At 38.3% G+C, this 57,671-nt stretch carries 58 protein-coding genes, 1 tRNA gene and 1 pseudogene (1 of these 60 running past the window's edge); 26 read left to right on the top strand and 34 right to left on the bottom strand.

Translation table 11 applies throughout. From position 1 onward, the window contains the following. On the top strand, nucleotides 1-271 hold the 3' end of the coding sequence (locus ACIPUA_RS16880) for a LysR family transcriptional regulator (RefSeq protein WP_430264822.1). It extends 668 nt beyond the left edge of the window; only the last 271 of its 939 coding nucleotides appear in the window; its start codon lies off the left edge, out of view; its stop codon occupies nucleotides 269-271. Here the strand turns inward: ACIPUA_RS16880 and ACIPUA_RS16875 are convergent. After that, the gene (locus tag ACIPUA_RS16875; protein ID WP_042848715.1) at nucleotides 242-1,162 is read right to left on the bottom strand and encodes a LysR family transcriptional regulator; all 921 of its coding nucleotides are present in this window, start codon (nucleotides 1,160-1,162) and stop codon (nucleotides 242-244) included. The genes ACIPUA_RS16880 and ACIPUA_RS16875 overlap by 30 nt on opposite strands. A gap of 136 nt (nucleotides 1,163-1,298) precedes the next feature. Here ACIPUA_RS16875 and ACIPUA_RS16870 point away from each other — a divergent pair, with 136 nt between their 5' ends. Together ACIPUA_RS16870 and ACIPUA_RS16865 are read left to right on the top strand one after the other, a co-directional pair. Then, nucleotides 1,299-2,171, top strand: a complete 873-nt coding sequence (locus ACIPUA_RS16870) for an MBL fold metallo-hydrolase (RefSeq protein ID WP_042848716.1) — start codon at nucleotides 1,299-1,301, stop codon at nucleotides 2,169-2,171. Between the two features lie 163 nt (nucleotides 2,172-2,334). Continuing rightward, nucleotides 2,335-2,979 (top strand): DsbA family protein, encoded by a 645-nt coding sequence (locus ACIPUA_RS16865; RefSeq protein ID WP_272656430.1) that lies wholly within the window; start codon nucleotides 2,335-2,337, stop codon nucleotides 2,977-2,979. Nucleotides 2,980-2,998: 19 nt separating this feature from the next. On the opposite strand, the gene ACIPUA_RS16860 is transcribed toward ACIPUA_RS16865, so the two are convergent. After that, the gene (locus ACIPUA_RS16860) at nucleotides 2,999-3,817 is read right to left on the bottom strand and encodes a prepilin peptidase (protein WP_230233370.1); all 819 of its coding nucleotides are present in this window, start codon (nucleotides 3,815-3,817) and stop codon (nucleotides 2,999-3,001) included. Nucleotides 3,818-4,091: 274 nt separating this feature from the next. Between ACIPUA_RS16860 and rsmE the strand changes: the two genes are divergently transcribed. From rsmE to ruvX, 4 genes are all read left to right on the top strand, one after another. Continuing rightward, nucleotides 4,092-4,823 (top strand): 16S rRNA (uracil(1498)-N(3))-methyltransferase, encoded by a 732-nt coding sequence (rsmE, locus tag ACIPUA_RS16855; protein WP_042848719.1) that lies wholly within the window; start codon nucleotides 4,092-4,094, stop codon nucleotides 4,821-4,823. Between the two features lie 9 nt (nucleotides 4,824-4,832). Beyond that, nucleotides 4,833-5,780 (top strand): glutathione synthase, encoded by a 948-nt coding sequence (gshB, locus tag ACIPUA_RS16850; protein ID WP_166685463.1) that lies wholly within the window; start codon nucleotides 4,833-4,835, stop codon nucleotides 5,778-5,780. A gap of 83 nt (nucleotides 5,781-5,863) precedes the next feature. Then, complete coding sequence (locus ACIPUA_RS16845; protein ID WP_042848721.1) at nucleotides 5,864-6,427, top strand: YqgE/AlgH family protein; 564 nt, start codon at nucleotides 5,864-5,866, stop codon at nucleotides 6,425-6,427. After that, nucleotides 6,427-6,843, top strand: a complete 417-nt coding sequence (gene ruvX, locus ACIPUA_RS16840) for a Holliday junction resolvase RuvX (protein ID WP_449059888.1) — start codon at nucleotides 6,427-6,429, stop codon at nucleotides 6,841-6,843. The genes ACIPUA_RS16845 and ruvX overlap by 1 nt, the downstream gene beginning before the upstream one ends. A gap of 68 nt (nucleotides 6,844-6,911) precedes the next feature. Here ruvX and ACIPUA_RS16835 read toward each other — a convergent pair whose 3' ends face one another. The 3 genes from ACIPUA_RS16835 to ACIPUA_RS16825 all read right to left on the bottom strand — a co-directional run bounded on the left by ACIPUA_RS16835 (nucleotide 6,912) and on the right by ACIPUA_RS16825 (nucleotide 11,459). Then, the gene (locus ACIPUA_RS16835; RefSeq protein WP_048608248.1) at nucleotides 6,912-8,789 is read right to left on the bottom strand and encodes a metallophosphoesterase; all 1,878 of its coding nucleotides are present in this window, start codon (nucleotides 8,787-8,789) and stop codon (nucleotides 6,912-6,914) included. Nucleotides 8,790-8,978: 189 nt separating this feature from the next. Then, nucleotides 8,979-10,187 carry an adenosylhomocysteinase gene (locus ACIPUA_RS16830; RefSeq protein WP_071547812.1) on the bottom strand — a complete coding sequence of 403 codons (1,209 nt, stop codon included), beginning with the start codon at nucleotides 10,185-10,187 and terminating at the stop codon, nucleotides 8,979-8,981. A gap of 27 nt (nucleotides 10,188-10,214) precedes the next feature. Further along, nucleotides 10,215-11,459 carry an MFS transporter gene (locus ACIPUA_RS16825; RefSeq protein ID WP_449059887.1) on the bottom strand — a complete coding sequence of 415 codons (1,245 nt, stop codon included), beginning with the start codon at nucleotides 11,457-11,459 and terminating at the stop codon, nucleotides 10,215-10,217. Nucleotides 11,460-11,810: 351 nt separating this feature from the next. Between ACIPUA_RS16825 and ACIPUA_RS16820 the strand changes: the two genes are divergently transcribed. From ACIPUA_RS16820 to hemW, 6 genes are all read left to right on the top strand, one after another. Then, a complete protein-coding gene (locus ACIPUA_RS16820; RefSeq protein ID WP_042848727.1) occupies nucleotides 11,811-12,800 on the top strand; it encodes a LacI family DNA-binding transcriptional regulator in 990 nt (329 codons plus the stop codon). Between the two features lie 305 nt (nucleotides 12,801-13,105). Next, nucleotides 13,106-13,798 carry a YggS family pyridoxal phosphate-dependent enzyme gene (locus ACIPUA_RS16815; protein ID WP_042848728.1) on the top strand — a complete coding sequence of 231 codons (693 nt, stop codon included), beginning with the start codon at nucleotides 13,106-13,108 and terminating at the stop codon, nucleotides 13,796-13,798. Between the two features lie 14 nt (nucleotides 13,799-13,812). After that, nucleotides 13,813-14,634, top strand: coding sequence for a pyrroline-5-carboxylate reductase (gene proC / locus ACIPUA_RS16810; protein WP_042848729.1), 822 nt, complete (start codon nucleotides 13,813-13,815; stop codon nucleotides 14,632-14,634). A 19-nt stretch (nucleotides 14,635-14,653) separates the two neighbouring features. Continuing rightward, nucleotides 14,654-15,238, top strand: a complete 585-nt coding sequence (locus ACIPUA_RS16805; protein ID WP_042848730.1) for a YggT family protein — start codon at nucleotides 14,654-14,656, stop codon at nucleotides 15,236-15,238. A 16-nt stretch (nucleotides 15,239-15,254) separates the two neighbouring features. Next, a complete protein-coding gene (rdgB, locus tag ACIPUA_RS16800; protein WP_042848750.1) occupies nucleotides 15,255-15,848 on the top strand; it encodes an RdgB/HAM1 family non-canonical purine NTP pyrophosphatase in 594 nt (197 codons plus the stop codon). Continuing rightward, nucleotides 15,841-16,980: a radical SAM family heme chaperone HemW gene (gene hemW, locus ACIPUA_RS16795; RefSeq protein WP_042848731.1), complete on the top strand. Its 1,140-nt coding sequence runs from the start codon at nucleotides 15,841-15,843 to the stop codon at nucleotides 16,978-16,980. Before rdgB ends, hemW begins: the two co-directional genes overlap by 8 nt. A gap of 171 nt (nucleotides 16,981-17,151) precedes the next feature. Here the strand turns inward: hemW and ACIPUA_RS16790 are convergent, their stop codons facing one another. The 5 genes from ACIPUA_RS16790 to trmB all read right to left on the bottom strand — a co-directional run bounded on the left by ACIPUA_RS16790 (nucleotide 17,152) and on the right by trmB (nucleotide 21,173). After that, the gene (locus ACIPUA_RS16790) at nucleotides 17,152-18,102 is read right to left on the bottom strand and encodes a siderophore ABC transporter substrate-binding protein (protein WP_042848732.1); all 951 of its coding nucleotides are present in this window, start codon (nucleotides 18,100-18,102) and stop codon (nucleotides 17,152-17,154) included. A 201-nt stretch (nucleotides 18,103-18,303) separates the two neighbouring features. Next, on the bottom strand, nucleotides 18,304-19,035 hold the full coding sequence (locus tag ACIPUA_RS16785) for a DUF2884 family protein (RefSeq protein WP_042848733.1): 732 nt from the start codon (nucleotides 19,033-19,035) through the stop codon (nucleotides 18,304-18,306). A gap of 53 nt (nucleotides 19,036-19,088) precedes the next feature. Then, nucleotides 19,089-20,015: a glutaminase B gene (glsB, locus tag ACIPUA_RS16780; protein ID WP_042848734.1), complete on the bottom strand. Its 927-nt coding sequence runs from the start codon at nucleotides 20,013-20,015 to the stop codon at nucleotides 19,089-19,091. Between the two features lie 109 nt (nucleotides 20,016-20,124). Next, nucleotides 20,125-20,454 carry a YggL family protein gene (locus ACIPUA_RS16775; RefSeq protein WP_042848735.1) on the bottom strand — a complete coding sequence of 110 codons (330 nt, stop codon included), beginning with the start codon at nucleotides 20,452-20,454 and terminating at the stop codon, nucleotides 20,125-20,127. Next, entirely contained in the window at nucleotides 20,454-21,173 is a 720-nt protein-coding gene (gene trmB / locus ACIPUA_RS16770; RefSeq protein ID WP_042848736.1) for a tRNA (guanosine(46)-N7)-methyltransferase TrmB, read from the bottom strand. Before trmB ends, ACIPUA_RS16775 begins: the two co-directional genes overlap by 1 nt. Before the next feature lie 290 nt (nucleotides 21,174-21,463). Between trmB and mutY the strand changes: the two genes are divergently transcribed. From mutY to ACIPUA_RS16745, 5 genes are all read left to right on the top strand, one after another. Continuing rightward, nucleotides 21,464-22,516 (top strand): A/G-specific adenine glycosylase, encoded by a 1,053-nt coding sequence (gene mutY / locus ACIPUA_RS16765; protein ID WP_042848737.1) that lies wholly within the window; start codon nucleotides 21,464-21,466, stop codon nucleotides 22,514-22,516. Between the two features lie 11 nt (nucleotides 22,517-22,527). Further along, a complete protein-coding gene (locus ACIPUA_RS16760) occupies nucleotides 22,528-22,797 on the top strand; it encodes an oxidative damage protection protein (protein ID WP_042848738.1) in 270 nt (89 codons plus the stop codon). A gap of 54 nt (nucleotides 22,798-22,851) precedes the next feature. After that, nucleotides 22,852-23,925: a membrane-bound lytic murein transglycosylase MltC gene (mltC, locus tag ACIPUA_RS16755; protein ID WP_042848739.1), complete on the top strand. Its 1,074-nt coding sequence runs from the start codon at nucleotides 22,852-22,854 to the stop codon at nucleotides 23,923-23,925. Between the two features lie 187 nt (nucleotides 23,926-24,112). After that, nucleotides 24,113-24,188, top strand: a tRNA-Phe gene (locus ACIPUA_RS16750). Between the two features lie 488 nt (nucleotides 24,189-24,676). Beyond that, nucleotides 24,677-25,687, top strand: coding sequence for an FUSC family protein (locus ACIPUA_RS16745; RefSeq protein WP_042848760.1), 1,011 nt, complete (start codon nucleotides 24,677-24,679; stop codon nucleotides 25,685-25,687). A 408-nt stretch (nucleotides 25,688-26,095) separates the two neighbouring features. Here the strand turns inward: ACIPUA_RS16745 and ACIPUA_RS16740 are convergent, their stop codons facing one another. The 19 genes from ACIPUA_RS16740 to hypT all read right to left on the bottom strand — a co-directional run bounded on the left by ACIPUA_RS16740 (nucleotide 26,096) and on the right by hypT (nucleotide 44,453). After that, complete coding sequence (locus tag ACIPUA_RS16740; RefSeq protein ID WP_449059886.1) at nucleotides 26,096-26,473, bottom strand: CrcB family protein; 378 nt, start codon at nucleotides 26,471-26,473, stop codon at nucleotides 26,096-26,098. Nucleotides 26,474-26,485: 12 nt separating this feature from the next. Beyond that, a complete protein-coding gene (gene crcB / locus ACIPUA_RS16735) occupies nucleotides 26,486-26,866 on the bottom strand; it encodes a fluoride efflux transporter CrcB (protein ID WP_042848763.1) in 381 nt (126 codons plus the stop codon). A gap of 150 nt (nucleotides 26,867-27,016) precedes the next feature. Then, on the bottom strand, nucleotides 27,017-27,616 hold the full coding sequence (locus ACIPUA_RS16730) for an ATP-binding cassette domain-containing protein (protein WP_071547770.1): 600 nt from the start codon (nucleotides 27,614-27,616) through the stop codon (nucleotides 27,017-27,019). A 19-nt stretch (nucleotides 27,617-27,635) separates the two neighbouring features. Then, nucleotides 27,636-28,871 (bottom strand): ArsB/NhaD family transporter, encoded by a 1,236-nt coding sequence (locus tag ACIPUA_RS16725; protein WP_042848765.1) that lies wholly within the window; start codon nucleotides 28,869-28,871, stop codon nucleotides 27,636-27,638. A gap of 101 nt (nucleotides 28,872-28,972) precedes the next feature. Next, the gene (locus tag ACIPUA_RS16720; RefSeq protein WP_042848766.1) at nucleotides 28,973-30,148 is read right to left on the bottom strand and encodes an ion channel; all 1,176 of its coding nucleotides are present in this window, start codon (nucleotides 30,146-30,148) and stop codon (nucleotides 28,973-28,975) included. A 30-nt stretch (nucleotides 30,149-30,178) separates the two neighbouring features. After that, nucleotides 30,179-31,168, bottom strand: coding sequence for an urea transporter (gene yut, locus ACIPUA_RS16715; RefSeq protein WP_042848767.1), 990 nt, complete (start codon nucleotides 31,166-31,168; stop codon nucleotides 30,179-30,181). Between the two features lie 141 nt (nucleotides 31,169-31,309). Continuing rightward, the gene (locus ACIPUA_RS16710; RefSeq protein WP_042848768.1) at nucleotides 31,310-32,275 is read right to left on the bottom strand and encodes an urease accessory protein UreD; all 966 of its coding nucleotides are present in this window, start codon (nucleotides 32,273-32,275) and stop codon (nucleotides 31,310-31,312) included. Nucleotides 32,276-32,277: 2 nt separating this feature from the next. After that, nucleotides 32,278-32,910 (bottom strand): urease accessory protein UreG, encoded by a 633-nt coding sequence (gene ureG, locus ACIPUA_RS16705; protein ID WP_042848769.1) that lies wholly within the window; start codon nucleotides 32,908-32,910, stop codon nucleotides 32,278-32,280. 29 nt (nucleotides 32,911-32,939) lie between these two features. Beyond that, nucleotides 32,940-33,626: an urease accessory protein UreF gene (locus ACIPUA_RS16700; protein ID WP_042848770.1), complete on the bottom strand. Its 687-nt coding sequence runs from the start codon at nucleotides 33,624-33,626 to the stop codon at nucleotides 32,940-32,942. 29 nt (nucleotides 33,627-33,655) lie between these two features. After that, the gene (gene ureE / locus ACIPUA_RS16695) at nucleotides 33,656-34,312 is read right to left on the bottom strand and encodes an urease accessory protein UreE (RefSeq protein ID WP_042848771.1); all 657 of its coding nucleotides are present in this window, start codon (nucleotides 34,310-34,312) and stop codon (nucleotides 33,656-33,658) included. Between the two features lie 63 nt (nucleotides 34,313-34,375). Continuing rightward, nucleotides 34,376-36,094 (bottom strand): urease subunit alpha, encoded by a 1,719-nt coding sequence (locus tag ACIPUA_RS16690; protein WP_449059885.1) that lies wholly within the window; start codon nucleotides 36,092-36,094, stop codon nucleotides 34,376-34,378. A gap of 62 nt (nucleotides 36,095-36,156) precedes the next feature. Further along, complete coding sequence (locus tag ACIPUA_RS16685) at nucleotides 36,157-36,582, bottom strand: urease subunit beta (protein WP_042848773.1); 426 nt, start codon at nucleotides 36,580-36,582, stop codon at nucleotides 36,157-36,159. 19 nt (nucleotides 36,583-36,601) lie between these two features. Further along, the gene (locus tag ACIPUA_RS16680) at nucleotides 36,602-36,904 is read right to left on the bottom strand and encodes an urease subunit gamma (protein WP_042848774.1); all 303 of its coding nucleotides are present in this window, start codon (nucleotides 36,902-36,904) and stop codon (nucleotides 36,602-36,604) included. Nucleotides 36,905-37,125: 221 nt separating this feature from the next. Then, on the bottom strand, nucleotides 37,126-37,905 hold the full coding sequence (locus tag ACIPUA_RS16675; protein WP_042848775.1) for an ATP-binding cassette domain-containing protein: 780 nt from the start codon (nucleotides 37,903-37,905) through the stop codon (nucleotides 37,126-37,128). After that, entirely contained in the window at nucleotides 37,905-38,711 is an 807-nt protein-coding gene (locus ACIPUA_RS16670; RefSeq protein ID WP_042848776.1) for an ABC transporter permease, read from the bottom strand. The genes ACIPUA_RS16675 and ACIPUA_RS16670 overlap by 1 nt, the downstream gene beginning before the upstream one ends. After that, a complete protein-coding gene (locus ACIPUA_RS16665) occupies nucleotides 38,708-39,676 on the bottom strand; it encodes an ABC transporter permease (protein WP_042848777.1) in 969 nt (322 codons plus the stop codon). The genes ACIPUA_RS16670 and ACIPUA_RS16665 overlap by 4 nt, the downstream gene beginning before the upstream one ends. Then, nucleotides 39,676-41,265 (bottom strand): ABC transporter substrate-binding protein, encoded by a 1,590-nt coding sequence (locus ACIPUA_RS16660; RefSeq protein ID WP_071547765.1) that lies wholly within the window; start codon nucleotides 41,263-41,265, stop codon nucleotides 39,676-39,678. Before ACIPUA_RS16660 ends, ACIPUA_RS16665 begins: the two co-directional genes overlap by 1 nt. Before the next feature lie 103 nt (nucleotides 41,266-41,368). Next, nucleotides 41,369-42,613, bottom strand: coding sequence for an ammonium transporter (locus ACIPUA_RS16655; protein ID WP_042848779.1), 1,245 nt, complete (start codon nucleotides 42,611-42,613; stop codon nucleotides 41,369-41,371). Nucleotides 42,614-43,544: 931 nt separating this feature from the next. Then, a complete protein-coding gene (gene hypT, locus ACIPUA_RS16650; protein WP_042848780.1) occupies nucleotides 43,545-44,453 on the bottom strand; it encodes a hypochlorite stress DNA-binding transcriptional regulator HypT in 909 nt (302 codons plus the stop codon). A gap of 460 nt (nucleotides 44,454-44,913) precedes the next feature. Here hypT and ACIPUA_RS16645 point away from each other — a divergent pair, with 460 nt between their 5' ends. The 6 genes from ACIPUA_RS16645 to ACIPUA_RS16620 all read left to right on the top strand — a co-directional run bounded on the left by ACIPUA_RS16645 (nucleotide 44,914) and on the right by ACIPUA_RS16620 (nucleotide 52,463). Continuing rightward, a complete protein-coding gene (locus ACIPUA_RS16645; RefSeq protein WP_449059884.1) occupies nucleotides 44,914-45,642 on the top strand; it encodes an aspartate/glutamate racemase family protein in 729 nt (242 codons plus the stop codon). Nucleotides 45,643-45,721: 79 nt separating this feature from the next. Continuing rightward, complete coding sequence (locus ACIPUA_RS16640) at nucleotides 45,722-47,023, top strand: anaerobic C4-dicarboxylate transporter (RefSeq protein WP_449059883.1); 1,302 nt, start codon at nucleotides 45,722-45,724, stop codon at nucleotides 47,021-47,023. A 732-nt stretch (nucleotides 47,024-47,755) separates the two neighbouring features. Beyond that, nucleotides 47,756-48,829 (top strand): zinc-binding dehydrogenase, encoded by a 1,074-nt coding sequence (locus ACIPUA_RS16635; protein ID WP_042848783.1) that lies wholly within the window; start codon nucleotides 47,756-47,758, stop codon nucleotides 48,827-48,829. Between the two features lie 149 nt (nucleotides 48,830-48,978). Continuing rightward, complete coding sequence (locus tag ACIPUA_RS16630; protein WP_370661211.1) at nucleotides 48,979-49,839, top strand: ABC transporter substrate-binding protein; 861 nt, start codon at nucleotides 48,979-48,981, stop codon at nucleotides 49,837-49,839. 157 nt (nucleotides 49,840-49,996) lie between these two features. Continuing rightward, a complete protein-coding gene (locus ACIPUA_RS16625; protein ID WP_042848784.1) occupies nucleotides 49,997-51,481 on the top strand; it encodes a sugar ABC transporter ATP-binding protein in 1,485 nt (494 codons plus the stop codon). Between the two features lie 4 nt (nucleotides 51,482-51,485). Continuing rightward, on the top strand, nucleotides 51,486-52,463 hold the full coding sequence (locus ACIPUA_RS16620) for an ABC transporter permease (protein ID WP_370661210.1): 978 nt from the start codon (nucleotides 51,486-51,488) through the stop codon (nucleotides 52,461-52,463). A gap of 64 nt (nucleotides 52,464-52,527) precedes the next feature. Here the strand turns inward: ACIPUA_RS16620 and ACIPUA_RS16615 are convergent, their stop codons facing one another. From ACIPUA_RS16615 to ACIPUA_RS16605, 3 genes are all read right to left on the bottom strand, one after another. Beyond that, nucleotides 52,528-53,535, bottom strand: coding sequence for a LacI family DNA-binding transcriptional regulator (locus tag ACIPUA_RS16615; RefSeq protein ID WP_048608281.1), 1,008 nt, complete (start codon nucleotides 53,533-53,535; stop codon nucleotides 52,528-52,530). Between the two features lie 215 nt (nucleotides 53,536-53,750). Beyond that, a complete protein-coding gene (locus ACIPUA_RS16610) occupies nucleotides 53,751-54,545 on the bottom strand; it encodes a sulfite exporter TauE/SafE family protein (RefSeq protein WP_166687308.1) in 795 nt (264 codons plus the stop codon). 56 nt (nucleotides 54,546-54,601) lie between these two features. Further along, nucleotides 54,602-54,946: a thioredoxin family protein gene (locus ACIPUA_RS16605; RefSeq protein WP_449059882.1), complete on the bottom strand. Its 345-nt coding sequence runs from the start codon at nucleotides 54,944-54,946 to the stop codon at nucleotides 54,602-54,604. 128 nt (nucleotides 54,947-55,074) lie between these two features. Between ACIPUA_RS16605 and ACIPUA_RS16600 the strand changes: the two genes are divergently transcribed. Then, nucleotides 55,075-55,950, top strand: a complete 876-nt coding sequence (locus ACIPUA_RS16600) for a leucine-rich repeat domain-containing protein (RefSeq protein ID WP_042848789.1) — start codon at nucleotides 55,075-55,077, stop codon at nucleotides 55,948-55,950. On the opposite strand, the gene ACIPUA_RS16595 is transcribed toward ACIPUA_RS16600, so the two are convergent. Further along, a complete protein-coding gene (locus ACIPUA_RS16595) occupies nucleotides 55,943-56,167 on the bottom strand; it encodes a hypothetical protein (protein ID WP_042848790.1) in 225 nt (74 codons plus the stop codon). The two genes, ACIPUA_RS16600 and ACIPUA_RS16595, sit on opposite strands and share 8 nt — an antisense overlap. Nucleotides 56,168-56,361: 194 nt before the next feature. Here ACIPUA_RS16595 and ACIPUA_RS16590 point away from each other — a divergent pair, with 194 nt between their 5' ends. Beyond that, nucleotides 56,362-56,541 carry a SymE family type I addiction module toxin gene (locus ACIPUA_RS16590; RefSeq protein ID WP_071547756.1) on the top strand — a complete coding sequence of 60 codons (180 nt, stop codon included), beginning with the start codon at nucleotides 56,362-56,364 and terminating at the stop codon, nucleotides 56,539-56,541. 296 nt (nucleotides 56,542-56,837) lie between these two features. On the opposite strand, the pseudogene ACIPUA_RS16585 reads toward ACIPUA_RS16590, so the two are convergent. Continuing rightward, nucleotides 56,838-57,671, bottom strand: a pseudogene (locus ACIPUA_RS16585) (hypothetical protein); the annotation flags it as partial.

The raw sequence follows: 57,671 nt of genomic DNA, 5'->3' as shown, positions 1-57,671 counted from the left end.
GACACACTCTGCATCATCCATATGCGCTATGGCATTAAAGGGGATCGGGATATCCATTGTAAACCCATTAACAGCGTTAGACTTTCATCAGCAATCTGCAGGGAAATTGGTGATCCGTCCCCTCAGTTTTTCCATTCCATTTACAGTGAGTTTAATTCGCCCCATTCACCGCCCATCTTCTCAACTGACAGATATTTTCACCCAATCACTAAAAAATACCTTCAGCCAAATAGAAGAGAGCTTAGCGTCGGCCTTGTTGCATCAACGCTAACCAATATGGTGACGTTTTGAACCAGTCTGTAAGGAAATCAATCACAGCACGTAATGGTGTAGGCATTTTTTGTCGACTGGTGTATACCCCGTAAATACCTAATGGCATTGGTTGATAATCAGGTAATAATTGAATTAACTCACCACTTGCTAAATACTCTGCGACGGAATAATAAGGTTGCATGGTAACCCCTGCACCATTTAAAGCGCCTTGGGCAAGAAATACGGACTCATTGGCGCTCAACCGCCCGCCAACTAATACCGTATGCTGTTCCCCTTGTTTTTCAAAACGCCAAATGCTGCGCCCAAAAAAGCTATATGTAAGACATTCAAGTAACACTAAGTCTTCAGGTTTAGTGGGCATTTTTTTCCCCGTTAAAAACTTTGGGGAAGCACAAATTACAGAGTGGCAGGTCGATAAAGGCTTAGCAATTAAGTTAGGTTCTAGCTGGTTAGTAATACGGATCGCTAAATCGATACGTTCTTCGATAAGATTAATCGATTTATTAGATATTTGCATATCTATCGTCATATTTGGGTATTGCTGCAAAAATTCTGCCATAGCAACGGATAATGCACTTTGGGCTATCGATTGTGAACAGCTAATGCGCACCAAGCCAGATAGCTCTTTTGCATCATGATGTTGTTGTACAGGTACTAATTGTGAAATCGCATTGAGCTGTAATGATTGCTGATACACCCCCTCACCAGCGGAGGTTAAACTTAAACGCCTTGTTGTTCGATTAAGTAACCGTACTCCAGCCCATTGTTCCATTTCAGATAAATAACGTGTCACCATCGCACGCGACATATCTAACTTTTCAGCAGCACCAACTAAACTGCCTTGTTCCACTATCGTGATAAACACTTGTGCTGCCTTTAACCTATCCATTTACGCCCCATTCGTCCGGTTTATGCAACAAACTTCGCCTAATTATGGTGTTTTTCCGTTAATCATTGCAACTTAATATACATACCAAGCAAAAACGCCTAGTTCATTCTCAGACAATTCAATTTTAGGACTCAAAATGAAATTAACTTTTTTAGCAGCAACAGTATTCATCGCAACATCATTTCAAGTAGCACAAGCCGAGAAATTAACACTCGATATCTATAACCCAGGTAACAACAGTGTATTCCCTGTGTCATCTGAAATTATTAGTGGCCCTAATGAAGTCGTATTAATCGATGCTCAGTTTCAAAATAATGATGCTCAACAACTGGTCGATAAAATTAAAAAACTCAATAAAAAATTAACCACTATTTATATTAGCCACTCAGACCCTGATTATTATTTCGGCTTAGAGACAATTACAAAAGCCTTTCCTGAAGCTAAAGTTATTGCAACATCTGAAACCGTTGCCGCTATTAAAGCGACTAAAGATGGCAAGCTCGCTTATTGGGGAAATGAGTTAAAGGGTGAAGCTCCGACCCATGTGATAGTCCCCGAAATCATCAAAGGGAATAGCTTTACTGTTGATGGCGAGAAACTAGAGATAAAAGGCCTTGACGGTGCTTCGCCAGATAGAACTTATGTGTGGGTTCCATCGCTAAAAGCCGTTGTCGGTGGTGTGATTGTTTCAGACAATATACACGTTTGGGTGGCTGATACACAGACTAAGGCATCACGCCAAAATTGGCAGCAAACGTTAGAAAGTATCAAAGCACTGAACCCGACGATTGTCGTCCCTGGTCATTTCACGGGAGCATCTAAATTGGATATTGGTACGGTGACATTTACTCAGCAATACTTACAAGATTTTGAAACCGCCGCGCAATCGAGTAAAAACTCGAATGAATTAGTACAGCAGGTTGCAGCTAAATACCCACAACTGGATGATAAATCAAGTTTAGAGCTAAGCGCTAAGGTTATTAAAGGCGAAATGCAGTGGCCTCAATAAATTAGTATCACTCCCTTATAACAACCATTTTGTATATTTAACATACTGAATAATATGCCTAGAAATACAACCGCGAGTATAAGGGAGATTGTTGTATATAACTGTTGATAATAATGATACAACTTAACTCAAATTAACCCCAAATTATTACAGAGGATCAATAATGAAAAATATAACCCTACACTATATTTATGACCCTTACTGCGGCTGGTGTTATGCAGCAGCCCCTTTAGTGGAAATTGCAACCAAACACCCCAGTACCAATGTTGAGATGCATGGTGGTGGCATGTTAGCCGGTGATGCGCGTTTGCATCTTGATGATAATTTTCGCCAATATATTATGCAATCAGATAAACGTATTGCAGCGATGACAGGGCAAGTTTTTGGTGATGACTATATAAAAATGCTCCATGAACCTAATTTAGTCATGGACTCCCTACCACCACAAACCGCTATTTTAGCTGCAACCAAGCAAGGTAAAGGCTTTGAGATGCTTAAAACCATTCAAAAAGCCCATTATATTTCTGGGCGTCATATTAATGATACGGCAGTGCTTGCTGAATTAGCCCAAAAGCTTAGCTTGAATGCTAAGCAGTACACCAGTGATTACACGCAATGTGAACAAAATGAAACTGCAAAACACATACAGAATAGTAAAGCATTGCTCGCCCAGTCTGGTGCGTCAGGTTTCCCTACGCTGTTAATTCAGCAACAAGGGAAATGGTTACGGGTTCCTTTACAAAATTACCTTGGGTCACCAGACAAATGGCAGCAATTTTTAGACTCGTTGGTCGCTGCTGCGTCTTAACCCTTACATTTAGTTGTCGCTAACCAATACGCAGTATAGATAAATACAGCAAGATACTTGCACTAATGATAATTGTAGGCCCGAATGGTATGGTTTGGGCTATTTCATTTACTAACGGCTTAGCACTTACACAACTTGGAGAATGACCCCCTTGGCTTATTTTCGGCAATACCCAATAAGCGAATGCATAATGTAACAGCCCTAAACAAGCCGCAAGCCCTATAAAATAAGGTAATAACCATACCCCTAACCATGCAGCACACGCTGCAATTAACTTTAAGTCCCCTCGCCCCATCTGTGGTTGTTTTTTAATTTTTTCCACGAGTGTAACGGTAATTAGCATCATAAAATAACTCAATATAACTGCATAGATAGCCGAAATGACATTGCCTTGAGGTAAGTTAATTTGATATAGCAAACCAGACCACAATAAAGGATAGGTTAGTACATCCGGTAAATAACCCATTTTATAATCAATAATAAATAACGGTGTTATTAAATTAATAAAAACCACTAAAAACAACATTACCCATAAACTATTAAATGACCCAATAATAATACAACCGAACACCCCATATAGAATAAGTAAAGTATGAAGTTTAATTGTTATTTTGTTTTTCCCAAAACACCAAACAGGGAGATAAATAAGTAACTTTTGAGTCATTAAAACGGATAAAAATAACACAACAAGAAATATAACATCTTGTTTACATAGATGAAATCCAATTGACTCAATAAAAAAAAGCCTTTCATCCCCCTGCCAGGAAGATATCATATTTGTCATATTATCAATAAATGATTTAATATATGATAATAAAAAATAAAATAATTCCTTCATTTTATACTTCCTTCCATTACGGAGCCAAAATAAATATACTCGCTATTCTGGCTTATCCCAACACTTTAATTCCGTGTTATTTCGTCGGTTTATTCGACATTTTCAGTTTTTATTTTTTTGAGTAATTATTGATAAAATTGCCACCGCACAGACGTACTACAATTAGCATTTTTTTCGTTATAAACTAAGCGCTAGTGCTTGTGTTTAGAGATTCAATCCCCATATTCATCAAAGCTATCTTATTTATTAACCTAGTCTGTACTAAGGAAAAGCTATGCGCATCCCACGCATTTATCACCCAGAGCCTCTTAAAACGAATATGACAATTTCTCTTGGTGATGACGCCACAAACCATGTAGGGCGAGTACTACGCATGACTGCGGGGCAAAAACTCGAACTTTTTGATGGTAGCAATCAAACGTTTGATGCTGAAATTACTGAAGCGACTAAAAAGAATGTATATGTTCGCATTGTAGATAGCCGTATTGATGATAGAGAGTCCCCTCTCGATTTGCATTTAGGGCAAGTGATGTCCCGTGGAGAAAAGATGGAATTTACCATCCAAAAATCCGTAGAGTTAGGGGTAAATATCATTACACCACTGTTATCAGAGCGTTGCGGCGTTCGCTTAGAAGGTGAGAGGTTAGCGAAGAAATTACAACAATGGCAAAAAATTGCTATTGCGGCCTGTGAACAATGTGGGCGCAACCGTATCCCAGAAGTCCGCCCCGTACAAACACTTGAAGATTGGTGTGCAGAAGATGATGGCGCATTTAAAGTTAATCTTCATCCTAGGGCAACAGAAAGCATCAATACACTGCCAACTGAATTGAAAAAAGTCAGGTTGTTAATTGGCCCTGAAGGGGGGTTATCAGCCGATGAAATCGCAATGACAGCAAATTATCAATTTACCGATATACTGTTAGGGCCTAGAGTATTACGAACAGAAACGACTGCGCTAACCGCTATCACTGCACTGCAAGTGCGCTTAGGTGATCTGGGTTAAGGAGAAAAAATGATCAAGCTCGGTATAGTGATGGACCCAATTTCATCCATCAAAATCAAGAAAGACACCAGTTTTGCGATGATGTTGGAAGCTCAGCGTCGTGGTTACGAAATCCATTATATGGAAATGAATGACCTGTATTTACACCAAGGTGAGGCTAGAGCACAAACTAAAATAGTCACTGTCGAAGAAAACCCTGACAAATGGTATGAGTTTCATGGTGAGCAAGACATCGCACTTGGTTCACTTGATGCTATTTTAATGCGTAAAGATCCGCCTTTTGATACCGAATTTATTTACGCTACCTATATTTTAGAGAGAGCAGAACAAGCGGGCTCTTTAATTGTCAATAAACCGCAAAGTCTGCGTGACTGTAATGAAAAATTATTTACCGCTTGGTTCCCTGAGCTGACGCCAGATACGTTAGTCACTCGTAGCCCACAAAAACTGAGAGAATTCCACCAGCAACATGGGGATGTTATTTTCAAACCTTTAGATGGCATGGGTGGCGCTTCCATTTTCCGTCTAAAACAAGATGACCCAAATGTTGGCGTCATTATTGAAACGCTAACCGAACATAGTTCCCGTTACTGTATGGCTCAGAACTTTTTACCATCAATTAAAGACGGTGATAAACGTGTATTAGTTGTCGATGGCGAACCTGTTCCATATTGCTTGGCACGTATCCCTGCACAAGGTGAGACTCGTGGTAACCTTGCCGCTGGTGGCCGAGGTGAAGCTCGTCCTCTTAGTGAAAGTGATTGGGCCATCGCACGGGCTGTCGCGCCAACGCTGAAAGAAAAAGGCTTAATTTTTGTTGGTCTTGATATTATTGGTGACCGTCTGACTGAGATTAACGTTACTAGCCCAACCTGTGCGCGTGAAATCGAAGCAGCATTCGATATTTCTATCACGGGTATGTTGATGGATGCGATTGAACGTCGCCTAAAGAAATAAGCCATAAATGGTTAAAAAGGCCTGTTTAGGTCTTTTTAACTGGTTGTTTTAAAAGTTGTTATTAAATTCAATGGAGCCTTAGTTTGAATCTGCAAAACCATTTTCTTATCGCCATGCCATCCCTAACAGACCCTTATTTTGAACAGTCTGTTGTTTATGTGTGTGAGCACAATGAAAAAGGGGCGATGGGGATAGTAATTAATAAGCCTATTGATGATTTTTCCGTCGATACAATGCTCAAAAAACTTGAAATTACGATATCTGATAAAGTTAATAACCGTAACTTAGAAAGGCCTGTAATTGCTGGTGGCCCTGTGGCAGAAGAACATGGGTTTATCTTACACACACCAATAACTGGTTTCTTATCTAGCCTACACTTAAATGAAGATGTCATGGTCACCACCTCCAAAGATATTTTAGAAACGCTTGGTGGTGAGGATTCCCCCGAGAACTCCCTCGTAGCACTCGGCTATTCAAGCTGGGAACCGGGCCAACTTGAACGAGAAATTATGGAAAATAGCTGGTTAACGGTGGAAGCTTCCCCTAAGCTCATTTTTGATACCCCTATTAATGAACGCTGGGCTGCTGCTGCAAAATTAATCGGTGTTAATATTCATACTATTTCAATGCAAGCGGGGCACGCTTAATGTCTGGAAGAACTTTGCTCGCCTTTGATTTTGGAACTAAAAGCATCGGTGTTGCTATTGGGCAAGAAATTACGGGCACTGCTCGACCGTTGGCTTCTTTAAAAGCCAACGATGGTCGCCCTGATTGGCAACAAATCGAAAAATTACTTAAAGAGTGGCTTCCTCAATTGGTCATTGTCGGCCTGCCACTTAATATGGATGGAACCGAGCAACTCGTCACAAGCCAAGCTCGTAATTTTGCCAACCGCATTCATGGTCGCTTTGGTGTCAAAGTCGAATTGCATGATGAACGGCTATCCACTGTAGAAGCAAAAGCTGGTCTTTTTGAGCAAGGTGGTTACCGTGCATTAAGCAAAGGAAAAGTAGACTCGGCGTCTGCTGTTGTTATCCTTGCAAGCTGGTTTGAGCAAAACTAAGTGGGGCTCCCTTACTGAGAGCCCACTAAAAGTAGAGGACTAACTGCCCCCTAAGATAGTCTTTAATATCACTGGGCTATTTTTATTTGGTAAGTTACTGATTTTGTATCTTGGCTTTTTACTTGCAAAGGATACTCAGTTCCCCATAAAAATGTTGCTGATTTATCTGTATTATGGGGTAATATCAAATTCATTTCTAATGGTATATCCGACACTATACGGTAATTATTTTTCGGCTGTGGGTATTCATGGTGCGCCGAAATATACCCCGTAAATATATCAATATTTCTTTCATTACCAATATCTAAGTAAGGAGCATCTTTGTGCTTTTGAAAGTACGGTGCGTACTTACTCGCAACAATAATAAATGAGTCTGTATCGACCACTTCTTTATTGTTATAGCGAATATTCGAAATTCTCCCTACCGTAGCCCCTTCATTTTTCTTACCGTATAAATCATATAACGGTAATTTGCTAATATTTACATCATAGGTTAGCCCCATAATTGGGTAAAATAAAAAGCTATGGGCATTAGTATTAATTAATGGTGTAGACTCATCTATTGGCATATTATAAATATTTGAGCTCATTTCCAACCATTCGATTAATTGTTGCTTGTTTACCTTTAATGCAGATAAAGAAGCGGGATAAAAAATCTTGTTTAAATCCCTATTGGTTATTTTCCTGTCTTGTATGTCAACAAAAAAACTTGCATCATTTAATGAATAAGATGGTGAAATAGAAATTAACACCTTATCGCTTTCACTCGTAAAATTTCGCATATAATAACGAAGGGAGTCCGCAAGTACAGTTGTTAGGCTTTCATTTCCAATCAGATTAAAATTATTATTGATTTTAAATTTGTCTTGGCTTACTTCTTTGTCTAAGTCACTTTTTAAGTCTTGTTCTGTATCATTTATGCACAACGATATTTTCTCAATAGTACTCTCTTTAGCAACAGAATTTTTTCTATCGACTTGATATCCTTTACTACTTTTTATATCCCACTTATCATTATTCTTTTCTAGAACAAATTTAATAGCGGATAGTGACTCCCCCCACTTACCCGGTTGAGCCGCTGGCTTGCCAAACATTTTCCCATCCTTAACATTAATATTTTCATTAGCTGTTATTTTTTCAGAAGGAAAAACTTCATGAGTATGACCAAATAAAATACCGTCTATATTCGGATTTTTGGCAAGATAAAATGCGACATTTTCCATACCATGTTCAACTTGTGATACATCAATACCTGAATGAGATAAGGCAATAACCAAGTCAGCCCCATCTTTTTTCGCCTGAATAGCAGTACTATTTGCAGCATCTAGCATATCAGTAAATGTAATCTCACTTTCAAGTTTGCTTTTATTAAAAAGCATTGTTTGCATAGGAACTAACCCTAAATATGCGATTTTCAGTAAATGCTTATTACCCGCGTCATCTAAAACCTCTTTTTCCTGAATAATATACTCAGGATAAAGGCTTTTTTGTGACGTATTATCAATAACATTACTTAAAACTACTGGAAAGTTCGCTCCAGAATAAGACCATTTCAAAAACTCAGCACCATTATCAAAATCATGATTACCAGGGGTTGCTACATCATAATTAAGTGCATTTAAACTACAGATAACAGGAGATATACGATAATAGCTTTCATTTTGGTTATAGCGTTTAATAATATGATTCCCTAATGGGTTGCCAGATAATAAATCACCAACATCAACTAAATAGGTGTTTTTATTATCATGCCTAAATTTTTCAATCGCACCAACTAGCGATTTCAAACCATATTTTTCACTTTTTAGATTATTAAAATAATCCTCATCACTTATGAAAGAGTGAATATCAGACGTACCAAGGATATTAATTTCCACTAGGTTATCAGCATAAGACAATGGGATGATAATACTTAAAAGTAATGCAACAGAAAATTTATTCTTCATATTAGTCACTCAAAGTTAATTCCTACAAAAAGCGCTAATCACACCAGCTTCTTATAAGACAATATACTCTTAATAATTCAATATACATGTAAGCAATAAGCAAAGTTAGACCTGGAGCTTAGATAAGCTAAACGACTCAGCAAACTCAGTATAATCAACACAATGTAACTTGAAGTATGTACAAGTAGCTTAATGCGTTATCCAGTTATCACACGCAAGTTGTGCTACTTTCATTTCTATATCAAAAGGAACAGGTTGCGGAATATTTTTTAATGCTTTGCTATCTAAAGCAATTTTTTCTAAACTTAATGTTTGTAAAGCGAGGCCTAAATCCATAACTTCAATAGGATTACCATTTCCTGCAGACAAATTAACAAGGTTTGCATCCGACATTAGGAATATATTTTTACCCGTTTTCAATTGGTATTTATTAATTTTAGGTATGACCTCTTCACTATTATTACTTAAATTCTTCAATGCATTCACATCAATTTCACGTTGGAAATGCCCCGCATTAGCCACAAGCACATTATTTTTCATTGCAGAAAAATGTTCTGTAGTAAGTATATTATCTCGCCCAACGACACTCACAACAAAGTCGGCATCCTGTAACGTACTGATTAATTCAGCAGTTTGAAAACCTTCTAAATGAGCTTCTAATCGAGTAAGCGGATTTGTATCTACTACCGTAACATGTGCCCCCATTCCCCTAAAACGCTGTGCCACACCAGAGCCACAATAACCATATCCAATCACCACTACTTTTTTACCGTGTATCATTACATTAGTTGCATGAGCAATACTTTCCACAACAGATGAGCCAACACCATATCGATTCTCTATAATTCTTTTAGACTGAGTATCATTAATAATTAATGTTGGCCAAAGCTGAGATGTGAAATCTTCCCTTAACCTATTTGCTCCTGTGGTTGTTTCTTCCGTCGCACCAATAATTACTTTTTGTAATGCCTTAAATTTAGGATCGGTAAGAACCAGCTCATGTAAATCTGCACCATTATCGGCGATGATATCCGGCTTCATTTCCAAGACATTTTTGCAATAGGCTATATGGTCTTCAAAAGATTCATCTCTCCTCGAAAAAACACTCACATTCATATATTTTACTAATGCTGCCGCTGTTTCATCTTGTGTAGAACCAGGAGAACCTGTAATAGCAATTTTTGCGCCACCTTTTGTCAAGGCTTCAAGCCATACCCCTGTTTTTGCTTCAACATGTAAACAAATACCAATTGTCAGACCTTTAAATGGTTGTTCTTTTTCAAGTCTTTCAATTAAACTTTGCATAATAGGCATATGTGCTTTGGCCCAATTAATACGTTTTATTCCTTTATCTGCTAAATTAATATCAGCAATAGAGTATTGATGAGTATCTAACATAATATATACCTCAATATTTTTACATTTTTATGAATAAGCATGCTGTTTTTTTCTATTTGAAAAAAACATGTACAGTACATAAATAAATGTGAATGTAATCGTATAGCTAGTGAATACAATCCAAAACATTTTCCAATCTACAACCCCATTTATCGTATTAAGATCTAATACCCAGCCACTCAATATGGCACCTAAGAAAGTACCAAATCCATTAACTAAAGTAGTAAATACGCCTTGTGCTGTAGAACGAAATTCAGGTGCTATTTCTTTTTCCAAGAATAAAGAACCCGAAATATTAAAGAAATCAAAGGCGCAACCATATACTAACATTGAAAGGAATAATGCTATTGTTCCTATATAGGTAAAATCACCATATGCAAATAACCCGAAGCGTAAAATCCAAGCTATCATGCTCAACAATAAAACTTTTTCTATCTTGATATACTTTAATAAAAAAGGAAGTAGCAATATAAAAATCACTTCTGAGAATTGCGATATTGATAAAAAAATTGTCGGGTAGGTTGAAAAAATAGAGTTTTGAGCCTCTGGTGCGGCAGCCAGATCCTGCAAAAAGGGTACACCGAGAGTATTCGTGATTTGTAAAACAGACCCTAGCAGCATAGAAAAAAACAAGAAAACAACGACTTGAGATTTCCTAAATAAGACAGCCAAATCACTAAATTTAAATGAATGAGGATCACATTCCAAATTATGGTTATCTTTATTTACCGATATAAAAATAACAGAATAAAGGCTTAAAGCCACGGAAGCTATTGCTGCTATATACAATTGATAATAACTCATCTCTAACTTTAATAAGCTAATAATCCACATTGCAGCTATAAAACCAACAGTTCCATACACCCTGATTTTTGGGAAATAATTTTCTGATTTTAATTTTTCCCTATCCAGTATTTCAAAAATTATACTATTACAGATTGACATTGTTGGCATATAAAAAATCAGATGAACTAATGTCATGGCGAAAAGCAAACTAACCGAAGTACTATGTGCCATTGCAAAAAAAAAACACGCCGATATTAAATGAATGGTAACATAGACGAATTTTCTATTATTAATTCTATCTGCAATTAGCCCCATTAAAATAGGTGAGCATAGTGATGCAATGCCTAAAGAACTAAAGACTAACCCAACATCTCCACCTGTAAAGTGGAGTGTATTAAACATATATGAAGCAAATGTAACTAGCCAAGAGCCCCATATAAAAAACTGCATAAACGAGACTATTTTTAATCGAGTAATTGTGCTCATAATAATTTATTTACCTCACTCAATATTACGTAAACACGTTTATATACAATGTACATTCGGTATGGCTAATAAAAACATTGATTCTACTACTGAGCATTTTCCTCTAATGCATTTCTTGGTTTTAATTAATGTACTGGGTATTAAACAAGAATAAAGTGATATACTTCACAGCAAGTAATACGTATGACTTGACATGGATCACATAAAAACATAAAGCTTGCAAATTAATAAGCCCAAACAAAATTTATCATTTAGTATGAGCGTATTAGATCATTTTTAATTCGTTTAGAATAACGCATCCATCTGTTTATAAAGTATTTTTTATGTTTTCACTCTTGATATGGAGAAAAAATGTCTACTGTTAACAGTAAAGATGTCGCCCGTTTAGCTAACGTCTCACAGTCGGCTGTATCTCTTGTATTTAGTGGTCGTTACCAAGGCCGAGTATCTGAAAAAACCCGTGAAAAAATCCTCTGTGTGGCAAAAGAGCTAGGCTATCAGCCTAATATCAATGCACAAATTTTACGTAGTGGAAATTCACGTACCGTTGCATTTATTGTCCCCGATATTCAACAACCCTATTTCGGAAAAGTCGTTCATGCTGCAGAGCTTTCAGCAACCAAATCCGGGTATTCTTTAATTCTTTTAGATAGTTATGCCAACAAACAATGGTCTGAACATTTATTTTCATTATTTCAAAGTAAACTAATTAGTGGCTGCATTATTTATTCATGTGAAAAAAAACATATCGAATTATTAGAAAATTACCGAGATAAGCTGATATTCATAGAGTCTGATGATGAAAAAAATAATGACATTCTTTTAGATATTGATAAAACGATCAAATCTGCGTTCTCTATTACGCATAAAATGAAACGGTTTAAGGTTGGTTTTTTTAGATCTGATATCCCAAGGCAACATTTTCTAAATCGCCATAAATTATTTAACAATGAATTCGAGTCATTAAACTATGTAGAAAAATCTAAATGTGTCATTTACTCATCCTTTAACCTTGCTGAAGCAACCCAAAATGCAGCATCTTTACTTCAGCAAAAACCCAATATTGTATTTTGCGATGATGACTTATTAGCTGGTGCGCTTTATCGAGCAGCAAAGCAGCTTAACATCACGATTCCTAAAGATGTTGCCGTGATCGGATTCAATGATACTGACCTTTGCAATTATTTAAACCCCGAACTGTCTACGGTTAAAATACCCACTCAATATATAGGCGAATTAGCGATAAAAATGCTTTTAGATAAAATTTCCGACCGGAAAGAACCAATAAAACAAGAAGTTATTAAATTGGAAATCATTACAAGGGGTTCAACACAGTTTTGATTATCGAGTTCGGGTTGCCGTTATCTTTTTACTGCTGTCACTAGTGTGCCTATTTTGTCAGCATCACCGTCTGTTATGAATCAATCGGCCTTTTGCTGTTATCTGGGAAAGCAGATTTAAGGACACTGTTAGAAAATGCTTTTTTATCAAGCTTAACCAGTATTTTTTTGAATTCCCCCTATGCAAAGGTGCCGTTCTGACGCGATTTGCTTTACACTATGGTCAATAACCGCAATTCATCTACTTGGTAAATAGACCTGTATGTGAATACACCAATATTGAATTAAACTATATTGAATAAAACAATGACCATTCAAAATAATATCTCTGATGTCACAGCACGTATTGATCTTGCCGCCGCAGAGTGCCAACGCTCACCACAAGACATTACGCTGCTTGCTGTAAGTAAAACCAAACCTTGTGAAGCTATTTCAGAAGCCATTGAGGCTGGTCTTTTCCAATTTGGTGAAAATTATGTTCAAGAAGGTGTTGAAAAAATTCAATATTTTTCAAATAGGAATGACCTTGTTTGGCATTTTATCGGCCCATTACAATCCAATAAAAGCCGCCTAGTTGCCGAACACTTTGATTGGTTTCACACCCTTGACAGGGCAAAAATCGCTCAACGATTGAACGACCAACGTCCTAGCGATAAAGCCCCTTTAAATGTTCTCATCCAAATCAATATTAGTGATGAGAATAGTAAATCGGGGATCACCTTAGCGGAATTAAACGAACTAGCCGCCCAAGTCGTCACTATGCCTAATCTGGTATTACGTGGTTTGATGACAATCCCTGCCCCCGAAACAGATTACGAACGCCAGTGTGCCACATTTCGCAAGATGGATGCTGCATTTAAGCAATTACAAACAAATTACGCTACCGTCGATACACTTTCGATGGGTATGACTGATGACATGCGCGCAGCAATTCATTGCGGCTCTACTTTGGTACGTATAGGAACCGCTATTTTTGGCGCTCGCCAGTATCACCAATAAATAAGGAGAACAGAATGCAACATCGTAAAATTGCCTTCATCGGTGCCGGAAATATGGCTCAAGCCATTATTACAGGTTTGGTTAACCACGGTTACCCTGCATCCATGATCACGGTTTGTTCTCCAACCCCTGTACGCCGTGACAAACTCGCCGAACAGTACGGTATAATCAGTCGCCATGACAACCTAGCCGCAGTGCAAGCCGCCGATGTGATTATGCTCGCAGTCAAACCACAAATGATGAAAGAGGTCTGTGAGCCACTGCAACAAGTTACCAATTTTGACCAAAAATTAGTCCTCACCATTGCTGCGGGCATCCCTGCTGAACGCTATAACGAATACCTCGCACACCCGCTTAATTTAGTGCGCATTATGCCAAATACGCCATCATTAGTGGGTAAAGGCGTTAGTGGGTTGTTTGCTCAAGGGCAAGTATCAGAGCAAGACAAAAAATTCGCACAAGAACTCATGCAAAGCGTTGGGACAACAATTTGGTGCCAAAAAGAGCAAGAGATCAATAATATTATTGCGATTACAGGCAGTTCCCCTGCTTATTTCTTCTTATTTATGGAAGCAATGCAGCAAAAAGCGCAACAACTCGGTTATGATAGTGTGCAAGCCCGTGAATTAGTCCTCAATGCCATAGAAGGCTCTGTGGAACTAGCTAAATCACAAAGTGATACAGCCTTTTCAACATTACGTGAACAGGTCACCTCTAAAGGCGGTACTACCGCGATGGCTTTAGAACAATTTTATAATGGAAATCTTCCGCAAACTGTTGCCAATGCAATGCAAAGTGCAATTGACAGAGCCGAAGAGATGGAAAAACTTTTTTAATTTAATCGCGGAATTTGCCATGAAGACTATCGTTTTTGTTGTCACTACTCTGATCCAGCTGTACATTTTTGTTTTACTACTGCGTGTTTGGATGCAATGTGTACGTGCCGATTTTTATAACCCATTTTCAAAATTTGTCGTTAAGGCAACTCAACCCATTGTTGGGCCATTACGTCGAGTGATCCCCGCTATTGGCTCAGTCGATACCGCTTCAGTTGTTGTCGCTTTTGTGCTGGCATTAGCTGCAATTATTTTCGGTATGTGGGCAACTAATTTACTGCCAATTTTAGGTGTTACGATCCTACCTATGGGGGTTATTTTATTATTAACCTACGCAGGTAAATTGATTTTCTGGATGATTTTAATCCGCGCTATTTTAAGCTGGGTCAGCCAAGGCCGTAACCCTGTTGACTATTTATTGTACCAATTAACAGAACCATTAATGGCACCAATCCGTCGTATTATTCCAGCAATGGGCGGGTTAGACTTCTCAGCCATGATTGTGATGTTTATCTTGATTGCGCTTAACTATTTGCGTGTAGATATTTCCTTATGGATTGACCCATCACTCACAGCAATGATGTATTCCATTGGTATTATGTAAAAATGAGTTCTAAATGATGCAAAAAGTTGTTTTAGCCACCGGCAATCCGGGAAAAGTGAATGAGTTAGCCGACTTACTCCGTGATTTTGGTATGGATATTGTCGCGCAAACTTCATTAGGTGTTGAATCTGCTGAAGAAACAGGTTTAACCTTCATTGAAAATGCTATCCTGAAAGCCCGACATGCTGCGGCGCAAACGGGCTTACCCGCAATTGCCGATGATTCAGGGATCTCTGTTGATGCACTGGGAGGAGCTCCGGGTATCTACTCCGCACGTTATGCGGGGGAAGAGGCGAATGATGAGCAAAACCTTATAAAATTACTTAATGCAATGGAACATGTGCCTGATGGCCAACGTCAGGCACAATTTAACTGTGTTTTAGTGTATTTACGCCATGCAGAAGACCCGACCCCCTTAGTATTCCACGGTCGTTGGCAAGGCATTATTACTCGTGAACGTAAAGGCCAAGGGGGTTTTGGTTATGACCCTATTTTCTATATTCCTGAATTGGGTTGTACTTCAGCGGAGTTAACTAAAGCAGAAAAACAAGCCATTTCACATCGTGGTAAAGCCCTAACAATGATGTTGGAAGCATTAAAAAATGCTTAAACAACCACCATTGAGTTTATATGTTCATATTCCTTGGTGTGTGCAAAAGTGCCCATATTGTGATTTCAATTCACACACCCTCAAAGGGGAAATTCCCCAAATGGAATATGTTGAGCACCTATTGGCAGACCTTGATATTGATGCGCAATTAATTGGTGAACGCCCTGTCAAAACTATTTTTATTGGTGGGGGAACCCCGAGTCTGTTAACTGCCGAGTCCATGCAAGCCTTGATGGATGGTATTCGCCAACGTATCCAGTTAGATGTACAAGCTGAGGTTACCATGGAAGCTAACCCCGGAACGGTAGAGGCAGACCGTTTCGCTGGCTATCAAGCTGCGGGGATCAACCGAATTTCCATTGGTGTGCAAAGCTTTGGTAATGATAAATTAATAACATTAGGCCGCATTCATGGCGCTGATGAAGCAAAGCGTGCCGCTCAATTAGCGACAAATTTAAATTTGAGAAGCTTTAACCTCGATTTAATGCATGGCCTCCCATCTCAAACTCGCAATGAAGGTTTATCTGATTTACGTCAAGCTATTGAGCTTGCCCCACCGCATTTGTCTTGGTATCAGTTGACCATTGAACCTAACACTCAATTTGGGTCACGCCCTCCCACGTTACCTGACGACGATACTCTGTGGGATATCTATACAGAAGGTCATAAATTATTGAGTGCAGCTGGCTATCAGCAATACGAAACGTCAGCTTATGCCAAACCGGGTTATCAATGCGAGCACAATCTTAATTATTGGCGATTCGGTGATTACCTTGGTATTGGCTGTGGGGCACACGGTAAAATCACATTTGAAGATGGAAGAATTTTACGTACAGTAAAAACCAAGCACCCTCGTGGCTATATGGAAGGTCGTTACATTCATCAATCCTATGATGTTGACACCAAAGATAGGCCATTTGAATATTTTATGAACCGTCTCCGCTTACTTGAAGCAATGCCTCGTGATGAATTTACCCAATATACTGGGTTACCCGAATCAACAGTTAGACCAGCTATTGATGAAGCATTAACAAAGGGTTATATCACTGAGACGGATAACGAATGGCAAATTACAGAACATGGAAAACTGTTTCTCAACTCGTTGTTAGAATTGTTTTTAGATGAGGAATGATTTTTAAGCAAAAAATCGTTTGTTAATCGAAGGTATATTTCGCTCGTTCATTGAAAGCCCGCATCAACACCTGATGCGGGCTTTTTATTTAGAGATAAAAAAGAAATAAACGACAATAACAATGAGGATAGTAAATATTGCCGTAGCCAATAAGACAACGGCAGATATTAATTACAGGGCATTAACGACAGCATTCACTTGTTCAGTTAAGCTGACTAAGCCACCACCTGACAAGTACCACAAGTCAGATTGTAAATAGGTAATCTTGCCATCTTTATAAGCTTTCGTTTCTTGAATGTTTGTATCTTCAAAAACGGTTTTATCTAATTTGCCTGCGCCAATCGCTTCACTACGGTCAATAATCAGGATCACATCAGGATTGGCTTGTGCGATGGCTTTGCTATCGACCACACGGCGTTTAGACTTATCGGCATTTTCATCAATAGGTAATTCAGCACGCTGAGCTTTCACTACGTTATAGACAACAGCTTGATTATTTGGGATCAGCTTGCCATCATTATGCATTAACACTAATACTTTTTTATTTGAATCAGCGGCTTTTTTCTGAGCATCTGCAATGGTTTTATCTAATTCGACCAGTTGTTCATCAACTGATTTTTGATTGCCATACAATTCACCAATTACCCCAAGATTTGCCTTTACTGATTCCATATAATGTTTACTATCGGAGCCTAGGTTGATCGTTGGTGCAATATTTGATAGCGCCTCATAAGATTTGCCTTGGCGGCCCGTGATCACAATAAGATCAGGTTTTAACAGTGCAATTTTTGCTAAATCGGGCTGTTTCATCCCACCTGCATTTTCCATTGACGCTGGAATATTGCCTTTAACATAAGCAGGTGCATTTGCTGTTGGTAACGCAACGACTTTATCACCTAGGCCTAGTTTTTGCATTGAGTCATAAACACCGAAATCAAATAAAACCACCTTTTGTGGTTTTTTGGCCACCTCAGTTTCACCTGAAAGATGTTTAATCGTGACTTTTTCAGCACCTTGCGCTGTCACCACATTGGGTGTGAAAGCAGCCGGTTCTGCGCTAAAAGCCAAAGGAGCAGAGAATGACAATACAGAAACAAGTACTGCAGGAATGAACTTTTTCATTTAAACGATCCCAATTTAGTCATTAAGCCAAACCCGCATTGTAAAGAGAGTGACTTAGATGTCAACTAAATAAGAATCAATTTCATTTTCATTACCATTAATGATGCGAATATCACATTTATAATGAAAAGTTACAGAGAATGAAATAATAAAACAGTAAGATGATTTTATATCTTACTGTTTTTATACGGGATTAACTAATTAGTTAGCTTTGAGCGAGTTAAGTAGTGAAACGCGTTGTTGTTCCATTGAAGTCACTTTAGCACAGACTTGTTGCCCAAACTGTTGGAAGCTTTTTTCTTGTGTTTTCCATTCGGACTCAAGCTCTTGTTGCAACCCACCTAGATTACCCAACATCCCTTGCAAGGCCTTGCTTGCATCGCCCCCAGATAACAATTGTTTGCGCCCCATTTCATTGATACTATCTTGCAAAATACCACCTAAGCTTTCATTAACCAGCTGACGACCTTTTGTTTCTACTGTTTTCATCGCTTCATGATGGAATACATAACCGTTAGGGCGAGTCTCAATGATTTGATCAATTTGCCCATTCAGTTCTTTTTCTAGTTTAGTCAACCGGTTACGAATATTGCTATCCCCCCCAATGACTTTAACAACCACTTTATCAATGGTTTCCCTTGAAGTAGATAATTTTTTTTCTGATTCTTGTTTTATCCAAGGTAAATCACTACGGATCATCGATTGATAACGGATAGCTTGCTGTTTTTGCGTTTCTGTCGCGGCAATATTGTTACCATTGAGTGTGATATCGCCGTCTGGGGTAATTTTTAAATCACCGCTACGGCCAATGACCTGTACACTTTCTGGCGTCATAAAGATGTCATCTTTCGGAGTGACAGAGCAATTATAATCTGCAGCTTGGCTTGTCGCGCAGGCAAGGAGTGAAAATGCAATTAATGTACGACGTAACATAAAATCTCCTAGTAAAACGTTATATCAACGACTAATGGCTTCAACCAGTGGCGTTAAAAAACAGAACGTCCAATTCGCTTTGATAATAACTCTAAGGCAGCACAACCAGCCAGAGAGTTCCCCGCCGCATCGAGTTCGGGGGACCAAACTGCTACAGTGAATTGGTTTGGTACCACACAAACGATACCACCGCCAACACCAGACTTGCCGGGCATTCCTATCCGAAATGCAAATTCGCCAGAGCCATCATACATACCACATGTCATCATCAACGCATTGATTTGCCTTGATTGTAGTGGAGTGATGATTGGGTCAATGGAACAAGATGACATTCCTTGTGATGTTAAATAGGAAAAACATTTCGCTAATTCGACACAGTTCATACTTAGAGAGCAATAATGAAAATAAGTTTCGAGAACGGTTAAAACATCGTTCTCAAAATTACCAAAGGATTTCATTAAATAAGCAATTGCGGCATTACGGCTTGCATGTTCCAGTTCTGAGCGGGCAACCACTGTGTCATAGCTTATATCAGGTTCACAAGACAATTTTCGAACAAACTCTAGCATCCGTTGCTTAGGCGCACTTAAACGAGATTGCAACATATCGGCGATCACTATCGCTCCCGCATTGATAAATGGGTTTCGCGGGATGCCTTTTTCCATTTCAATTTGAATAAGGGAGTTAAATGGTAACCCAGAAGGTTCTTTACCAACGCGACTCCAAATTTCATTTTCTTCATAGCGTGTCATCGCCAAGGTGAGGCTCAACACTTTAGAAATGGACTGTATTGAAAAGCGCTGATATGCCTCGCCCGCAGTAAAAATATCACCATCTATAGTGGAAACAGCAATACCTAATTGATGAGGCGGCACACAGCCCAAAGCAGGGATATAGTTTGCAACGCAGCCTTTTCCAATAAGTGGGCGTACTTGGTCTAGGATATCGTTGAGTAGCTGGTTAGAAAACATGGCGCTCAAAACGTTGACTCCAGATAATGTTTACTACAGAAAATAAAGGCACCCAATTTTGGATGCCTCTTCAAACTAGTGAAAATTGAGTTTATTCATTGAGATAAACCCAATAAAATCATTCCCACCAAACATCAAACAACTCAGAAACAACGACGTCGTTCATGCCTTTTGATTTTAGCCAGTTTTCAACAATTTGACGGTGCTCTTCGGTACACTTACCAATTTTTTGTAAGCAAACGATCCCTTCCCAACTCATGTAGCCACTTGCTTCAAACGCTAAACCATTCGGCTCAATCGCTTCTGCAATCAGTTGGTCAACGGTGCTGTCAACTTCCTCAATCGGCGTACCTTCTTTAAAGCTCCATTTAACAGTGAAGCCTAACTCTTGGAATTCATCCAAGCGCATTTTTTTACGTAAACGACGACTACGTGGTTGTTTAGCCATTATTTGATCCTCTCAAACATTAAATCCCATACACCGTGCCCTAACCGCTGGCCTCGCTTTTCAAACTTTGTTTCTGGCCTTGTTGCAGGACGAGGAACGTAATCACCTGATGATGATAAATTATTATAGCCTTCGACACTCGTCATGACTTCAAGCATATGCTCAGCATATGGCTGCCAATCAGTCGCCATATGGAAAACACCGCCAATTGTTAATTTACTGCGAATTTTTTCCGCAAAAGGGACTTGAACAATACGACGTTTGTTGTGCTTGGCTTTATGCCATGGGTCAGGGAAAAACAACTGAACCATTGCCAAGCTACCATCAGGGATCATGTAATCCAATACTTCGATAGCATCATGGCACATCACGCGTAAATTAGTGACATTCTCTTCTTTTGCTGATGCTAAACATGCCCCAACCCCCGGCGCATGAACTTCAATACCTAAAAAGTTTTTATCTGCATTTTGTGATGCCATGGCCACCAATGAAGCGCCCATGCCAAACCCAATTTCCAATGTCACTGGATTTGAGTTCTTGAATACTTTGGCAAAATCAAAAGGCTGATTGATAAAATCAATGCCTTTCTCTGCCCATTCTTTTTCTAATGCGTCTTCCTGACGTTTTGTCAGACGCCCTTGACGGCGGACAAAACTACGGACTCGGCGCATAACCCGCCCTTCTTCATTATATTCGGGGGAGATTACATTATTGATCATAATAAAGGTTCTAAAAAATAGTTGCCCAATTAAGTTAATGTGCCAACAATCAAGTGATATTAAGGTGATTCATTATCAAACCTATCAATTCCTACCCTAAATACCCCAAATGGGAGCCTTTAGCCCCCTTTGAGACACAAAGGATATCGGAGTTTAGCAAAACTTCTGCAAGGTTGCAGTTGATAATTAGCTAACTTTACACTAAACCACACAATAGCGGTTTACAGCCCCCGTAGTCTATGTTGCAATTCCTACCATGACTGGCAATATCAATAAAAATAAAATTATCAATGGAAGCTCAACAATTTTCATCTGCAGTGCTCGGCTGGTATCACAAATACGGCCGTAAAACCTTACCTTGGCAACAGGAAAAATCATCCTATCATGTGTGGTTGTCAGAGGTTATGCTGCAACAAACCCAAGTAAGTACTGTCATTCCGTATTTTGAGAAGTTTATTGCTCGTTTTGAGGATGTCACAGCCCTTGCCAATGCGCCGCTTGATGAAGTATTACACCTGTGGACAGGTCTTGGCTACTACGCACGGGCTCGTAACCTGCATAAAGCCGCACAAATGGTCGCCACTCAATATAATGGCCAATTTCCCCGTACATTCGATGAAATACTTGCTCTACCCGGTGTTGGGCGTTCAACAGCAGGGGCGATTTTGTCATTATCACAACAGCAGCACTACCCTATTTTAGATGGTAATGTTAAACGCGTGTTAGCTCGTGCCTATGCGGTTGATGGCTGGCCGGGGAAAAAGGAAGTGGAAAACCGCCTGTGGGATATTAGCACTGACGTCACGCCAAAAGTTGGGGTCGAGTTTTTTAACCAAGCCATGATGGATTTAGGGGCTATGGTCTGCACCCGTAGTAAACCTAAATGTGAAATTTGCCCTGTTAATTTTGGCTGTATTGCTTATGCGAATCACTCATGGTCGAACTACCCCGGAAAAAAACCGAAACAAAAGATCCCTGAAAAAAGTGCTTGGTTCTTAATTATGCAACACGAAGATAATGTATGGTTAGAACAACGACCGCCATCAGGCATCTGGGGTGGGCTATTTGCCTTCCCTCAATTTGAGTCTTTAGAGCAACTTAATCAATGGTTAAAAGATTCTGGCCTTGAATATAACTCGCCAGAGCAATTAATTTCCTTCCGCCACACATTTAGCCATTTTCATTTAGATATTATCCCTGTAAAAGTTAATATTCAGGCATTTAATTCTGCCATGGATGAAGGCAAGGGACTCTGGTATAACTTACACTTAGGTGCAACTATCGGTCTTGCTGCCCCAGTTGAAAATTTATTAAAGCAGCTTACCTTACTACCTGAAATTTGAGGAAAAAGTTAATGAGTAGAACCATTTTTTGTACATTCTTACAACGTGATGCTGATGGGCAAGATTTTCAGCTTTACCCAGGTGAGTTAGGAAAACGTATTTTTAACGAGATATCGAAAGAAGCATGGAGTCAATGGATGGCTAAACAAACCATGCTCATTAATGAAAAGAAACTCAATACCATGAACCCCGATGACCGTAAAATGTTAGAACAAGAAATGATCAAGTTCTTGTTTGAAGGTCATGATATTCATATTGATGGTTATACGCCTGAAAAATAATCTGTTTGTCTACCTACTCAGTAGGTAGACTCTTGCACCAAGACTGTGAATCGTATGAAAAAACTATTTGCGCTGAGCTTATTGATCCCTCTAATTGTTTCATGTTCTAGTAATCAAAAGTCTGACTTTAACCCTAATCATGTCAAAGACACCAATGGGTTCGATATTTTAATGGGGCAATTTGCCCATAATATTGAAAATATTTGGGGCATTAAAGAAGTGCTGATTGCAGGTCCAAAAGACTATGTGAAATACACAGATGAATACCGTACCCGCAGCCATATTAACTTTGATGCAGGGACTATCACCGTCGAAACTATTTCAGCAATAGAGCCTTCTGAACACTTAAAAAAAGCAATTGTCACCACATTATTGATGGGTGATGACCCCAACTCTATCGACCTTTACTCTGATATTAATGATATTCCCCACAGTAAAGAGCCATTCTTATTTGGCCAAGTACTCGATAACACTGGGGAAGCTATTCGTTGGGAATGGCGTGCAACAAAGTTTGCTGATTATCTAGTCGAAAATAAAATGCAGCGCCGCCAGTCTGGTATGAATGTTGTTTGGTCAGTGACCATGCAATTAGTCCCAAATCATTTAGACAAACGAGCTCATAAATATTTGCCATATATTAAAAAATCAGCCGCAAAATACGGTGTTGATGAATCACTAATTCTGGCGATTATGCAAATTGAATCAAGTTTCAACCCTTATGCTGTAAGCCGTTCGGATGCTATGGGGTTAATGCAAATAATGCCAAATACTGCGGGTAAGGATGTTTTCCGCTCACAAGGTAAATCCGGTGTTCCTAGCCGTAGTTATTTATTTGACCCCGAAAAGAATATCGATACTGGTACAGCCTATTTGGCGATATTACAAAACAGTTATTTAGGCGATATTCGTAACCAAACATCACGCCGATATGCCGTTATAACGGCCTATAATGGTGGGGCTGGCAGCGTATTGCGTGTCTTTCATAGTGATAAAAAACAAGCAGCACAACGTATTAATAATTTAGAGCCAGGTGAGGTATATGAAACCTTGTCTACTAAGCACCCTGCCGCTGAGTCACGTAATTATCTAATTAAAGTGAATAAAGCTCAGAAAAATTACTTACGTTAAAAGCCGATAAACATCAACGCCAGTCAACCCTAAAGCCATTTCAGGCTGGCGTTGACTAATAACCTTAGTCTTTTTATGTTTTTTCGGTTAAAAACTAGCTAACATGTTGAAAAAAAGCGCATACAGTCAAAAGTTTATTGAAAGCGTCTTGACTCAACCAATGAAATCAGGTTTAATACGCTCCGTTGCCCGGATAGCTCAGTCGGTAGAGCAGGGGATTGAAAATCCCCGTGTCCTTGGTTCGATTCCGAGTCCGGGCACCACCTCATTATTAACAGACGTCAATCGACGTCTGTTTTCGTTTGTAAAGCCCGCTAATTTCAACACTCTCCTAAGTTTCAACTCGACTCTATCTATTATCAACTTCATTATCCGAGTGTTGTTTAAGAGTACTCGATATTGTACTCACATCCCCCTCAGGAAGCTCACTATAACTGTGACTGATATATGTGATATTGCCAGCGTAATGTCATTAGGTAAAAATTGACGCTTACCTATGTGAGGCCCATACCGATGCTCTCTTGTTTATCGTGGGCTGCAACAATTTTTATCTGTTAAAAAACCTACTCAGTTTTAGGAACCAACAGAATAACCACCAATTAAGTTTACCAATTAGTTAAAATTTACATAAAAATTAGCTTAATATTATTTTAATAATCACCTCTGCATATAAAAACAATACATTTTCCGACTATATAACTTCATTCCAAAATATGATACAAATAACTTAAAAATGAAATGAGTGAGCAATATGAAAGATATTAATAAAAAATTAAAATATATTAACTTTAGAAATAACGGAACATTTTTGATTGCCGCAATAGTAAACTCAACTATCTGTTTTTCTTTATTTGGCACCATTGGTGGAGTATTTGGAGTTATAACAACATTATTCTCTAATATCGTCTATGATGCAAAACCTGATAGCAGCAATATTTTTTACATCTTTTTTCTATTATGTTTGGTTATCGTTGGTGGGGGAATTGGTTTTCTACTAAAGCTAACCATTTATTTTTATATCTATTTATTTATCCTATCATATTGTTATTACCTTTTTTACAAAAAAGATGATTATTTAGATCGCACATTTCCATTTTTAATTATTTTTTCCTGTATGGGAACAACGTTAGACTCTATTAGCATTGACTTGCCAATGGCATATCTCTCGGGGGTTGCCGTTAGTTTAGTCATTTTTAGCCTACTGAAACATAAAAACAATGAAATTCATGCGTTTAAAAATGGGTTATTTTCAAAAGCAATTTATCATAGTGACGAAAAAATATATATAAGAGCCTTCTTTTTCAGCTTTTTTCTATTCTTAAGCCTTTCAATACCCGACTATCTAAATCTATACAAACCTTATTGGGCTCCTCTAACATTCATTATGTTACTCCACCCAAAAGAAATGAATATAATAAAAGTTACGTTACTTAGGTTTTTAGGAAGTCTATTAGCAGCAGCTTTTGTCATCACTATGTTTAGTATAACAAAATCAAAAGAAACTTATATTTACTTATCTGTATTAGCTTTAACCATATTTTTTATCCCTACATTTTTCCGTTTAAATTACATGCTAAAGACCTTCTCTATTACTGTATTTGTTTTACTTCTTCTTGAGGAAACGCTATTTTTACATAACCCAACTTATTTACTTCCCATATCAAGGGTATATGAGACATTTATAGGTGGGGTTGTAGCAATCCTTGCTAGCTTGGTTTTAAACATTATAAGGATTATAAAGAAAAGGAAAATCACAAGTTAATAGTAAGGAAAAACAGGGAAGCTTCTTCTTTATAAACCATGAAGCTTCCTCTCTTTTTAGACCACAACAGACGCTAGTTATGACAAAAAAGCAAATGTAGCTTTATCAAATTTTTGTATATCTATGCACTTATTTTTCACGTCTATTACAATACCAATGGCTAAACCAACGTGTAATGTAAATATAAATCAGAATAACTAATGTAACAATAAAAACATCCATATCTAGAGTTTTAGTATCAAAGCCAATTATACTTATGAAGATCACAGGTGATAATATTAAAAGTATTATATCAAAAAATAATTGTAATCTATAAGGCTTTGAAGTGATCCCATGCCATATTGATTTACCTATTTTCATTTCAAAACCTCTTATTCTCTTATAAATTTAAAAATATTAGTATGATAATTAACTATATTGCTTATTACCTACTGAGTATCCGATATAAATCGCAACAAACCCGATAACGATACTTAAAACCAAATAGCTTATTGCAACTAAGAAGAACTGTGGGTACTTCATTATTTCCACTGCTCCATACACAAAGCTGGAAAATGTCGATAACCCTCCCATGATCCCTATAGCTAAAAAAGCATTCATCCCTTGGCTTATTTTATTTCTCATAAGTAAGCCTGCAACAATACCCAACAATAAGGATGCGACGATATTTGCTATAAATATGTCAAGAGGGAAATGGTCATTCATGGTTGGAACAGATATCATCAATAACTCGCGACAAATTGCACCAATTGCACCACCAATAAAAACTAAGATCATGATATTCATTTTTAGCCCCTGTTAGTTTGCTAACCAAGCACCAGTAAATGCCGCAGCTAACCCAACTAAAACCGAAAGTAATAAATAAAATAAGGCGAGCAATTTTTGTCTAGTTTGAGTTAACTTCAAGGCATCAAGCTGCATACTACTGAACGTTGTATACCCCCCCAGTAATCCAGTTAAAATTGCTGATTGTAGAAATGCACCATAACGGTCATCCCAATCGATCGCAAAATAACGGCTTAAAAAACCAATAACAAATGCTCCTGAAATATTAATAATGAATGTTGATAATGGGAATTTCCCATGATAACGCTCCCCCACTAAGCGACCAATCCACCACCGCAGTAATGAACCAATACCGCCGCCAAAACCGACTAATAAAATATCAACAGCTACCATTGCAACGCCCTCTATTTAATATCATAGATATAAAGACATCGTTTTTAGAATTTAAATTAAAGCACACACATTAATTGAACATCGTTAATCAATAATCGTTAAATGACGATATTAAATAGCCAGTAATCTTATTTAGCTTTATAAGATAATTCATTCTGATATTGCCATATTCCAAACCAATGTACACACCTTTTCCAATAGGAACTTATTATGACTAAAAACAATCATCGATAATGGCCTTTCTTCCGAAAGTTGAATTAAAAACTGCCATATATCTTTCTGTAAATGCGCATCTAACTGTGCGGTAATTTCATCCGCAATTAATATTTTTGTTCTTGGGTCTAAGGCTCTTAATAAGGCAATTCGAGCAAGTTCACCACCAGAAAGCTCACTTGGCCTTCTAACCAACCACTCTGATTTAATGAACAACCTTTCAAGGTAGTATGGGTCAGGCTCCCAAGCATCCCTAACACTTTCCCCTACTGTCCGGTACGGGTTAAAACATTTTTCAGGGTGCTGAGGAACTAACTGAATAGGACAATATTCTTTTTGAGATAAACTTTTGCCATTAAATAATACATTTCCTTGGGTCGGTATTTGCCATTGTGCTAATACACGGCCCAAGGTTGTTTTACCAAAACCACTCGGTGCTGAAATCCCTAATCGCTCATTTTTATCCAGTGAAAAAGAAAGCGAATCCCATAAGGTTCGGTTATCTTGCTTTATACATAAGTTTTTAACTTCTAACATATTTTCAGCTCTCTATAAGCTAATAGATGGATAACCAAACAACAGCAATAAAAATACAAATGATGGAAATAATACCGCCAGATCTAGTGAACTCTAAAAACGATATTTTAATGCCGTGGGCTGAAGATTGTTCAACGGCAATAATTCCAGCAATACTACCGAATATAAATATATTACCTGCAAAACAAGCACCTAAAATTAACGCTGCACCGAGTAGATCAACATTGCCATGAGGGTAAACAAACTGGATCAATAAAATAACCGTTGGTGTGGTTCCGACAAAAATACTCATCACGATAGTGACTAAAAATAACGTAATCGGGCTATTTAGGTCGATACCTTTACCCAATAAGTAATGTAGTATCTCTTGAGGAATACCCGTATTTGAAAATGCGGCATTAATAATAAATAGCCCCATCATTAGCAGAATTAAGTCACCATCAACATGCTTTAACATGTCACTGGACGCTATTTTTCTGTTTAACAATAAAAAGCATGCTGCCGATAATGCAACAAGCTCACGCGGCAAATCACTGAATAAAAAAGCCAAAATAACAGCAAATAAAACTGTAGCGGCCTTTATTGTTTCCCACCAATTAAATTCAATAACTGAAGGCTCACCACTAGACATTAATGATTTTTTATCTTCAGATAAATACCAGCGGTTACGATAAAGTAAGGAGATCACACACCATACAATTGGAATTGAAAATAATACTGGAATAGCCGTAATATTGAGTATTCCAATAAAAGATAAGTCCAATCCTTGTGCAACAACCATATTTTTAGGGCTACCAATTAAAGAACCGGCGGCACCATTATTGGCAGCAAAGCAAAAGCCAAGTAAAAAAGGAATAGGGTTAAGGCCTCGAGATAACGTGATAGACACCAATAAAGGCGTCATTGCAACGACAACAATATCGTTTGTAAGTACTGAAGCAAGAAGTGCCCCAACAATAATGAAAACCGCCATTAATTTGGGTGGGCTAATATTTAAGCTAGCGACTTTTTGAGCCGCTTGGTGATAAAAACCTGATACCGTAAATGATGCGGATACCACCATTAAACCAAATAATAGCCCAATTGCACTGTAATCAATAGCATCCCAAGATAATTTTGGCGAGATAATCCCAAACCCTATCATGGCCAATGCACCCGCTACAGATGCGCCAGTACGGTCAATTTTAATCCCAGGGAAAGTCCCAAAAGCCATTGCGACGTACACTAAAATAAAAATAATAACGGTTAGATCCATAATAAATTCTCTATCTCTTATCTATATTTTTATTTCTTCGTATAAATGATAAAGCTGTAGATATTCCATAACAGCAATTATGCAATTGAGACCCTTGCATACTATGAATCTAAGATGTTGTTTGAAAAGATAATATTTTCCATCACTTGGTTATTAATATTTTCTCCAAAAATCATTTTAATCAACACTTCACTCCCTAAAGATGAGAGAGAAATAAGCAAGTCTGCATGCAATAACTGCATGTTTTCGTAATTTTTATCATCATTGACAGCAATAACACTTTTAATGTTTCCGCCAACAATTTCTTTCGCCGCTAACATAGAAATAGTATTTTCAGAATCAGAGCTACCTAGAATAAATAATGCTTTAGCCTGGCCTAAATTAGCGCTATTTAATGTATGTTTATTTATTTTCTCCGTGGCAATAACTTGCGCATTATCTGGATAGTTCTTTTTCTGTTCTTCATGGCAAAGTACCATGACGTCTAAGTCGCGTTTTCTTAATCCGTGGTAGGTGTTTAAAGCTAAAGGGCTTGCGCCAACAATAATGTAATGGTTTTTCATACGAAATAATCTCTTCTTAACAATTTCTTGTGTGCTCTTTGCAAATACCCCTAGGAAATAGACAATAGAGGTTGTAAAAATTGTAATACCTAAAATAACAATCGAAATTGTAAATAACCTAGCTTCAACACTAATCGGAATAATATCGCCAAACCCGACTGTCGTCATACAAACTAAAGCGAAATAGAATGCGGATGAGATATCAGTAACATGAGGTTGAAATTGTTCGCCTAAATACAAAGTCCCAAATACAGAATAGCCCAGTAGGACGCTTAAGCTCATAAAAGCAACAAAGCCAGCGCCAGATAAGCTATGGCGATTAAATGCTTTCCAATTTGCAATGGCAATAATCAACACTATTAGTGAAAAGGTTCCAGTCAGCGCATTTTCTCTCGCTAATACCAAGTTAATTAACATAATAATGAACAGCATAAAGCAGCTAAATAACCAACCTATACGTAGTCCTAAATAAACAGGAATAGCAAGAATAATGAGCACTACACCAATAGCAAACCTTGGAATATCTAATAATTTAACTAAACCTAAAGATTGTAGCCAATCAACAAAACCTAGATGCTGCGAGTATAAATGGAAATCATAAGTTGAAATGATGGGGGAAATAATCAAGCCCCCATCAGCAAGTATTAATAATGAGAGCACTATGCGTAGCATTCTCATATTTTGAATATATTTATATATTGCATTTTTTTTCATAATTGAATACCAAAAAGTTTTATTGCAATATTATTGCCGATGCTTAGGCATAATATCTTGGTTCGGTACTAAAAATAGCCATGATGCTAGAACAAATGGCATCGTTAAAGTCGGGATACCAAATGGTTCAAGAATAATGTCGAGTGCGCCTTGAACAAATACGGTGAATATCACACCAACGATGGCATAAACCACCACCCGATAGCTCGGTTTATTAAACGTAGAACCTAGAGCAATCGCGGTTAATACAGCGCTAAATGAATATAAACCAGTGTGAATACTCGCAAAATCACCTTTTAAAAAGGTCGCAACGATAAAAGCAAGAAGAGAACCAAATACGGCAAATATCGCCGCCCACATAGAACTCACCGCTAGACCAATTACAAAAATGATACCAACAACCATGCTGCTAAGTAAAAATACTTCAGAAACACCACGAAAAATATCAGCGATTAGGTCACTGTGAGGAATTGACCCAATAGGTTCAATAAGTTGTTTTGGCAGAGCAGGAGTTGGTAACGCAACGCCTTCAATACCTAAGAAGTTATAACTCGCGAGCAGAATAATCCATGATACTAAAACAAAAGGAGCAGTTAATGCTGCGACTTTCCAATTTTTTAGAAAATCCATTAAAGAGATAGTGGCTATAACGGAAACAATGCTCCCTAATACGATAGTTAACCAAACAAATGGGGTATTCTCTAAAAAAGTCGGTAGTGCAACTCCAACTAAGCAGCCATTATAACCATAAAGCCCTGAACGCAACGATTCAGTATCTAACTTACTAATATAAGCGGTAAGTGTAGCGACAACGGTGCCTAACAAACAACCTAGAGCGACTTGCGGCATCCCTTCTAAAAAAGCACCGATGAAAATCGCAATAAAAAATAGAAGTCCGGTTAGTGCGTTATTTTGAAACATAACTTGAGCACAGCCACGCAAAACGATATCAATAAATTGTATCGCTATATTTTCGCTGGCCAACTTATTCCAAGCGTTCTGGTTTATTGTTTTTTCCATCGTGAAATTCCTTAATAGGAATATCAGTAGAGAAATTATAAAAATCACTCTACTGATAATATATTAATAAATTACCTTGATAACCCAAAAGGTTATTTCAGTCACTTTATGACTACTGTGTTTCTCATTGCTAAAAAATATTTAACGCCATAAAAAAGGTTCTTGTAGCGAAATACCTAATATTTCTTCTCTCGCTATTTGCCAAAAATACCTGACGGCATCCTTCACTTTTGGACTATCAACCCCCAATGCTTTAAATATTAACCCACACTCATTCGGTAATTGAGTTGCCCCAAAAGCAATTTCATTTTTCGGGTCATATATCGCATCTAACCGTTCTAAAATGCGTTCATGATGAATTTTAGGTGTCAGTAAAATCACATTGCCAAAAGTATCGAAGCTATCCATAACCGCAGTAATGTTTAGCGGTGCCTTTTTGGGCTCTAAAATATATTTTTCAACAAACAACTCTTTATTTAACGATGACTCTGCTCGAATATGTGATGAAAAAACATCAAACCCAAATTGCTCATCTGGGTGATGATATTTTCGACCTGACATCAATATTTCTGAGTAAATCATCGTTGCACTTGGATGAATATTAATCCGCGTGTCAGTAATAAACCGAGAATTACGGTGAGGAATGATTGGGTCTGGTAAATATTCTAAATACCCATCTTCCTCAACGACAATATTCTGGTACTGTGTGGCGTAGTTCGCTTCCATCATATGAACTTTGGTCGCAGACTGCGTTGTCACATGAGCACAAGCCCCCTTTTCAACAATAATATCAAGGGCTTGTCGGTCACCTTGTAATAGGCTACCTGAAGTTGAAATCATCGTGACACAAGGCAGTTGGGGCATCAGTTCATCCCAATAAAGTGCTTTTTGCACTAATGAGGGAACACGACGCTCCATTTCCACCAGCTCACTACGATATTCACCTTGAGCAAACCTTAATTTTAAGTAACCACTTTTACCAACAGCACCACTTTGCATTTGTTTCGGTTCATCTTGATATGCGGCGAGTTCAGGTGCATTGCTGCCTAAAATATGAGCTTTAACACGCGTTGGAGTATTTGCTATATCTGCCCTGAAATTCGTCATCTTTACCCCCTTGGAACTTGGTGCGTAAAGAGGAATTTATCCATGATCATATCAACCAACTCAATAACCCCTTCCCCTGTTTTACAGTTGGTTAGTACATAGGGACGGTCGCCACGAACAATTTTCGTGTCGTGTTCCATCACTTCAAGGCTAGCACCAACATAAGGCGCTAAGTCAATCTTATTAATAACTAAAATATCAGCTTGTACTAAACCTGGGCCATTTTTACGTGGAATTTTTTCACCTTCAGCTACATCAATGACATAGATGTAGAAGTCTGCTAGTGCAGGACTAAAAGTTAAAGTAAGGTTATCGCCACCACTTTCAATCATGATCACGTCGCTATCAGGGAAACGTTCTTCCATATCTTCAACTGCAGCAATGTTCATGCTTGGGTCTTCACGTACCGCGGTGTGAGGACATGCCCCCGTTTCAACACCTAAAATTTTCTCTTCATCAAGAATACCTTTCAAGGTACGTTTTACTTGTTTCGCATCTTCGGTCGTCACAATATCGTTTGTGATGATTAGCGGTTTAATGCCTCTTTCAATAAGGATCGGGGTGATCACTTCAATAATTGCAGTTTTTCCTGAGCCAACAGGCCCACCAATTCCGATCCGAGTCATTTTTTTCATCGTTTTTCCCCAAAATTTTTAGTTGTCCGTTAGTTCATAAACAAACGGACAAATGATTTAGTGTGTACCGCAGCTAAGACATCAATAACAGGAACATATGAGGACATTTGTTCTATGTCACCACAGGCTGCGATGTCACAAAAAACCTTAATTTCTTCATTTAATTCAAAAAGAATATGCTGAGTTTCATAGTGAGTGATACGCATTAATCGCATCGCCGCACTTAAAATTGTCATGGCAATACCATATTGGTGCATCACGACAACATCTCTTTCTGTTATTCCTTGTACTGCCATAACCATGGCTTGTATCACCGGCTGGGTTCCCGGAACCTCATTCGCTTTGATTTTTGCAAGCCATCCACTCACTAGTGGATCTTCAAAAATATGAACTGAGATTTCAGCGAGTTTTTTCCCCATTCGGGTTGTCATTATTCGTGCTTCTTCATTCAGCTTGCGGTTATTTACAGCCCAATCAATTTTCGCCAATGTGTCGCTATCTTGAGCAAGAGTGGCGCGATGTGCAGCCACAATAGCAATGCAATCTGAATGTGCAGCAACCTTCAAAGACGTGTGAACAAAGGATTTCAGCGTTTCTTTGTCGTGGACAACACCTTTTTGAATGGCGGATTCAACCCCATTTGAAAATGTAAATGCACCAATTGGCAATGCTGAATCACCAAACTGCATAATTCTAATTAGGTCAGATGCTTCCATATCACTTTCCTTACTCATTAACACGAACGTTATTTGTGTGTATGAGAGTGCCCATGGTCATGATGATGATCATGGTTGTGATCGTGGCTGTGCCCATGACTATGGCTGTGTCCGTGGATCTGCCCTAATTCCACATGAACATGCGTATCCGTTTCTTCTGCCCCACCAAATAATAAACGCGCTTCAGAGTGGCTCAATTCAGGTAAAATAGTTTCGCCCTTCACGAAGGTAAAGGTGTCTTCACCAAAACCATGCGTTCGCATGACCGACCCCATTACCTTTTCACTTACCGTTAGCGGTACGTAAACAAGGTCTCCCTTTAAAACGGCTTTCCAGTGTTGGTTACCTAATGCATGCCCTAATTCGAAGCTAATACGAATATGTTCTTCTGTACTTAGATTTTTTAGGTGGGATAAGTTGACCATCATGACGTCACGTAAGGAGATCTGAACTATCGTCATTGCGTTGGTAGCTTCATCAAATAGCAAAACGTCGCCATCAGATAACAAGACATTCCTGTCCAGCGCGATACCTAAATCTTGGCCTTTTTCGGTATTTTTACGGCAGCGGCTTTTCTGAGCTTCTCGTTGATCGAGGATCAAAATATCAACATCAGCATTTTTCTGACGTGCTTGCCACACTGGGTCTTTTTTAACATTGCCAAGAATATGTTCAATAATGATCATAATATTACCTTTTATGTTAATTCTGCCCACCACCGGCAGGCAGATAATCCAAACATGTACTGATTAGCTAAAGAAATAACGTTGGTTCATTGCAGCTTCGCTAATCGGCTGGCAAGTTGCGTGTTCACCATTCACTTTTACAGCAAAAGTTTCAGGATCAACTTCGATATTTGGTGTTTCACCGTTACGCACTAAATCACGTTTCCCGATAGCTCGGCAGTTATTGACTGCAACCACTTGGCGCTCAAGATCGGCTTTTTCTTTAATGCCATCATCTAATGCTGCTTGTGAAACGAAAGTCACACAGGTGTCATTGACAGTTTTACCCATCGCACCAAACATTGGACGATAGAAAACAGGCTGAGGTGTTGGCAAGGATGCATTTGGATCACCCATTGCAGCCCAGTTGATCATGCCACCTTTAATGACCAGTTTTGGTTTAGCCCCAAACATACGTGGGTCCCATAATACGAGATCGGCCATTTTGCCAACTTCAATCGAGCCTAAGATATGGCTGATGCCTTGAGCAATTGCAGGGTTGATAGTGATTTTTGCCACGTAACGCAGAACACGGAAGTTATCATTACCCGGAGCATCTTCAGGTAGCTTGCCACGGGAAGCTTTCATGGCGTTCGCAGTCTGGACAATACGTAGCCAGTTTTCCCCCACACGCCCCATCGCTTGTGAGTCACTTGAGAACATCGAAATAGCGCCCATATCATGCAGCACGTTTTCTGCTGCAATGGTTTCAGGGCGAACACGGCTTTCCGCAAATGACACATCCGAAGGGATATTTGGGTTCAGGTTATGACATACCATGATCATGTCAAATAGCTCTGACTCGCTATTCACGCCAAACGGTAACGTTGGGTTGGTTGAACTTGGTAATACGTTAGGTTGGCTAACAACTTTAATGATATCTGGAGCATGTCCACCACCCGCACCTTCTGTATGGTAGGTGTGAATAGTTCTACCTTCAAAGGCCTCGATGGTGTCTTCAACATAACCACCTTCATTTAAGCTGTCTGTATGCACTGAGATTTGTACATCAAATTCATCAGCAATACGTAACGCATGACGAATAGCGTTCCCTGTTGCGCCCCAGTCTTCGTGAACTTTCAGCCCCGCAGCACCTGCAACTAATTGTTCGATAAGTGGCTCACGTGTATACGAGTTACCTTTCCCTAAAATACCCACGTTAATAGGTAAACCTTCGATAGCACGTAACATAGAGCGCATGTTCCAAGGGCCTGCCGTCACTGTTGTACCGTTAGTTCCATCAGTTGGGCCAATACCGCCACCAAAGAAAGTTGTCACACCATTTGATAACGCGGCATAGGCTTGTTGCGGAGAAATCAAGTGGATATGGGTATCAATACCGGCAGCCGTTAGGATTAAATGTTCACCAGAGATAGCATCCGTAGATACCCCGACAACCATGCCCGGTGTGATGTTATCTTGAATATTTGGGTTACCACTTTTCCCTACACCAACAATTTTACCCGCTTTAATCCCCACATCGGCTTTAATGACACCTAAACGTGCATCCACGATGGTGACGTTAGTGATAACTAAATCTAAAACGCCATTGTCGCTGGTAAAAGTGTTATTTGCTCCCATACCATCACGTAAAGATTTACCTCCACCATAGACAGACTCTTCGCCATATCCACGTAAATCTTTTTCGATTTCAATATATAAGTCGGTATCGCCTAAACGAATTTTATCGCCTACTGTTGGCCCGAATAAACCGTTGTATTCTTGTCTAGAAATTTTTGGCATGTTATTTACCTTTAATGTTAAGAAGGTGCATTGTTATTCATCATTACTGACATCTAACGCGCTTACTGTTCCTTATGCTTAAAACCACGAGCAATTGCTTTATTTAAGGCGATTGCTTTAGCAGGACGTTCAGTAGCGGCAACGTTGTCACCCGCCCAACCATCAACAAGGTTATTAAACCCATAGACACTTTGTTTTCCGCCATAAGGGATCAGTGAAACTTCTACTTCATCACCTGGCTCAAAACGAATTGCCGTTGTAGAGGCAATATTTAAACGCTTACCGTAAGCCGCTGCACGGTCGAACTCTAATGCATGGTTAACTTCAAAAAAATGAAAGTGGGAACCAATTTGCACAGGCCTGTCACCGGTATTACGGACTTTAATTTTTGTTTCAGGTTTGCCAACGTTGAACTCAATAGGCTCATCTGCAAAAATAACACCACCTAAAGGAGTCGGGGCTTTAATGTTTGTTTTTGAATTACTCATATTTCACCTCATCCTTCATTTATTTAATCGGATTATGGACGGTCACTAAGCGAGTACCATCAGTAAAAATAGCTTCTACTTGAACATTTGGAATTAAGTCTTCCACGCCATCCATAACGTCTTTTTTTGTTAAAACAGTCGCTGCTTCTTTCATCACATCCTCAACGGTTTTACCATCACGGGCACCTTCAAGTGCAGTAACCGTGATAATGGCAACGGCTTCGGGATAATTTAATTTCACGCCACGTGCGCGGCGTTTTTCAGCCACATCAGCAAGTGTGTAAACCATCAATTTTTCAATTTCTCTTGGGGTTAACTGCATAACGCCTCCTCAATTGATAAAGCTTAGTGTTAATACTGATAAGTAATCATTTTATGAGCGAATAACTCATTTTATTTTTAAATATAAATTGAGTTAAATATCTAATAACGACGAGTTAAATAAATAAAATTCACACCAATAAACATTCAAATTAAGATAATCGAAATAAGAGTTTTTATTTATTGATGACTTCCTACATTTAATTTTTAAATAATATTTATTCACTGAGTCCAATTCATAAACTGTTGTTCAGGCAAAGAATTCCATAGAGATTGAAACCACTTCCCTCCTCCGCCTTGCTTTAATATTTCACTGCTGAGTACTTCTTCTAAAACACCATTACGCAATAACGCAATGCGATCAGCAAAACGCACCGCCATTGCAAGGTCGTGAGTAACCCATAAAACACCTTTACCAGCAAAGCAAAGAGATTTGATATGTTGTAGAAGTTGTATCGCATGTTCATCATCTAGCCATGATGAAATTTCATCCGCAAGAATATATTCAGCTTGGGAGAGCGTCGCGCTACAAGCGAGAACGCGTTTTGCCATTCCCCCTGAAAGCTTATTGGGATAACTATGAATTAAATCTGCTTGTAAATTGTATTGCTGTAAGTGCAATGCAACGTCATGCATTTTAATATGCTGCCCACTTAATACCGCAGCACGTTCAAGTTGAGGGCCTATCTTAATGAGTGGATTTAATGCACTAACCCCTTGTGGGATATAGCACAGTGAATTACCGCGATATTGTTGTTTTGACTTTTCTGTCAACTGGCACCCATTTAATACAATATCACCGCGACAACGCATATTTTCAGGTAATAAACCTAAACTACTTTGTAGAAGTAAACTTTTCCCTTCTCCACTTCCTCCTACCAATGCAACCATTTCACCTGGCGCAATATCCAATGAGATATCTTGTAAAAGTGGAGACCAACGCTTTTTGCCTAGCCAGCGAAATTTCGCAACATCAATCGTTAGGTTATCAAAACTTAGCATCAATCGCTCCTCAACCATAATTGTTGTACCGCTTTAGCAAACTGATCAAATAACAGCACTAACCCAACTAATGCGACGCCCGGAAACATGGCTAACCACCACGCACCAGTACTTAAGTAACGCAATGCATCGGAAAGTAAAATACCTAACGATGCTTCATGTGGAGACAAACCAAAACCCAAAAAACTCAATGCCGCACTGTGTAATATCGCATGTGGGAACATCAATAACGTCCCTACTAACCATTGTGAAAGGATCATCGGTAAATAGTCATATCGGCATCGGTAAAGCGCACTATTTCCAATCCGTTTCGATAACATGATGTAATCTGTTTGTTGCACTCGAAGCAACTCGGAACGTAAGACCAACGTTAGCTTTGGCCAGTGAGTCAAAGCAACAGCCCAAATTACGCCCACTTTTCCACCACCTAACGTAAAGCAAATCAATATCAATAATAGCAAGTGAGGCAAGGCTAACAGGGAGTCAATACAGCCACGAATAACATAATCCATCGTCCTACTGAACGAAGATAAACTTGCCATCACAAGCGCTATCACTCCACTCGATAATGCTGCGGTGGTGCCAATTTGTAAGCTGGTCGCTATTCCTTGAAATACTCTGTCCCACAAGTCTCTACCTAAATTATCCGTACCGAATAAATGTGCCCATGAAGGCGCTTGTCGACGGTCGAGTAAATTCACATCCACATCAGTTTGAGAAAGCCATGCGGCATAAGCCCCTAAAACCAATAAACATAACAATGAAATAACTAACTTAATTAAGGCTTTATTTGGGTTATAAGTCATGGCTCTCGGAGTACCCCTTTATTCACTCTCTTAAGCATCATGTCAGAGATACTATTACTAAAAAAAATCACTACCGCACATAGCATCACGATCCCCATTAACAAAGGGATGTCACCACGTAAGCCAGCATCAATGGTTGCTTGGCCTAATCCAGGATAAGCAAACACTTTTTCTGCTAGTAATGCTCCGCTGAGCAACTCACCAATAGAGGCGAACTGTAAACATATTGCGGGTGTAATCGCATGTTTTACCACATGAAAGCTTATCATCGACCACCCTTTATCCCCTTGAGCTTTCGCGTAGTGGATAAACTCACTGTTCATCACCTCAGCAACTTTCGAACGAGTATGCAGAGCTATATTACCAATGCCTAACATCCCTAGAGCCACTACAGGTAACACAAGATGATGCACTTTTTGTGACAGTGTGGATGATTGTTCATCTAAGCCAATCGGCCAAGCGCAACAAATCGGCGCCCACTGTAGTGAAACAGCAAAAAGTGACAATAACAGTAAACCAACCCAAAAAACGGGGATCGACGCCAATAAATAAGATAGCGTTGAAATAATTTTATCTGGCCATCTATTTAGGTAGCGCCCTGCTATCAGCCCCAAACCAAAACCAATCACCCCAGAAAACAGCCACGCCGATAATAACAAAGCTAACGATGGCGCTAACCTATCGGTAATCACCTGTGATACAGGGATGTTATAGAGCATGGAATACCCCATATCACCTTGTAACAACTGAGAAAACCAACGCCAAAACTGCATCCACAATGGTTGGTCAAGCCCCCAGCGAGCCGCAATCAACGGATACTGGTCTGGGGGAACATGCATTAAATCATTACCAATATAGGCTTTAATTGGGTCTATAGGTGAATAGCTAAGGAGAATAAAAACCCCAAATGCAGTCACCACTAATAAACAGATAAACCTGAACAAAAGCCCTATGGTTGTCCGCATTACTTGCAGGTCCAAGCCCAGTCATCAACATTATTCAACACTGACCATGAACCGTGGATTTCAGGTGCCCCTTTACCTAGCTCAACACAGTTATTCAATAAATAAAGATGTTGTACGTTCATTAACCAAGCCCAAGCGGCGTCACCTTGAATACCAGTTCCTGTTTGTCCATCCCAATCCACTTTTTGCCAAAATGGAATAGCGGCATCTTGATCTGGTTGGCGAAGTGCTTCTTCTATCACCTTATCAACTGCGGGATTTTTATAGTAACCTGCGTTATAAAACCCGACACCCGCCGCTTTGCTGCTGTAGTTATGCACCAGTTCCATTGGGTCAAGGCTCCCCCACCCAAATAATGTTGGGTTGGCATGCATGTACTTTTCCACGGTTTCCCAACTGCCTGATTTTAAATCCATCTCAATACCAATCGGCTTTAAGCTAGCCCTTACGGCTTGCGCTAAATCACGACGAGTGCTATCACCACTGGCATACCACAGTGTCAATTTCGCAACCTTACCGTCTTTTTCTCTTAAGCCGTCTTTATTAATTTTCCAGCCAGCGTCTTCCAGTATAGATTTCGCTTTTTCAATATCTCCATCTTTAAACGAAGATTGAGGGTTATTCCAAGGCAAGCCTTCAACGCCCGTATAAGCAGGAATAGCAAAACCTTCTAAAACAGCATCTGCTAATAGTTTGCGGTCAATGGCGTAATTGATCGCTTTGCGAATAGCAACATCAGAAGTAATGTCGTTACCAATTGGGTCGCCTGAGGCATTTTTCTCGCCCGCTGGCGGAATTGGGAATGAGATCCCTCGGTTTTCAACACTATGGCGTTCAATTAGTTTCATACTTTTGACATCTTTAGCATTACTCGCGACAGCTGCGGGAATGCGTACAATATCTAGCTCACCACTTTGAGCAGCAGCAAAAGCGCCATCTTCATTGAGAAAGACAAAAACCATTTTATCGAAATCGTTTTTAGGCCCCGCATAGAAAGGGTTTCTTTCTACGATTAATTGCTGGCCCGGCTGGAAATTCACTAAACGGTAGGGGCCTGCTCCGATAGGGTTATGTGCATATTTTTTTGCATCATATTTATCTGCTGAAACAATGCCTAATGAGCCCAAAACGTTAATAAAGGTGCTTTGGGGTGAGGATAATGTGATTTTAACGGTTGATGGGTCAATCTCCTGCGCTTTAGCAAAGTTCCCCATATCCACTTTTCCACCACTTGCTGCGGCATTGTTATAGGTAAAAACGACATCTTTTGCCGTTAAAGGGGAGCCATCGGAGAATTTAAGTCCATCCTTTAATTTTAATGTCCACTCTTTACCATCATCTGAATGTTCATATTTCTCAAGCATGTAACTATGCCATGACAAATCCGCTTTTTGCTTGAGTAATGGGCTATGTAAAAGTAAATAGCTGCCGTGGCTCCAACCTAACATTGGGTCAAACCCCTCGGTTGGTTCAGAGCCAATCGCTAGACGCAAAGTTTGTGGTTGCTGTGTATCGGTAGCAGCATTTGCACCCATCGATAGCCCCATAAAACAAATAGCCTGAATAGCTATTGCTATTTTCTTTTTCATATACCCATCCTAAATTACCAGCTGTATTTAGCAGCTACCCCAACCGGTGGTTCAAATAAACCCACCAATTAGGATAAACTGCAAGAAACAATATATTTGCTAACTAATCTGCTTTTTCTCGGTACGCGTCTTCGTCAAATCCAACAATATCTAAATTGTCACCAACCGCATTTTGGTCGACTCTAACTGGCGTAAATTTATTGATTATCCAAAGAATTAAGATTGTAAAGACAAAGGACCAAATACTGGTAAAGACAACAGCTACAGTTTGCTTCACAATTTGCATGCCGTTACCTTCAATTAACCCCGCGGGACCTTTCGCATTCCAAACCGTTGATGCAAATACACCGACTAAAATTGAGCCTGTAATACCACCGACACCGTGCACACCGAAAACATCTAATGCATCATCTAAATGGCGTCGGACTAAGAAAACACAGGTATAGCAGACGATACTGGCAATAACCCCAATAATTGCTGCAGAACCTATTGAAACATACCCCGAAGCCGGTGTGATAGTAGCTAACCCTGCTACAGCCCCTGTTAAAAAACCGACAAGTTTAGGTTTTCCTGTATGGAAGCGTTCAATAATAAACCAAGTAATTGCTGCAAATGCGGCGGCGATATCTGTAGTAATAAACGCTGAAACAGTTACAGTATTGACTTGCAATTCAGAGCCCGCGTTAAAACCATACCAACCGAACCACAATAAAGCCGCGCCAAGTGCAATATACGGAATATTGTGAGTACCATCCGATTTAACGGCTCTTTTACCGACATATAACGCTGAAGCAATTGCAGCGAAACCTGCTGTTGCGTGAACGACAATACCACCCGCAAAATCAACAACCCCCCATTTAGCGAAAATACCATCTGGGCTCCAAACCATATGAACGAACGGTGCATAGACAAATAATGTCCATAGGGTTAAGAATACGAGATAAGCAGGGAAATTAACTCTATTTGCGAAAGCTCCGGTAATTAAGGCTGGAGTAATAATCGCAAACATCATTTGATATCCAAAATGAACCAGTATTGGTAAGCCGCCATCATTACCGGTATACATCGTTTGAGGGCTTATGTTATTCAAGAATGCATAATAAAATGGGTCACCGACAATCCCATTAATCGAGGGACCGAACGATAATGAATAACCAACAACAAACCAAATAATTGCCACCCACCCCATAGAAAAGAAACTCTGGGACATAATGGTAATAACGCTTTTACGAGAGACTAATCCACCATAGAAAAAAGCAAGTCCAGGAGTCATTAGCATAACAAGGCTCGTACAAAGCAGCATAAATGCAGTATTTGGGACATCCAAAATTGACAATATATTCTCCATGGATACTCCTAAATTAACATAACAATATTTAAATATTAGAAATGATTTATAATTGAAACTATACTCATAATAGAGTGATCAGTAAGATTATCAATAAAAAAATCGAAACTAAATTCAATAAAAACAATTAGTTCATTTTTCAATTGTCAATAAATGATATTCCTCTGCTTTTTAATATCCAAATAAAAAGCACCTACTATATTTTTAAATTTTTCGTTAGCATAAGCAAATAACTACTCGACTTATCCGGCAAGCTTTTTCATCCCAAGCCTGCTACTTCACAACACACCGATAAAAACAAACCCTTTAATTACAAATGGTTATATAAAAACCAAAGCTTACCCTAATATATGAGCAGCCCCTAAGGGAAAAAGCTATGGCAAAAATTACCTATAACAGTAGGCTGATTTTGCCATATCACAGATATGTAAAAGCTTAGTATTTAATACAGTTCCGATAATCAATTTTTAAGTAAAGTCAAAACTTATTGACACTCATTCTCATTTTTAGCTAACGATGAAGAGAATACATTAATAATATTTTGTCTATTAAAGTACTTTTTTTCTTTTAACCACAAATAACCAATCCAAATAAGACAATCTAAAAGAGAGTAAATTAAAGTTTTCTTTAAAGAAACCTAAACATGTTTTCCAAATAGGTGTTGGTCACACACCCAAAAATACTCTCTCAGCAACGATAAGCTTAAACATTCACTAAAAACTAAAGCTATTTTCCAGGGTAAGACCCCAAGCGCTGATAATCATTGACGGAATACAAGCTAAAATTAAGGCTACATAATTAATCTGACTACCTGAATAGAGGTCTTTTATACACCTTATGACTTAATTACCAGCTAAGACCCCATCAATATCATCGTAGGATAACGCTCAATATATCCAGATGTTATGTATCATAAATTATTCCTTTTCCATTACAAATGCCGTAAATCTTCTGGAATATTTTTCTTTAAAATACGCCAAAAATCCTCTGCTGTTTTATTCAAGCGAGTATCCATGCGGTAAATGTAAGCTTGAATAGGTATCGTTAATTCTGGGGTGTTGAGACAGACTAGTTTTTTTTCTTTTAACTCATTAACTACCGAGTAAATCGGCAACCATGCAATTCCATGACCATCCAATGCCATATTTTTTAGCAATTCGCTCATTGATGACATAAAGAGTGTTTTAGAGTTAATCGCACCAAACTCACTTAATCGACGATTAACTAACCTTCCCATATAAGAAGCACTGGTGTAGTTCAATAACGGTACTTGAGGTTGGTAGATATCAAATAACGGTTTGCCAAACTCATCCGCTGCACAAATTGGGTACAACTCGGACTCAAACACATTTAAACAAGAAAATGGCGACTGCATTAAATCCTCATCATAAAATGAAATGATAAAATCGCTCTTCCCTTCTCGCAACGTATTTACCACTTGAACCACATCAATGGCTTCAACATGATAGACAAATTCTTCCCCATAACCTGATAATGCATGAACTAACTTAGGCAATAAGCTTAATGACAGCGAATGCGCCGCAGCAATTTTAATATTGGGCAGACTCAGCACATTGTGCCCAGATAATTCATTTAAGTTACATTCTAATTGCTGCAATAAGCTACGAGCTTGGGAATGGAATATTTTGCCTTCTTCAGAAAGCTGTAAAGGGGATGTGGTTCTATCAAACAATTCAACACCTATTGCTTCTTCTAATGCCTTGATTCGGCGACTAAAAGCAGGTTGAGAAATATTTCGTTGTTCTGCTGCATGAGAAAAATGCCGACATGACTCCAGTGTTAAAAAATCATATAGCCACTTTGTTTCTATATTTTTCATGTTATTAAGCCTTAAGTGGACTTGCTGTTAAAATATAAAACATTAAAAGTTTTTTTATTGATATCTTAAGTTAATTGTTAGTTAAAATATTAAGCTGATATTGTAGATTCATTATTTGTATTATGCATAAGCCTGCCATTTAAAACATTAACAAAAATCAAAAACTAATTTTATTTATTTCATATCTTTTCCACAAAGCCAATGCTACTCAGCCTTTCAGCTTACATTATTAAAATAATTTAATTTTAGGATTAATTTTTAATGCGTATCTTGCATCAAACCATACTTACTTGCATTTCTCTTCCTAGATAAACATTGATAAATATTATCCACAGATTAATCAGGGATAAATAAGTTAATAGCTAATTAAATATTAACTTATATGTTAAATAATTTAAGTAATATAACATCTCACTACCCTTATTTTATAAAATAAGGTGTATGAGGCAGGAGTATTAAAATGAAAGGTTTAATTGGAGTGTTAGGAGGAATGGGGCCTGCTGCCACCGTCGATTTATTTAATAAATTTGTGAACTATACTGTCGCAAATAAAGACCAAGAGCATATCCCTTTAATAATATCATCCATTCCTGATATTCCAGACCGTACTGAAGCGTTATTAAACCATGGCGTATCCCCCTTGCCCTTAATGACTGATTATTTAAAAAAACTCGAAACTGCTGGTGCTGAATGTATTGTTATCCCTTGTAATACTGCACATTTTTGGTTTGACGAGCTCAAGCAGGCCTGTCACGTCGATATGCTAAGTATTGTTGAAACGACAATGATGGAAGTACTAGCCATTAAGAAAAAACATATCGGTTTATTAGCAACCAATGCCACTATGCTTATGGGGTTATATCAAAAAAATATAGAGAGTAAAAACTTAAAGTGTATTACCCCAGATATTAAAAGCCAAGAAATGGTAATGAAAAGCATTTATTTATTAAAGTCGGGAAATAAAAAAACGGCTGAATCCATCATGAAAGAACAAGCCGAATTATTATTTTCTCGAGGTGCTGAAATTATTGTTTTAGGTTGTACTGAAGTTCCCGTCATTCTAGAAAATGAAACAAACAAATACCCTGAAAAATACATTGACTCAACTAGCTCATTAGTCAGAGCCAGTATTCATTGGTATGAAAATAGAGTTGGGCGACAAAATTTAATGATAAATAGAAACGCATAAAAAATTTATAACTCATATTAATTATCAAAAATTAATTTTTATATTACTAATGACAATATATTGTCTATTGGAGACGATTATGGTTTGGCTAGAAATCATTGTGGTATTAGGCGCAATTTTCTTCGGTATACGTATGGGAGGAATAGGTATAGGGCTATGCGGTGGATTAGGTTTAGCCGTCTTAACGATTGGATTTGGTTTACCTATAGGCTCTCCCCCTGTCGATGTTATTTTAATTATTATGACCGTCGTAGTTGCAGCGTCCGCATTACAAGCTGCTGGAGGTATGGATTACTTGGTACGCCTTGCCAGCAAATTTATGCGTAAAAACCCTAAGTATTTGAATATTATAGCACCAATTACAACTTGGGTAATGACTATCATGGCAGGAACCGGCTTTATTGTGTTCTCCATGCTCCCCGTGATTGCTGAAATTGCGAAAGATTCGGGTATCCGCCCATCCAGAACCTTAGCAGGCTCAGTTGTTGCATCCCAAATCGCCATTTCTGGTTCGCCAATCAGTGCGGCGATGGCTGCCATGTTAACCATTATGGAAGGGAATGGTGTTACCTTTATTGTGGTTATGTCTGTTTGTCTACCAGCCTCTTTCGTCGCAGCAATGGTCGCAGCATTTATCGCATCACGCCAAGGCTGTGAACTAGAAGATGATGAGGTTTATTTAGAACGCCTACAAAAAGGGTTAGTTAATAAATACGAAGAGAAAAAAGGCGAGAGCACTACGAGAGAAAAATTCTCTGTCGTCCTATTTATTATTGCGACGTTTGCTATCGTTATACTAGCTGCATTCCCTCAATTGCGCCCTGGTTTTGATATTGGTAAACCCATGGGAACTCGAGATATCATCATTATCTGTATGCTCAGTGCTGCGTGTTTAATGGTTGTTTTTTGTAAAACATCGCCAAATTCAATTGTTTTAGCGCCAACTTTCCGTTCAGGAATGAGCTCCCTCGCGGTCATATTAGGTATCGTGACTTTAGGAACTACATTTGTCGATGCGCATATGGACCAAATTAAAGCCATCGCTGGAGATGTATTATCCGCCTACCCTATTTTGTTAGCTTTAGTGCTATTTTTTACCTGCGCATTACTCTACTCACAAGGTGCCACCACACCATTAATTATTCCTTTAGCCATTGCCTTAGATGTTCCAACATGGGCTATATTGGCATCTTTTGTCGCCGTCACTGGGGTTTTTGTTCTGCCTACCTATCCAACGTCTTTAGCCGCAATAGAGTTTGACTCAACCGGTTCTACACGCGTCGGAAAATACATTTTAAATCACCCATTTATGTTACCAGGGCTAGGCGGAATAATTGCAGGTGTCGCCTTCGGTTTTATCATTGCACCGATGGTCGTTTAACCTTCTGCTTTCGGTGCGAGAGAATCCCCCTCGCACCACTTTATTTAATAGTAGTTCGACAGTTTCCTTAACAAAATGAAGTTAAATATTGGCTCTAATTGGCTTTATGCTTTGCTTGATAAATTACAACAAAGTATAAAGCTCTTTTTTTGTAAAAGTCATTCTTAATAAAAATAGTAGCAATAACCAATCAAAATTATCTATTACTCTGTTTAGTCTTTTTAAATAAAATTTTATTTCTTAAAATAATGGCTATTTCACCAATATAGATCACTTTATTTGATAATCATTAAAATTATTTTCATTGAAAAATGTGAGCTGAAATGTTTTTGCATACATTCCCCTCTTCTGAAAATAGTTAAAATAATTATACTCGGCGTTACATTCATTTCTTAAAAAGAAGTAAATCGAGAAATGAGAATTTTTTTATGTTTAATTTCATTGCATTACAAACATCCATAGCGTTCCCATTTACTAATGAAAACACTTAGAGAGACGACTAAAATTAGGATTTAAATCACAAATTTTAGTTTTTTAAATACCTAGCTTCAAAAATGACGACGTCGTCATATTAAAAAAATTTATTTTATCTATAACATTAAATAACCATTTTTCTTACATTCGTACCGTTATTGATAGTTAAGCGTTAAAAAATCAAGTCATGAGTTATAAAAAAAACGCTTAATGTTGACGTCAACATTAGGGCTAACAACTAGAAAGAGGTTTTAGAACATGAGTAAGCTACCTGAAAAAATGAAAGCCGTTGTTTGTCATGGTCCCCATGATTACCGATTTGAAAATATAAAAAGACCAATACCAGGATATAGAGAAGTTGTTATCAAAGTCGATGGGTGCGGGATCTGTGCTGGTGACTGTAAAGCGAATGATGGTGCTCAAATGTTCTGGGGAGATGACCCGTGGATCAAAGCACCTGTAGTGCCAGGCCATGAATTTTATGGTCGTGTTGCTGAATTAGGTGAAGGCTCTGCCGAAAAATTTAAATTAAAGGTAGGTGACCGCATACTAGCAGAACAAATCGTTCCTTGTTGGGAATGCCGTTTCTGTAAATCTGGTAAATACTGGATGTGTGAAACCCATGATATCTATGGCTTCCAAAAAGAAGTTGCCGATGGTGGTATGGCTGAATATATGCGGTTTTCTGAACGTGCAATTATTCACAAAATCCCTGATGAACTTTCGGATAAAGATGCCGCTTTAATTGAGCCAATGGCTTGTGCTATTCACACGGTACGCCGTGGTGATATTGACTTAAATGACGTCGTCGTTATTGCCGGTGCTGGGCCTCTTGGATTATGCATGATCCAAGTTGCTAAACTGAAAACTCCGAAAAAACTGGTCGTTATCGATGCTATTGATGAACGCCTTGAGCTAGCAAAAAAATTTGGGGCTGACGTGGTAATCAACCCGCTTAAAGAAGACGCCATCAAACTAGTTAAAGAGATGACCGAAGGCTACGGTTGCGATGTTTATATCGAAGCGACAGGCGCACCTATTGGCGTTACTCAAGGCCTAGAAATGATCCGTAAATTGGGGCGTTTCGTTGAGTTTAGCGTCTTTGGTAAAGAAACAACCGTTGACTGGTCGATTATTGGTGACCGTAAAGAATTAGATATCCGCGGAGCTCACTTAGGCCCATACAGCTATGAAGTCGCTATCGACCTATTTAGCCGTGGTTTAGTCAGTGCCGATGATATCGTTACCCACTTCTACTCCATCGATGATTGGGAAGAAGCCTTTGTTATGGCCAAATCGGCAGACTCAATTAAAGTCGTCATTAAACCATAAATATATTAACCGTTTGTCGCAATTGATAATTCAAATAAACATTAAACAAAGTAATACCCTACATATAATTAAACGCTCGTTTAGGAGAACATCTTATGTTGAGTAAATTCAAAAAGTTAGCTGTAGCTGCAAGTGTACTAACCTTAGGTATGGCGTTTAACGCTACGGCTAAACCAGTTTCCGTTGGCATGTCGTTTCAAGAGCTAAATAACGAGTATTTTGTCACCATGAAAGAAGCCTTAGAGAGCGCAACAGGCGATATGGGTGCACAATTATATATTTCTGACGCCGCTCATGATGTCTCAAAACAAACCAGCGATATCGAAGATATGTTACAGAAAAAAATCGATATTTTGCTAATCAACCCAGCCGATAGTGTCGGTGCTGAAACTGCAGTACTTGCAGCGAAGAAAGCCGGCGTCGTTGTCATCGCTATTGATGCGCAAGCAAATGGGCCAATAGACTCTTTTGTAGGTTCTAAAAACTACGATGCGGGCTTAATGGCAGGTAAACGCCTAGGTGAAGCACTTGGTGGTAAAGGTGAAGTCGCTATTTTAGATGGTATTCCAGTAGTCCCAATTCTAGAACGTGTTCGCGGTTTCGAAGCCGCCATGAAAGAATATCCAAATATCAAGATTGTGACTAAATTGAACGGTAAGCAAGAGCGTGATACTGCAATGAATGTCACAGAAAACATGCTACAAGCTAACCCTACACTAAACGGGATCTTTAGTGTTAATGATGTCGGTTCTTTAGGTGCATTAGCCGCAATTGAATCCTCTGGTCGTGATGTGAAATTGGTCAGTGTTGATGGTTCACCTGAAGCTGTTGCTGAAATTGCAAAAGGTAACTCTCCGTTTATCGCAACTTCTGCGCAGTTCCCGCGTGACCAAGTCCGCATTGGCTTAGCAATGGGGCTAGCAAAATATTGGGGCGCTAACGTACCGAAAGAAGTCCCTATTGATGTTAAGTTAATCGACAAAACTAACGCTAAAGATTTCCACTGGTAATCGTTCGTTTTATAAATAATGTATTGCACCCATATCCTATGTATAGGTGCAATACATCTCCAATAACAATTAATAATAAAATGCATATTGGAATATTTATCTTCCAAATGACTTTGTTACCCATTTTTAAGCGGTGAAGAAAATATAGGGAAGCAATATGATGCAATTATTAGCATTAAAAGATGTCAGCAAAACTTTCCCTGGGGTTAAGGCGTTAGATAATATCAATCTCTCTTTGGAAAAAGGAGAGGTTCACGCATTATTAGGTGAAAATGGCGCAGGCAAATCAACGCTAATGAAAGTTTTATGTGGAATACATAAACCTGATAGCGGGCAAATTCTGATTGAAGGTAAGGAACATACGTTTCATAACTACAGAGACGCCATTAAAGCGGGTGTGGGTATTATTTTCCAAGAGTTTTCACTAATTCCTTATTTAAATGCTTTTGAAAATATTTTTTTAAATAGAGAGTTAAAGAATAAACTTGGTTTATTAGATAGAAAATCAATGCGTAAAAAGTCCCAGGAGATATTAGCTGAGCTAGGTGTGAATATTAATATTGATGAACCTATTAGCCATTTAAGTATCGCAGAACAACAATTTGTCGAAATTGCAAAAGCTCTTTCTTTAGATGCAAAAATCCTCGTATTAGATGAGCCTACAGCGACATTAACACCAAATGAAGCCAATCATTTATTTGATGTGATGCGTGATTTAAAAGCTAAAGGGGTTGGGATGTTTTTTATTTCTCACCATTTAGAAGAAATTTATGAGATCTGTGACACTATCAGCGTATTACGCGATGGTCAATACATCGGTTCGCGTAAAGTCGATGATACCGATTTAGATGTGATTATCGAAATGATGGTCGGTCGTGAAGTAGAAAATATTTACCCTCATAAGCGCCAATTTGATCAACAAGAGGTCATTTTAGATGCTGAGGTCCAGCGTTTTGCTAATAGCCCTGTAAACCATATTCAGTTAAAAAAAGGGGAGATATTAGGGTTAGCTGGTTTAGTCGGCTCAGGCCGTACCGAAACCATTCTTGCCATGATTGGTGCTGATAAATCCTATAAGAAAAAAGTTATTTTAGAAGGTAAAGAAGTCAAAATTAAATCAGCTGCGACGGCTTTACAATTAGGAATTGGTTTATTACCTGAAAGTCGAAAAACTCAAGGACTTGTTTTGCCTTTCTCTGTAAAAGAGAATATTTGGTTAAATAACCACGCTCAAAAATTATTTTTAATCCAAAATAAAAAAGAACTCACTTTATCTATTGAATTAATTTCTCAAGTAAAAGTTAAAACACCAGAGCCTCACACTGCCGTTTCCACTCTAAGTGGTGGTAATCAGCAAAAAGTTGTTATTGCTCGCTGGCTAAATAAGCAAGCTAAAATTCTTATTTTCGATGAGCCTACTCGAGGAATTGATGTTGGTGCGAAATCAGAAATCTATCAGTTAATGCGCTCTCTGACTGAAAAAGGGATTTCTATCATTATGATTTCATCAGAGTTGCCAGAAGTTATCGGTGTTAGTGACCGAGTTTTAGTTTTTCGAGATGGTGAAATTGCCGCTGAGTTAAATGGGGACGATATAAACTCAACTCAGATCATGGTACATGCAGCCGGCAATATTATATAGGATAATGACTATGTCTAATCAAAGTGCTATTCCATTAACTAAAAATAAATTTAGTTTTTCTAAGCTAACAAAAATACCTGCATTTTTACCACTCGTTGGTTTAATTCTTTTATTTACATGTATGTCCATTTTTAATGAGCATTTCTTAACGGTAAATAATCTTTCAACGATTGCTCGTCAGGTTTCAATTAATGCCATTATTGCTATTGGTATGACATTTGCTATTTTGACCGGGGGGATTGACCTGTCAGTCGGTGCTGTTATGGCTCTTTCTGGAACTTTAATGGCGGGTTTAATGAAATATTATGGCATGGACCCCTATGCCGCAATCGCTCTTGGCCTATTATCAGGTATTGCATTCGGTTTTATTAATGGAATATTAGCCGCTTACGGTAAAATGCCACCTATCATTGTCACACTTGGTGCCATGATAATCGCCAAAGGCTTAGCATTAATTTATACCGGTGGCTATCCTGTTTCAGGGCTCCCCCAAGAATTTGCTTTTTGGGGACGTGAAGAATTAATGGGGATACAAGTTCCTATTTTATTAATGCTGGGGCTTTACTTAATTTTTTATGTTGTTTTAAACCACGTTTCATTTGGTCGCTATATTTATGCTATCGGAGGTAATGAAGAAGCCGCTCGTCTTAGTGGTATCCGTGTCGAACGCTATAAAATGTTAGTTTATGTGATTAGTGGTTTTACCGCGGCATTCGCTGGCCTTATTTTTACTTCCCGTGTTATGAGTGGCCAACCTAATGCAGGTGTAGGCTTTGAATTAGATGCTATTGCCGCCGTTGTGCTTGGTGGTGCATCCATCGCTGGTGGCCGAGGAATGATTATCGGAACCTTAATTGGAGCAATGATATTAGGTGTTCTCAATAATGGCTTAAATTTACTCGGTATTTCCCCTTATGTACAATATATTGTAAAAGGCTTAATTATCTGGGGAGCAACATTAATTAGCTCAATGAAACGCTAAGCTAAACTTTTATTAAAATGATATAATAAAACAATTAAAGGGCCTCTAAACGAGGCCGCTTTAATTAGTAAACAACCAGTTTACCATCTACAAATATTTGCTTTGTTTGGTGATTTTTATTTGTTTCACGCTCTATTTCAGAAAATAATAAATCTGTAGTTAACTCACCAAGGTAAACAGAGTCATGATGAACACCTGAAATAGACAGGTGATAAGTATCAGCATATGGCGGTAAATCGACTGAAAAATAACGGCAAGACAAGCCTAATTCTAAAATAATTTTATACATACCTGCTGTGATAATACCATTAAGCCCCACAATATACATATTAGGTGTGTATAGTTCTTGAACCTTTTCCCTTAAATAAGCTTCATCATTTTTATTAAACATATAGCTACTGTATAATACATGAATGTTTCCCCTATTTGGAAAGGCCTCATATATTCCTGATAAACGCGACAAACTAATTTCCGAGTCTTTAGGACCAGAAACAATTAACGTATTATCACAATCTTGCTGACTCAAAAACTTACCTGTTAATGCCCCAATTTCAAAGTTTTTCAAAAATAAACCCGAGTATTTATTTTCATAGCCATAAATTGCACGGTCTACAAAAACTAAAGGTACATTGTGCTGGTCAATTAAAGAAAGGTAACTTGGTTGATAGCCTTTATCATCGCGAACAGGAGATAGCAGAATCCCACTAGCCTTATAGCTAACTAAGGTCTCAATAGCCGTTTTCTCTGCTTTTTCATCGCTATCCGAGTCAAAGATCATCACCTGATAGCCTTTTTCTTTCGCTAAACGAGAAACTGTTTGAATTAATACAACATAAAATGGGTTAAATGTGCTATCAGTAACCACACCAATTATGCGGCTATTTTTATTCTTCAAATTCCGAGCGAAAAGGTTAGGAACATAATTTAGCTCTTGAGCTATTGCCAATATTTTATCTCGAGTTTCTTTCTTTACCATTTCTGGATGGTTAAATGCCCTTGAGACTGTAATATCCGTTACATTAGCACGCTTAGCTATATCTATTATCGTTGTTGAGCTATCTTGCTTTGCCATAATTATATTAGTTAACCTTTAATGACCACCCCGATGAATATAATATTAGTTCATATCAATCTTTATCAGGGCAGAAAAAATGCGATTATTCATTATACCTATTTGCGGATGAAGATAAATCGATTTTATGCCATTATGATAGGTTAAACTACGGTTTATCAAAAATAGTGGCATACCACATAGATTAATCGATTACCTATTAATCCCTTAATAAATCAAATGAAATTCAACTCACTTAATGATGAAATAAACAAGACTAATGCAACAATAATGACCAATATTGAAAATATCGTTTTAATCATTTTAGCTGAAAGATAATTAATTATTAACCTCCCTATTAATAAACCAATAATACAAGAGACAATAAAAATAGAGCTAATTTCTTTTGGATAGGGGAATCCATTTAATACATTAATAAAAATACTAATACTACCAATACAAAAAATCACCAGTAATGATGTTGCGATAATACTCTTCATATTTAAATTGGTAAACTTCCGTAGTGCTGGGACTATCACAAAACCCCCACCCACCCCGAGCAGCCCTGTCAATAACCCAGAAATTATACCAATACCACCAAGTACAGCAGCAGTTTTGATATTCCAAATAAATTTTCCTGTTTCTTGATTAATTTGGCAAACTGAATGCGTTAACTCACTTGGTTCGCCCAAAAAACCTCGATAAGCCACATAAAACATAACCATGCTGAAAGTGAGCGTTAACCAAACCGGAGAGATAATATGGGAAAGATAGATACCATATTTAGCCGTAGGTATGCTTAATAACGCAATCCAAATAGCAGCTTTATATCGAATAGTTTTATTTATAAGCCCTTGAATTGCACCAACCAAAGCAGCGAGTGTCACAGCCAAAAGACCAACTGGAGCGGCTAAAGCTACACTCCAGTTCTGGCTTACCATCAGGGCGGGGACAGCAAGAATCCCGCCACCGGCCCCAGTTAAACCAAGTAAGCAACCGATTAATACACCTTCTAAAATAAGTATTAACATTGTGAATGTCTTGTATGAGTAGTTAGAGTTAACTTAACGCAAAAAATTGAATATTACTAACTATCGAGCACCTGCTTCAATACCATTAATACATTATTTAAGGTTACCTCTCCTGCAATCGTGTGAACTAACCGAGTGTCCTGAAAAATTGCGATAGTGGGTACAGTTTTTATCCCGTACTTAGGTGCTAAAGTTGGTGATTGTGCAATATCGACAACCCCAAAAACTATTTTTTTATCATCAATGTGGTTCGCGACTTGTTGGAAAATAGGTTGCATGTTCTTACATGGTACACACCAAGAAGCCGAAAAATAAACAATAACGCACTGCCCAGGTTGTTGTTCAGGCTGATAAAGCATACGTGAAAAATTGTCGCTATCTAATAACAAGATATTAGACATTATTTCCTACCTTTTGTTATGTATTATTTTGTTTAATTAGAATATCGTGGTTGTTTTATACTATTACTGACTTTGAGCGTTACCTGAAATTTAAGGGTAACTCACTTACTCATCATAGGGAGAAACCTATGTTACACCAACATTCAGACTCTAGTTTAGCGTTAAATTTAGATTCAGGTCACCATCTAGAAATTGATTCATTAATTTCATCGCCATTTTCCTATAGTGTTATTAGTGCATATAACAATAAGTTAGCGGAGTTCCCATCATTAATAACCCAATGTAAATCATTAAAAGTCCTTAACTTATCTTGTAATGAACTTAAATCAATCCCTACTGACATAGCAAGCCTTTGTTATCTTGAGATGCTAGATTTAGGGCATAATAGCATTAATGAGGTCATTACCGAAATTGGTAACCTAAATAAGCTACAATTTCTTTATTTAAGCGATAATGGTATTAAAAAGCTTCCTGAATCATTATCAAACCTACACGACTTGTTATATTTTAATGCCACTGATAACCAATTAAAAAAACTTCCTGACCAATTTTCTAAGTTAACAAATTTGAAAGAATTAAGATTATATAACAATCAAATTACAGATTTAACAAACTCGATCACGCAGCTATCGGGTGTCCATGAGGTTTATTTAATGAATAATTCAGTAACTCATATACCCGATGATATTTTAGGTTTAGCTGCAATAAGAATACTCGACTTAAATAATAATAAAATTGATAACATATCTTCAAAGATATCAAGTCTTAAACATCTTCACACTCTTAATTTAAGGTTTAATAAACTATATTCACTACCGAGCTCTATTGGGGAAATTGAGTCACTTCAATATCTAGATTTACGTGCTAATCAGCTTAGTAATTTACCCGATAGCCTAGTAAATATACCAAAACTAATGAAGCTAGACTTACGATGGAATAATTTTAGTATAGAACCTGCGATTGTAAAAATACTAAGAAGCCGAGGTTGTACTGTTTTTATATAAGCTTGTTCATATTATGAGTTTGCAAAGATAACCATTGTGTATATTTATGATGTTTTAATAAATTTTGCCATCTGAGTAGAGGTATATCTTGCTTCTGATTAGCCTTATCACGAAGGATTATCTCACCTTCCGATACCGCAGCATGCGTGGTATTGCTGTCTTTCCCTTTGTTATTCACATTGGTCAGCAGTGAACCCACCACTTTGATAGTGCCCATTGCTCTCATGTTTTACACGATGGACTCAAAAATCATGTAAATAGCTAAAAACCCAAAAGGCAAGATATGATTGGTTATTTTTTAGATTTGGCGAACGCCTAAGAGAAGAGCATACCGATGATTGGCATGACGGGGAGTAGTCACAGTGGCTAGAGACGAGTGTAAAGTAAAAAACACCGACAGCTAAAGAAGAAGTGCTAAAAACCAGACAGTATACAGTGGGTTACGCCCCTAACCGCGGTAAACCCAACCCCAGCCCACAACTGACATTCAGCGGTAAGTGGCTGAATGAGCTCGGGTTTACGGTGGGCAGTAACGTCACTCTCACCCGCCAAGCCGGGCAGTTGATTATCCGGTTGAGTGAGGGAGAGTAAAGAGTTAAAGTGGCTAAATAGATCCCTGAATACAAAAAGGGGATCTATTATTCGATTTATAAGTATACATTAAACATCATTTAAGCCGCTTATGATTCCTGTAAACAATTAACATATGTACACAGCTAGTGAACACTCCTAAAACTACACCTAAAATTATTAATTCCTTAATTGCAGGAATATCAATAACAAAAACATTTAATTTCACATATCTAATTGCTTCAATAATAAGCTTAAGTAATAAAAACATAACAAAAGCCCCAAACGAGTAGCACATAGATATAATTAAAAAATAATTAATTACTTTCATTTCCATCCTTTGTCATGAGTGGCTTTAATATTTCCGTTGTTTCATTACCTATAAACTCGGAGCCAACAGCGCCGAATATACTCCCTGTAATAGCTGGTATCGGAGATATTACAGGAGGTGCCGATATAGATGGCATTTCTACTAAGTACCTTTCTTTAAGTCCACTTGACCATGGATTCAATTTGTTATTTAAAACATTTGTAGTCCCTAGACCAACACCATAACCTAGCGATGAACCGATAAATGATCCGCCTATCGAAGCCCAAGGAGATTTGCCATCAATTAAACTTGAAACTCCAGCTCCTGTTGTATTGGTTGTGACGGTTCCCCAATATCCCATTCCTGGTGTAATTCCTCCTGTTAATAATGAACTTCCGAAATTTGTGTAACTAAAATCAGTATTATCAGGATCTTTATAAATGTTATATCCCTGCATTCCTAAGTTTGCCGTACCTGTGGTTGTTACCCCTATCACGCGGTTAGCTAAAGATGTGCTACCTAACCAACTAGATACATAAGGGCTAACAGTTTTGCTTGCCATTGGCAAAGCCAAAGTAATTGTTGCTATTGCAGCCCTAGGAATTTTATTTGTTCTTTCTAAGTCACCATAGTTATCGATGATTGGTGTCAACTGATTGATACTCGTTTGTGCTATGTAGCGACAATCCGAATTACAGTTACCTGAATTTAACAATGCTCTGAGCTCATCTTTTTGTTGCTCTAAATAATCTTTAGAAATTTTTGTATCCAATGCTTTCTGTAGCTGTTCTTTATCCAAGTTTTCAGCAATAGCAATTAATTTCTTTTTGTCCTCATCTGT

Source organism: Providencia sp. AGC89 (assembly GCF_053543535.1).
Note: the sequence above shows the minus strand (reverse complement) of the source record. Positions and strands in the feature narration are given on the sequence as shown.

Excerpts from the sequence above, each read along its gene's own strand:
- yut (WP_042848767.1), bottom strand. The coding sequence starts at position 31,168 with ATGGAAAAAACAATAAACCAGAACGCTTGGAATAAGTTGGCCAGCGAA.
- proC (WP_042848729.1), top strand. The coding sequence starts at position 13,813 with ATGCAACATCGTAAAATTGCCTTCATCGGTGCCGGAAATATGGCTCAA.
- mltC (WP_042848739.1), top strand. The coding sequence starts at position 22,852 with ATGAAAAAACTATTTGCGCTGAGCTTATTGATCCCTCTAATTGTTTCA.
- ruvX (WP_449059888.1), top strand. The coding sequence starts at position 6,427 with ATGTCTGGAAGAACTTTGCTCGCCTTTGATTTTGGAACTAAAAGCATC.
- ACIPUA_RS16860 (WP_230233370.1), bottom strand. The coding sequence starts at position 3,817 with ATGAAGGAATTATTTTATTTTTTATTATCATATATTAAATCATTTATT.
- ACIPUA_RS16620 (WP_370661210.1), top strand. The coding sequence starts at position 51,486 with ATGACTATGTCTAATCAAAGTGCTATTCCATTAACTAAAAATAAATTT.
- ACIPUA_RS16690 (WP_449059885.1), bottom strand. The coding sequence starts at position 36,094 with ATGCCAAAAATTTCTAGACAAGAATACAACGGTTTATTCGGGCCAACA.
- ACIPUA_RS16865 (WP_272656430.1), top strand. The coding sequence starts at position 2,335 with ATGAAAAATATAACCCTACACTATATTTATGACCCTTACTGCGGCTGG.
- trmB (WP_042848736.1), bottom strand. The coding sequence starts at position 21,173 with ATGATCAATAATGTAATCTCCCCCGAATATAATGAAGAAGGGCGGGTT.
- ACIPUA_RS16630 (WP_370661211.1), top strand. The coding sequence starts at position 48,979 with ATGGCGTTTAACGCTACGGCTAAACCAGTTTCCGTTGGCATGTCGTTT.
- ACIPUA_RS16785 (WP_042848733.1), bottom strand. The coding sequence starts at position 19,035 with ATGTTACGTCGTACATTAATTGCATTTTCACTCCTTGCCTGCGCGACA.
- ACIPUA_RS16680 (WP_042848774.1), bottom strand. The coding sequence starts at position 36,904 with ATGCAGTTAACCCCAAGAGAAATTGAAAAATTGATGGTTTACACACTT.
- ACIPUA_RS16815 (WP_042848728.1), top strand. The coding sequence starts at position 13,106 with ATGACCATTCAAAATAATATCTCTGATGTCACAGCACGTATTGATCTT.
- ACIPUA_RS16730 (WP_071547770.1), bottom strand. The coding sequence starts at position 27,616 with ATGTTAGAAGTTAAAAACTTATGTATAAAGCAAGATAACCGAACCTTA.
- ACIPUA_RS16870 (WP_042848716.1), top strand. The coding sequence starts at position 1,299 with ATGAAATTAACTTTTTTAGCAGCAACAGTATTCATCGCAACATCATTT.
- ACIPUA_RS16700 (WP_042848770.1), bottom strand. The coding sequence starts at position 33,626 with ATGGAAGCATCTGACCTAATTAGAATTATGCAGTTTGGTGATTCAGCA.
- ACIPUA_RS16740 (WP_449059886.1), bottom strand. The coding sequence starts at position 26,473 with ATGAATATCATGATCTTAGTTTTTATTGGTGGTGCAATTGGTGCAATT.
- ACIPUA_RS16830 (WP_071547812.1), bottom strand. The coding sequence starts at position 10,187 with ATGTTAGATACTCATCAATACTCTATTGCTGATATTAATTTAGCAGAT.
- ACIPUA_RS16635 (WP_042848783.1), top strand. The coding sequence starts at position 47,756 with ATGAGTAAGCTACCTGAAAAAATGAAAGCCGTTGTTTGTCATGGTCCC.
- ACIPUA_RS16805 (WP_042848730.1), top strand. The coding sequence starts at position 14,654 with ATGAAGACTATCGTTTTTGTTGTCACTACTCTGATCCAGCTGTACATT.
- ACIPUA_RS16605 (WP_449059882.1), bottom strand. The coding sequence starts at position 54,946 with ATGTCTAATATCTTGTTATTAGATAGCGACAATTTTTCACGTATGCTT.
- ACIPUA_RS16835 (WP_048608248.1), bottom strand. The coding sequence starts at position 8,789 with ATGAAGAATAAATTTTCTGTTGCATTACTTTTAAGTATTATCATCCCA.
- hypT (WP_042848780.1), bottom strand. The coding sequence starts at position 44,453 with ATGAAAAATATAGAAACAAAGTGGCTATATGATTTTTTAACACTGGAG.
- ACIPUA_RS16655 (WP_042848779.1), bottom strand. The coding sequence starts at position 42,613 with ATGGAGAATATATTGTCAATTTTGGATGTCCCAAATACTGCATTTATG.
- crcB (WP_042848763.1), bottom strand. The coding sequence starts at position 26,866 with ATGGTAGCTGTTGATATTTTATTAGTCGGTTTTGGCGGCGGTATTGGT.
- ACIPUA_RS16665 (WP_042848777.1), bottom strand. The coding sequence starts at position 39,676 with ATGCGGACAACCATAGGGCTTTTGTTCAGGTTTATCTGTTTATTAGTG.
- ACIPUA_RS16670 (WP_042848776.1), bottom strand. The coding sequence starts at position 38,711 with ATGACTTATAACCCAAATAAAGCCTTAATTAAGTTAGTTATTTCATTG.
- hemW (WP_042848731.1), top strand. The coding sequence starts at position 15,841 with ATGCTTAAACAACCACCATTGAGTTTATATGTTCATATTCCTTGGTGT.
- ACIPUA_RS16645 (WP_449059884.1), top strand. The coding sequence starts at position 44,914 with ATGAAAGGTTTAATTGGAGTGTTAGGAGGAATGGGGCCTGCTGCCACC.
- rsmE (WP_042848719.1), top strand. The coding sequence starts at position 4,092 with ATGCGCATCCCACGCATTTATCACCCAGAGCCTCTTAAAACGAATATG.
- ACIPUA_RS16625 (WP_042848784.1), top strand. The coding sequence starts at position 49,997 with ATGATGCAATTATTAGCATTAAAAGATGTCAGCAAAACTTTCCCTGGG.
- gshB (WP_166685463.1), top strand. The coding sequence starts at position 4,833 with ATGATCAAGCTCGGTATAGTGATGGACCCAATTTCATCCATCAAAATC.
- ACIPUA_RS16640 (WP_449059883.1), top strand. The coding sequence starts at position 45,722 with ATGGTTTGGCTAGAAATCATTGTGGTATTAGGCGCAATTTTCTTCGGT.
- ACIPUA_RS16820 (WP_042848727.1), top strand. The coding sequence starts at position 11,811 with ATGTCTACTGTTAACAGTAAAGATGTCGCCCGTTTAGCTAACGTCTCA.
- ACIPUA_RS16745 (WP_042848760.1), top strand. The coding sequence starts at position 24,677 with ATGAAAGATATTAATAAAAAATTAAAATATATTAACTTTAGAAATAAC.
- ureG (WP_042848769.1), bottom strand. The coding sequence starts at position 32,910 with ATGAAAAAAATGACTCGGATCGGAATTGGTGGGCCTGTTGGCTCAGGA.
- ACIPUA_RS16775 (WP_042848735.1), bottom strand. The coding sequence starts at position 20,454 with ATGGCTAAACAACCACGTAGTCGTCGTTTACGTAAAAAAATGCGCTTG.
- mutY (WP_042848737.1), top strand. The coding sequence starts at position 21,464 with ATGGAAGCTCAACAATTTTCATCTGCAGTGCTCGGCTGGTATCACAAA.
- ACIPUA_RS16720 (WP_042848766.1), bottom strand. The coding sequence starts at position 30,148 with ATGAAAAAAAATGCAATATATAAATATATTCAAAATATGAGAATGCTA.
- ACIPUA_RS16600 (WP_042848789.1), top strand. The coding sequence starts at position 55,075 with ATGTTACACCAACATTCAGACTCTAGTTTAGCGTTAAATTTAGATTCA.
- ACIPUA_RS16790 (WP_042848732.1), bottom strand. The coding sequence starts at position 18,102 with ATGAAAAAGTTCATTCCTGCAGTACTTGTTTCTGTATTGTCATTCTCT.
- ACIPUA_RS16595 (WP_042848790.1), bottom strand. The coding sequence starts at position 56,167 with ATGGGCACTATCAAAGTGGTGGGTTCACTGCTGACCAATGTGAATAAC.
- ACIPUA_RS16875 (WP_042848715.1), bottom strand. The coding sequence starts at position 1,162 with ATGGATAGGTTAAAGGCAGCACAAGTGTTTATCACGATAGTGGAACAA.
- ACIPUA_RS16615 (WP_048608281.1), bottom strand. The coding sequence starts at position 53,535 with ATGGCAAAGCAAGATAGCTCAACAACGATAATAGATATAGCTAAGCGT.
- ACIPUA_RS16685 (WP_042848773.1), bottom strand. The coding sequence starts at position 36,582 with ATGAGTAATTCAAAAACAAACATTAAAGCCCCGACTCCTTTAGGTGGT.
- ureE (WP_042848771.1), bottom strand. The coding sequence starts at position 34,312 with ATGATCATTATTGAACATATTCTTGGCAATGTTAAAAAAGACCCAGTG.
- ACIPUA_RS16610 (WP_166687308.1), bottom strand. The coding sequence starts at position 54,545 with ATGTTAATACTTATTTTAGAAGGTGTATTAATCGGTTGCTTACTTGGT.
- ACIPUA_RS16725 (WP_042848765.1), bottom strand. The coding sequence starts at position 28,871 with ATGGATCTAACCGTTATTATTTTTATTTTAGTGTACGTCGCAATGGCT.
- ACIPUA_RS16675 (WP_042848775.1), bottom strand. The coding sequence starts at position 37,905 with ATGCTAAGTTTTGATAACCTAACGATTGATGTTGCGAAATTTCGCTGG.
- ACIPUA_RS16660 (WP_071547765.1), bottom strand. The coding sequence starts at position 41,265 with ATGAAAAAGAAAATAGCAATAGCTATTCAGGCTATTTGTTTTATGGGG.
- rdgB (WP_042848750.1), top strand. The coding sequence starts at position 15,255 with ATGCAAAAAGTTGTTTTAGCCACCGGCAATCCGGGAAAAGTGAATGAG.
- ACIPUA_RS16760 (WP_042848738.1), top strand. The coding sequence starts at position 22,528 with ATGAGTAGAACCATTTTTTGTACATTCTTACAACGTGATGCTGATGGG.
- ACIPUA_RS16825 (WP_449059887.1), bottom strand. The coding sequence starts at position 11,459 with ATGAGCACAATTACTCGATTAAAAATAGTCTCGTTTATGCAGTTTTTT.
- ACIPUA_RS16710 (WP_042848768.1), bottom strand. The coding sequence starts at position 32,275 with ATGACGAATTTCAGGGCAGATATAGCAAATACTCCAACGCGTGTTAAA.